Genomic DNA, 54,753 nt, shown 5'->3' with positions numbered 1-54,753 from the left:
CTCGCCTTCAAGGCGGTGTTGGGGCCGAGCCCCGATCGTTATGCGGCGCTTGCCTATTTTCAAAACCACGAAGCTGCATTTGCCGCTGCGGCAATCTTCAAGATCAAACGCTCGAACCTGCCCGCCGGCCGCAGCCTGCATTTGAACAGCCGCGATATTCGCCGCGCGATTGCCGGCGAGGGACCGGAGTTTGCGGCGCGTGTGTGCCGGGTGCTTGATCGAGAATAGCGCAGGATGATTTGCGAGAGACATCTTCTTCTCGACCGTCATGCCGGACTTGATCCGGCATCCAGCCGACGCGCGTCTGCGCGGCGGGAGAAGTCTTTTCAGCCCAAGGACTTGGGCTGGTTGGATACCGGCTCAGGGCCGGTATGACGGAGGGAGGGCGGAACAACGCTCCGCGCCTCACCCATGCTCCGCCGCAAAAACCTGAAGCTCCGCCTCGGCTTCCGGACCAAAGAGTCTGAGGCTTTTCAGAATTTCCACGGCGAAACTCACCGGTGCGCTGCCGGGTGCCGTGATGATGCCGCCGTCACTGACCGCTTTCGGCTGATCGCGATACAGCGCTTCACCACGATACGTCGGATAGGCCTTGTGCGATGCCAGCGCATTGCCGGTATGGGCGACATCATCAAGAACGCCCGTGCCGCCGAGCGCACTTGCCGCCGCGCAGATGCCGGCGACCAGCCGGTGCCTGTCGCGAAACCGGTATACCAGCCCGCCAAGATCGGCAGCCGTGCCCTTTTCCCAGCTGAGACCGCCGGGGATGACGAGCGCATCGATGTCAACGGGGTCGAGCGCATCATAGGATGTATCCGGCGTTACCTTCAGCCCGCCCATGGACGTTACCGGCCGGCCATCGGGCGTGGCATAAACGATCTCGACGCCGAGATAGCTGCGCGCCGCCGCCGCAAGCAGCGCCGGCTCCCAGTCCGCAAAATCCTCAGCCAATGCAATGGCGATCCGTGTCATGGCCGTCTCCGTGGGTCAATCAGGCGATGGACTGCATGTAGCGCATGCCGGTGACCGGACGCGGCGCGAAATCCATGTTTTCGTAGAAACGATGTGCCGCTACATTGCCTGTTGTGGCGCTGACGGAAAGATAGTCGCAGCCGAGCCGCTTGGCGATATCCCGCGCGCGGGAAACCAGATGCTGGCCGGTGCCATGGCCGCGATGGCCATCACGGACGAAGAGGTGATGCAGCTCCAGCCCGCGCCGGCCTTCTTGCGCCCGGTAGAGCGGCAGAAGCAGGGCGTAACCGATCAGCGCGCCATCGGCTTCGGCCACGAGGCCATGTACCCACGGCAGCGGGCCGAACATGTCGCGTTCCAGTTTCGCCGGCGTGATCGCCGCCGCATCGCCGTGGTAGGAGGCAAGCAGCGTGATCATCTCGTTGAGCTCGGGCAGATCGGTCTTGCGCGCACCGCGAATGATGACGACGGGCGGTCTTTCCAGTGTCAGGGAGCTATCTTCGGTCATTTCTCGGTCCTTTGGTCTTATCTGTGCCGTCAGGACGCTTGAAAAACAACAAAGCCGCCTGACGGCGGCTTGTTGACAATATGATCTGTCGAGCCGCCCTTAAAGGAAGGCCCAAAAATACGAGCAGGAGATGGGTGCGCGTTCGTTGATCATGAGACATCAAATGCGCCCGAATCCGTAAACTGTCAAGCCCGGTTTTTCACTCAGTGCTCGCCCTCGCACATGTCGTGGTTGGACAGCGCCCGGATGACGTAGCAATCCTCGATCGAATGGCCGTGGCAATGGGAGACGATGCGTTCCAGTTCGTGTTCCAGCTTCTTCAGGCTGGCGATCTTCTCGCGCACATCGGCAAGATGTTCGGCGGCGATGCGATCCGCGCCGTCGCAGGGCATCTGCCGGTGCTGGCTGAGCGCGATGAGTTCTCGAATAGCATCGATGTTGAGGCCGAGATCGCGCGCGTGGCGGATGAAGGTCAACCTCTCGAGGTCGGATTTCTCGTAGCGGCGCTGGTTGCCCTCCGACCGATCCGCCTCGCGGATGAGGCCCATCTGCTCGTAATAGCGGATCGTCGGAACCTTGACGCCGGTACGTTTCGACAATTCACCGATGGACAGCATGATCTTCTCCAAATCTCCAGTCTCTAGAGATATGGCTTTTCCGCCGCCGGTTCAATGGCCTCAAGCGGCTCCTTCGACGCCGAGAGCATGGGCGAGCGCCTTCAGGATCTGCGATTCGAGGCTTGCCATATCCGGCTGGGCGGAAGCGGTCACATCAGCATTGGCGCCAGTTGCGGCGGCAGCGCCGCTGTCCATGTTCCAGAGAGCGGCAGCGAGGCTCGCTGAGGCGCCGGCCAGCGGAGCGACAGCGGTGGCGACATTGCCTGCCACCGAAATGGCGCGATGGGCCGCCCGCGTCAGCTCCTGCAAAGCCTCGGTGGTGGACTGGCTCTCCCGGTTGTGCGCAGGCGCGATGCCGCGGACGGGGGAGGCGAAATTGATGCTGCTGGTTGCTGCGATAGTCGTCATGACTGTGAGTCCCCTAGTTCTGATGGGGCATTTTTAAGCGTCGAAACATTCGCGAAGATTGCGTCCTGCGCGTCTTGTGCAAAAAATGATGCCAATATACTATACCCCCCTATAGTATATGAGGTCACCATGTCCCATACCATCCGCAACAAGGACAAGCTGCTTGCCCGCATCCGCCGCCTGAAGGGGCAGATGGAAGCGGTGGAGCGTGCGCTTGATGACGCCAAGCCCTGTGGCGAGGTGCTGCAATTGCTCGCTTCGGTGCGCGGCGCTCTCTCCGGTCTGACAGGGGAGGTGATGCAGGAGCACCTGCATGAGCATGTGGTGCATGCCGAGACCGAAGACGAACGGGCGCGGGCGGCAGAAGAGCTGGCCCAGGTGCTGAAGACCTACATCCGGTAAATCGGCCGACAGCAGATCGAACCGAACATTTAATCGACATCATAGATCCGGGAAAAAGCGACATGACGACGACGACATCCGAACACCGTGCGGCAACTGGCCACGACCATGTCTTCCTCGGCCAGAACCACGAGCGCAATGAAAAGCGCGTGTGGATGGTCATCGCGCTCACTACCGCGATGATGGTAGCCGAAATCGTCGCCGGCCACTGGTACGGTTCCATGGCGCTGACGGCCGATGGCTGGCACATGTCGACCCATGCCGGCGCGATGCTGATTTCGGCGCTCGCTTATCTTTATGCCCGGCGCGAAGCGCGTAACCCGCGCTTCACCTTCGGCACCGGCAAGTTCGGCGATCTCGCCGGCTTTGCCAGCGCCATCGTACTGGCGGTCGTGGCGTTGCTGATTGCGGTGGAGAGCGGGATGCGCCTCGTCAATCCGATCGAGATCGATTTCAACCAGGCCATTCTCGTCGCCGCCATCGGCCTTGCCGTCAATCTTTTGAGCGCCGTGCTTTTGAAGGATGATCACCACCACGATCATGGCCATGGTCACGGCCATTCACACGGCTCGCATGCCCATCACGGGCACGGCAGCCACGCCCATCACGATCACGGTTCCCATGCCGGTTCCCATGCCGGCCACGGCGCAAAGGGCGGTCGGGACAACAATCTGCGCGCCGCCTATCTGCATGTGCTGGCGGACGCGCTGACCTCGGTCCTCGCCATCGTCGCGCTGCTTCTTGGCAAGTGGAACGGCTGGTCGTTCCTTGATCCTTTGATGGGTATCGTTGGCGGCCTGGTGATTGCCCGCTGGTCCTGGGGCCTGATCCGCTCGACGGCGACGACGCTGCTCGACGCGCTGCCGGATGCCGAGGATCTGCCGCAGGAAATCCGTGAAACTGTGGAAACGGAAGAAGATCGCATTACGGACCTGCATGTCTGGCAGGTGGGGCCGGGACATCACGCCGCTATCGTGGCGATCCATTCGCAGGCGCCGAAAGCACCGGCGTTTTATAAGCAGAAACTTGCCGCCATACATGAACTGTCGCATGTGACGGTGGAAGTGAGCCCGGCAAGGGCCTGATCAGACTCGCTTATTCGGTATATTCCGAGTAAGCGCTACGCACCCATTCGACCTGCGCTTTCGCCTTGTCTTCGGGAGAAGCGGTGGCCGTTTCCTGGAGGGCGGGCGCATTGCCGCTGCCGACCGCCCAGAGCACATTGGCCAGCGACTGCGAGAGAATGGTGCTGGAAACCGTAGGGTTGCCAGGACTGCGATTTACGGCCTGCTCCTCCGGCGCATTCTGCGCGCCGCCGGCTTTTTCGATGTCACGAATGCGACCTTTGTAGTTGTATCCGCCAATACTGCTTTCGATCTGCATGTCAGTGATTCCGCGTTCAAAAGTTAACGAATAGTTAACGGCGCGGACTTGCGTGAGCCTTGCGTCTGCTGCGCTGCAGCGACAGGGAAGGGTTGACAGGCGGCGAAGTGGCGCTTCGTTTTTGCCTAATGAAGACGGGCAAGGAAGAGGTTGCCAGCTTTGTCCCTCGCGGCATTGCAGCCCGGTTTAAATTTCTGGCGCCATAAACACCTCGCTCCCGTCATTCCGGCCTTGAACCGGAATCCAGCCGGCGCGCCCCTGCGCGGCAAGAGAGTCCTTTCAGTTCAAGGACTTGGCCTGGCTGGATAACGGCTCAAGGCCGGTATGACGGAAAGAGGAAATCTCGCGGACGCGCCAATCCGTCTGGTGTCGGATTATGCCGTTTCCTTCTCCATCGGCACAACCGTTTCCTGGAGCTTCTCCGGTTCCTCCGCCGCTTCCGCCTTCACCTCCACCTCCTGCGGCGCCGGCGTCACCATCGCAGCCACCAGCGTGTCGAGCCCGATGCTGCCGACCGGTTTGCCGTCCTCGTCCACCACATGAGCCTGCGTCTCGTTGGCTTCAGAGAGATCGCGGGCGATGGTTTCGAGCGTCGCGGTCTCGGGAACCGGCATGCCCTCTGGCTTGCTCTCCAGCGGCTCCATGACCGTGTTTGCCTGCAGCACGCGGCCGCGATTGACGTCGCGCACGAAGTCGGTGACGTAACCATCGGCCGGTGAAAGGATGATGCTCTGGCCGTCGCCCTGCTGCACCACTTCGCCGTCTTTCAGGATGGCAATGTGGTCGCCGAGCCTGAGGGCCTCATCCAGATCATGGGTGATGAACACGACGGTCTTCTTCAACTCCTGTTGCAGATCGAGCAGCATCGTCTGCATATCCACGCGGATCAGCGGGTCGAGAGCCGAATAGGCCTCGTCCATCAGCAGAATATCGGCGTCATTGGCCAGCGCCCGCGCAAGGCCCACACGCTGCTGCATGCCGCCGGAAAGCTGGTTCGGATAATAGTCCTCGTAACCGGCAAGGCCGACACGCTCCAGCCAGTAGCGGCCTTTTTCCTCGCTCTTGCTGCGCGGCACGCCCTGGATATCGAGGCCGTAGACGCTGTTTTCGAGCACGGTGCGATGTGGCAGAAGGCCGAATTTCTGGAACACCATAGCCGTCTTGTGGCGGCGGAATTGCCTGAGCGCCGAAGCACTCATGCCGCAAATGTCCTCGCCGTCATAGAGAACCTCGCCGGCTGTCGGGTCGATCAGCCGGTTGATGTGGCGGATCAGCGTCGATTTGCCGGAGCCTGACAGCCCCATGACGACGGTGATCTTGCCGCCCGGCATGGTGATGTTGATGTTGTTGAGGCCAAGCACGTGATTGTGCCTGTCGTTCAGCTCCACCTTGTCCATGCCTTTACGCACCGCTTCGAGATATTTCTCGGGATGCTTGCCGAAGATCTTGTAAAGATTCCTGATTTCGATGCTTTTAGCCATGGGAGACCTCGCGGTATTTCTGCAGGCGCTTGCCGAAAGCCTGGCTCGCCCGGTCGAACATGATGGCGATGGCGACCAGAGCGAAACCGTTCAGGAAGCCCACCGTGAAGAACTGGTTGTTGATGGCCTGCAGCACATTCTTGCCGAGACCGCCGACGCCGACCATGGAGGCGACGACGACCATGGCGAGCGCCATCATGATGGTCTGGTTGATGCCGGTCATGATGGTCGGCAGTGCCAGCGGCAGCTGTACGTTGAACAGCTTCTGACCGTTGGAGGAGCCGAAGGCGTCTGCCGCCTCAAGCACTTCGCGATCAACGAGGCGGATGCCGAGGCTGGTGAGGCGGATGACCGGCGGAATGGCATAGATCACCACTGCGATCAGGCCCGGAACCTTGCCGATGCCGAAAATCACCACCACGGGGATGAGATAAACGAAGCTGGGCAGGGTCTGCATCACGTCGAGCACGGGATTGATGAGACGTTGCAGGCGTTCCGAACGACCCATCAGGATGCCGAGCGGCAGGCCGATGACGATGGCGATCAGGGTGGCGATGGCCACGATGGAGAGCGTCGTCATGGCATCGCGCCAGAGGCCGACGGCGCCGATCATCAGCAGGGAAAGGGCGGTTCCGGCCGTGATCTTGAAGCTGCGCCCGGCCAGATGCACGATGGCGAGAATGACCAGCATGGTGATGATCCACGGGGTCTGGATGAACAGCCGCTCCGAGGAATTGAGGAAGAGCTGCAGCGGATGCACGACGACATCGATCGCATCGCCGTAATTGCGCACGATATCGCGAAAGCCGTCATCGATGGTCTTGCGCGCCACGCGCATGGTGGTGTTGTCGATCGCCGGGAACTTGCAGAGCAGGTCCGGCAGGTAGGTGCAGAGGGCCATTATTGTTGTTTTCCCTTTGGGTTTTGGGGGAGGTGCCGTGGGCGACGGAGGCTTGGCATGCGCCCTCTGTCCTGCCGGACATCTCCCCCACAAGGGGGAGATCGACCAGCGGTGAGAGATACGCCCATCACGCACGTCGCGGATTTGTGAGGAGGGTGCGCCCAGCCGATCTCCCTCTTTGTGGGGGAGATGCCCGGCAGGGCAGAGGGGGGGTAAGCGGCTTGCGCCGACTCCCCCATCAATCCATCACATCGAAGCCTTGATCTTCTCCGCTACCTCGGGCGAAACCCACTTCGTCCAGATGTCCTCGTTGTTCTCGAGGAAATACTCGGCCCCATCTTCGTTGGTGCCCTGGTTCTCATCCATCCACGCCAGAACCTTGGCGACGGTGTCGTTGTCCCACTGCCGCTTGCGGATGTAGTCGATGGAAGGGCCCGCCTTTTCGGCGAAGTCCTTGGTCACGACGGTGAAGACCTCCGCCACCGGATAGGCATTCGGCTTCGGGTCAGCGCAATCGGGCTTGGCGATGCAGTTGTCGTAGGCCTCGCGGTCCAGCGCCACGCCGTCGTCCAGCTTCACCATATCGTATTTGCCGAGAATGGCCGTTGGAGCCCAATAATAGCCGAGCCAACCCTGCTTCTTTTCATAGGCATTGGAAATCGAGCCATCCAGACCGGCTGCGGAACCGGTATCAACAAGCGCAAAGCCCTTTTCATCGGCCTTGCGGGCCTTGAACAGGTTGGCGGTTGTCGGCTGGCAGCCCCAGCCCGGCGGGCAGCCGAACACGGCGCCCTTGCTGGCGTCTTCAGGGGCAGGGAACAGATCGGGATGCTTCAGCGCGTCTTCCACCGTCTTGATGTCAGGATGGTCGTCGGCGAGATATTTCGGGATCCACCAGCCTTCAACGCCGCCATCGCTCAGGATTTTGACTTCCTGAATGAGGTTGCCGCTTTTCACCGCTTCCTCATAGGGAGCGCCCAGCGTGTTTACCCACATTTCGGGCGCCATGTCCGGCTGGCCCTTTTCGTTCATGGAGGTGAAAGTGGGGGTGGTGTCGCCGCTGACGACGTTGACCGTGCAGTCATAGCCGTTTTCCATGATGAACTTGTCGACGTAAGCCGCGACACCGGCGGATGCCCAGTTCATTTCGGCGATGGAGATGTTGCCACAGGTCTCTGCGGCGTTGGCGGAAGATGCTGCACCGGCAGCGATGGTAAAGCCCGTTACGAGAATGGTCGAGGCCAGGAGTTTCTTCATGAGGAGACCTCCAAGTCTGATGCAGTGTTTTCAATTGGCAAAGCGGGAGCACTGCAAAGCCCGGATTGCCAAGGGCGAACTGACATGGCGCGTGGAAATGCCGAAAAATCCGGCGAGAGACTATCCGCAGAACAAGCCGCGAACTTGCCGCAGAAACAGCGGCGGGAAGGCGCATGAATATGTCAACGGCGTGCATAATACGGCGAAAAAGTGATATTGCAACGCGATATGACGCAAGGCAGCCATGCAGGTAATTTACGGAACGATTTTCCGGATTCAATAATACATGCGGTATATTTTATTATTCAACAAAAAATCGCAATTTTTCATCGAAACACAATAAAAATTCATCCGATAGGTGGGTTTTATTTAAATAAGAAATTGTTGGGTAATTTTGTGGAAAAAATAATCTGAAATCGTTTTTCGGAGGGTATTTTTGTGCCAAACGAGGCGGGCGGCAACGCGTGCCGCCCGGAGTGGAGGTCACACGGCGTCCTTGCCGGCCACCTTCAGCGCGAAGGCGTATTCGAAGGCTATTTCCTCCAGGCGCTGGAAACGCCCCGACTTGCCGCCATGGCCCGCTGCCATGTTGGTTTTCAGCAGGATCGGCGCTTCACCCGTCGTTTTTTCGCGCAGCTTCGCCACCCATTTCGTTGGTTCCCAATAGGTCACGCGCGGATCGGTGAGGCCGGAAAGCGCCAGAATCGGAGGGTAAGGCTTGGCGGCGACATTGTCATAGGGGCTGTAGGCGGCGATCCAGCCATATTCTTCCGCCGATTCCAGCGGATTGCCCCATTCCGGCCATTCCGGCGGCGTCAGCGGCAGCGTGTCGTCCAGCATGGTCGTCAGCACGTCCACGAAGGGAACGGCGGCGATAATGCCGGCGAATTTCTCCGGCGCCATATTGGCGACAGCGCCCATCAGCATGCCGCCGGCAGAACCACCCTCGGCGATGATGCGCTCGTAAGACGTGAAGCCTTCCTGAACGAGATGATCGGCAGCAGCAATGAAGTCTTTGAAGGTGTTCTGCTTATGCTCCATCTTGCCAGTTTCATACCATTCGAAACCCTTGTCCTTGCCGCCGCGAATATGGGCGATGGCATAGATGAAACCGCGGTCCGCCAGAGACAGCGTCGTGGTGGAGAAGGACGCGGGAATGGTGATGCCGTAAGCGCCATAGCCATAGAGCAGGCAGGGAGCGGACCCATCGAGCGGCACGTCCTTGCGGTAAAGCAGGGAGACCGGCACCAGCTCGCCGTCATGGGCAGGGGCCATGATGCGGCGGGTGATATAATCGTCGGGGTTGTGGCCGGAGGGCACTTCCTGCGTCTTCAGAAGCGTGCGCTCGCGCGTCACCATGTCGTAATCGAACAGCTGGCTTGGCGTCGTCATCGAGGAATAGGAGAAACGGATGACGTCAGTGTCATATTCCGCCGCGCCATGCAGGCCGAGCGAATAGGCCTCCTCGGCAAAGGCGATGGAATGTTCCTCGCCCGTGCGGCGGTCACGGATGACGATGCGCGGCAGGCCGTCACGGCGCTCCAGCCAGATCAGATGGCGGGCATAGGCATCGACGGAGAGGATCAGCCGGCCCGGCTCATGCGGCACGACCTCTTTCCAGTTTTCCTTGCCCGGCGCGGTGACCGGGGCTTCCACAATGCGGAAATCCTTGGCATCGCCGTCATTGGTGAGGATGAAAAAGACGTCGCCGCCTTCGCACATCGAATATTCGATGCCTTCCTCACGCTCCGCTACGACAGCCGGTTCGGCGGTCAGGTCTTTCGTGGAGAGAATGCGATATTCGCTGGTCTCGTGGTCGTGAATGTCGATGAAGATGAAGTCGTCGAGAACGGACGCACCGACGCCCATGAAGAAACCGGGATCCTTTTCCTCATAGACCAGCCGGTCGGCCGATTGCGGCTCACCGATAATATGGTGGAAGACCTTGGAAGGCCGGTGGTTCTCGTCCTGCAGCGTATAGAAGAAGCTCTTGCCATCGGGCGCCCACGCGCCGCCGCCGCCGGTGTTTTCGACGATATCGGCAAGGTCCTCGCCGCTTTCGAGGTTGCGGATGCGCAGGGTGAAATATTCGGAGCCCTTGTCGTCGTAACCCCAGATGCCATGACTGTGATCGGAAGACTGGTCGAGACCGGACAGACGGAAATAATCCTTGCCCTCGGCCTCCTTGTCGCCATTCAGCAGTACATGTTTTTCGCCGCCGCCGCGCGGGGTGCGGAAATAATGCGGCTGTTCGCCGCCGGTCACGAAAAGCGTGCCATAGGCATAGGGTCCGTCATTGACGGGCACGGAGGAATCATCCTGCTTGATGCGGCCCTTCATCTCCTCGAACAGCTTTTCCTGAAGTGCCTTGGTGTCGCCCATCGCCGCTTCCATATAGGCGTTTTCCGCCTCCAGATGGGCGCGGATGGCGGGGTCGAGAATGGAGGTGTCCTTGAACATGGCCTGCCAGTTATCGGCCCGGAACCAGGCGTAATCGTCGGCGCGGGTGATGCCGTGATGCGTATCCTGAACCGGCCGTTTTTCGGCGGTCGGGGCGGCGGGCAGGTTCTTGAAAATCGGCAAGGGAAACTCGCTTTCCTGTAAATTTCTTGAGCGGTACCAAGATGTAGAGTGCGGTGTGCGGCCGATCAAGTTTCAAAATCTCCACAGGGGAAATGAGGCGTTGGCACAATTTCGTCGGCTTTCGATCACATTTTGGCAATATCCCGCAAATCAGCGATGATGGATACAGGCCAGCCAGCCTGCCGCCCACCACAAGAACAAACGAAAAAACTGACAGGACCCCATGCGAAAGCTTCTTCCCGCTGCCCTTTCTGCCTTTTTCCTTGGCTTGCACGCCTTCAACCCCGCTTTTGCGATCGATGCCAGCGTCATGCGCCAGCTGAATGCGCTGGCCCCCGAAGAGCGTCTGGAACAGCGCTGTGATATCGAGGCGATGGAGCGTATCGCGACGGAGCAGAAGGGCATGAAACCCGACAAGGTCATCGCCTACACCTATGGCGATCCCGAAGTCGGCAAGAACTCCATCAAGGCACCGGGCGCGGCCTTCAGAAGTGCCGGGGAATGGTACAGGTTGAAATACAAGTGCCAGCTGAAAAGCGACAGCCTCTCCATTCAGTCCTTTGATTACCGTGTGGGCGACAAGATCCCCGAAGAACAGTGGAAGAAGTTGTATCTTTATGACTGATCGCGGAATTTTTCGATTTCAGGTCAGCCTTTAACCGGCGCTTCGGTTGCCGCCGCGCGGCCGCCTCTGTAACCCTGACTTCTGATCGAGGTGAGGGACGTAAACATGGTGACGCGATTTAAGGGATTGTCGGCTTTTCCGATCACGCCGGCTGACGAGGCCGGGCGGGTCGATGTCGAGGCCTTTTCTGCCCTGATCGAGCGGCTGGATGGGGCAGCGGTCGATTCCGTCGGCATTCTCGGCAGCACCGGCATCTATATGTATCTCACGCGTGAGGAGAGGCGCCGTGCCATCGAAGCGGCCGCCGCCATCCTCAAGGGCAGGCGCACACTGGTGGCCGGCGTTGGGGCGTTGCGCACTGATGAAGCCGTAGCGCTGGCAAAGGATGCGCAGGCCGCCGGCGCGGATGCGCTCTTGCTTGCGCCAGTCTCCTACACGCCGCTGACGCAGGAAGAGGCCTATCACCATTTCGCCGCTGTGGCCGGCGCGACGGCCCTGCCGCTTGTCATCTACAACAACCCGACGACCACCCGCTTCACCTTCAGCGACGAACTTCTGGTGCGGCTCGCCTATATCCCCAATATCCGCGCCATCAAGATGCCGCTGCCCGCCGATTCCGATTATGCTGGCGAGCTTGCGCGGCTGAGGCCGAAGCTGTCAGAGGATTTCGCCATCGGTTACAGCGGCGATTGGGGCTGCGCCGAGGCGACCCTCGCCGGCGGTGACGCCTGGTACAGTGTCATTGCCGGCCTGCTGCCGGTTGCGGCGCTGCAATTGATGCGGGCGGCGCAGGCTGGCGATACGGAAGAGGTCAAACGGATCGATGCGGCCTTCCAGCCGCTCTGGGGGCTGTTCAGGGAATTCGGCAGCATCCGCGTGGTCTATGCAGCCGCCAATATCCTGTCGCTGACGGTGAGCGAACCGCCCCGGCCGATCCTGCCGCTCACGAGCGCGGAGCGGCAGCGGGTGGAAGAGGCGCTGGAAGCCCTGTCGGTGCTCAAAACCGCGCCATAATTCGGGCGCTTTGCGGGCGGATTGCCACGGGAATACACTCTGCCACATTGCGGAAGATGAAAATGCTGCGTCGTCTCATTATTGCTGCCCTGTTCGCCTCTGCCGCCACGACCGCCTTTGCGGCAAACGGCCTTGTCGAGCCATCGCTGAAAATGTCGCCGCAGCATGATGGCAAGGTGCGGGTGGCGATGACGCTCGATGCCTGCATGGGCAAGACCGATCATCGCATTCTCGATACGCTGGTGCGCGAGCGCATTCCCGCGACGATCTTCGTGACCGCCCGCTGGCTGAAACACAACAGCGAGGCACTCGCGGTGCTGATGGCAAATCCCGACCTGTTCGAGATCGAAAACCACGGCGAAAACCATGTGCCGGCGGTGGATAAACCCGTGTCCATCTATGGCATCGCCGCCGCCGGCTCTGAGGCTGCGGTGGTGCAGGAAGTGGAAGGCGGCCGTCAGGCGATCGTCGCCGCCACCGGCATCCAGCCGCAATGGTTCCGGGGCGCGACGGCGAAATATACGGCGTCCTCCATGACAACCATCAACAGGCTTGGCATTCGGGTGGCGGGTTACTCCGTCAATGGCGACGGCGGCTCGCTGCTCGGTGCCGCTGCGACGGCCAAACATATCGCTGCGGCGAAGAATGGCGATGTCATCATCTCCCACATCAACCAGCCCACCCACGAGGCGGGCGAGGGCGTGGTGAAGGGCCTGTTGGCGCTCAAGGCACGCGGCGTGGTTTTCACGCGGCTGGACGACCCGTCCTTCGCGCCGCCGGGAAACTAGGGCGGGGCGTCGCGTCCGTATTGTCATCGAACGTGGCGGATGAGCCTATGCAAGCTCCATCAAAGCCCGTGCTGCGGCTTCATCCGTAATCAGCGTATTGCATCCGATGCGCTTGATCGTGGCGCGGATGGCGATGGCACGATGTGCGCCTCCGGAGGCGAGCACAATGTGTTTGGCCTTGCGCAATGTGTCGAGGTCGATCGCCATGGCGTGCTGATTGATCGGGTGATCGACCGAGCGCCCTTCGGCATCGATGAAGTTGAACATGGTGTCACAGACGCAGCCGGCCTCGACAAGCTCACGCAGTGTCTCCTTCGAAATGAAGCCTTCCGACAGGGAGGTGGAGTGCGGGCCGATATCGCCGCAGGAGACGATGGCGAGATCGAGCGTTTCGGCAAGGTTGTAAAGCGTGGCAAGCCCGCATTTTTCGATCAGCGCCCGTTTTGTCTCGACCGAGTCCACCAGCAGCGGTGCAAGGAACATGTAACATTCCGCGCCGAGGGCGCTCGCCAGCCGCCAGGTATAATCGAGCGGGTTGGTCTGGTGCACGGCGACGATGCCGCCCAGTAGCGAGACGACCTTGCAGTTCTCCCGGCGCGGCGGCCGAAAACTGGAGAGCGAAGCTGTCATGGTGCGGCCCCAGCCGACACCGATGGTGGCGTCGTTCGGCACTGTCTCGGACAGGAACTGACCGAGCGCGAGGCCAACCGCTTTCGCGGTGCCCTCGGCGGTCGTTCTGTCAGCGGACGGAGAGGGGATGATGACAGCTTCGTCCAGCCCGTAGGCCGCCTCGAGCTGACCGGCCAGCGACACGAAATCCTCGATCCCTTCGTTGATCCAGATCTGCACTTCCGAGCGCTTCATGGCCTCGTCCAGAAGCCGGATCACGGTGGAGCGGCTGATGCCGAGCTTTTCGGCGACATCCTTCTGCGTCATGCCCTGATTGTAATAAAGCCACGCCGCCCGCAGCCTCAGCGAAGCCGCTTCGGAATAGGTCGTATGGGTGTCTCTTCTCAGTTTCGCCACGGTTTCCGCCAATTTTTACAGGACCTCGAGTATCGCAGGCGTGAAACTTATGTCAATTGCGATGCGCAAATGTCTTGACTTTCGCGCCTGCGGCTTGCGATAGTTGGAGCCGACGAAACCGCGATTTCGGCCTTGGGCGCACCTTCCGGTGCGGGAACGAAATGACGGCTGAGCAAGTTTTCAAGAGATCATGAAGGATCATCAGATATGACATCCAAACTCGAACAACTTCGCGCCATCACCACAGTCGTTGCCGACACCGGCGATATCGAGGCGGTTGCGCGCCTGAAGCCGGTGGATTGCACCACCAACCCGACAATCGTTCTGAAGGCACTCGGCACGCCGGCGTTCGCCGACGCTGTGAAGGAAGCCGTCGCCTGGGGCAAGAAGCAGGGCGGCCAGTCCGACGCCGTTGTTGCCGCCGTGGCAGACCGTCTCGCCATTTCGGTCGGCGCTGCGCTGGCCGGCCTCGTTCCCGGCCGCGTCTCGACGGAAGTGGATGCGGACCTTTCTTTCGATACCAAAGCCTCCATCGCCAAGGCGCACCAGATCATCGCCTCCTACAAGGAGCGCGGTATCGAGCGCGAACGCATCCTCATCAAGCTTGCCTCCACCTGGGAAGGCATCAAGGCCGCTGAGGTTCTGCAGTCTGAAGGCATCGACTGCAACTTGACGCTCCTTTTCTCGCAGGCCCAGGCAATTGCCTGCGCTGAAGCCAAGGTCTTCCTCATTTCGCCCTTCGTCGGCCGTATCCTTGACTGGTACAAGAAATCGACCGGTGAGAACTACACCGCCGAGACCGATCCGGGCGTTGTTTCCGTGCGCAGCATCTACAATTATTACAAGGCGAACGGCATCAGCACCGTCGTCATGGGCGCGTCCTTCCGCAATGTCGGCGAGATCGAAGCCCTTGCCGGCTGCGACCGCCTGACGATCAGCCCGGCGCTGCTGGAAGAACTGGACAAGGACACCGGCAAGCTGGAGCGCAAGCTTTCGGCTGACAACGTCAAGGCCGAGCCACTGCAGTCCCTGGACGAAAAGGCATTCCGCTGGGCGCTGAACGAAGACGCGATGGCTACGGAGAAGCTTTCGGAAGGCATCCGCCTGTTTGCCAAGGACCTGGTAACGCTGCGCGAAATGGTCCGCAAGGAACTGACGGCCGCCGCGGCTTAAGGGGTGGAGCTAAGGCTTCCGGTGGCCCTGCCACACACGTAACGTCATCCTCGGGCTTGTCCCGAGGGTCAATCCATGCTGCGTGAAATCAATCGGTTGCAGATCCTCGGGACAGGCCCGAGGATGACGAAAACGGGAGATCGCCTCCTCGTCTTTGACCTCGGCGGAACATTTTAAGCTCCCACCGCGTTTACGAAGCATAAATCTCCAGTCAATTGAAACGCGATCGGATCCCTGCCGGTCGCGTTTTTTTGGGCTCAGGCGCCGCCCGTGACGATTTCCGAAATGCGCGTCGCTGCCTCCCGGATCAGCCCCTCGCAGGCTTCGCGTGTCGGTGCCTTGCCGCCGAGCGGGGTGATGTAAGGGCAGGTGATGACGGCAAGGGCGGTACCGTCGAGCGTCAGCACCGGCGCGGAAATGTTGCGCACGCCGGCAGTCTGAAGGCTGTCCATGGATTCTATGCCGTTTCTGCGCACGGTCGCCAGGCGCTCGGCGAGGCCGGCAGGAACGGTGTCGCCGCTGCCGCGCACCTGCTCGGCGATCATGATCTCGCGCTGTGCGTCCGTCTGGAAGGCCAGAAGCACATGGCCGGAGCCGGTGTGGAACAGGCTCATCTGCGCGCCGACGCGCATGGACATGGCCCAATAGGTCGCCGATTCCTGCTGTGCAATGACGACAACACTGCCCCGGTCGTAAACGGCGAGATGACACGCCTGCTCGGCGCTGGCGGAGAAATCGCGCATGACGGGCGCGGCAAATGAAACCAGCCGCCGGATCGGCGCATGGAAATGCGCCAGTCCGAACATTTTGAGCGTCAGCGAAAACCGGTCGCCTTCCAGCCGGTGGACATAGCCCCGGCGCACCAGCCGATCCAGCATGCGATATAGCTCGTTCGGACTCTTGCCGATCGATTTGGCGATTTCGATCTGCGTCAGCCCACCATCGGTGCGGGCCAGAAGTTCGAGAATGTCCAACCCCTTGTCGAGGGCTGGGGCGCGATATCGGTCGCTGTCGTCTTCAGTCATCTGACCTCGGTGGTGTTTCGCTGCGCGGCATGAGCACAAATTGGGTTGCCCTGCCGCCATACGCGCAAGTTTGCTTGACGCCATATGAATACCGCGTTTACATATGAATTGTCGATCCATATTTGAGATCAATCAAATTCAGCGGTCCATCGTGAAAGGTGGGCGCGCCTTAGCGGGAGGCTATTCATGGTGCAGGATTTTAACGGCCGGACAGTGGTGATCACCGCCGCCGGTCAGGGTATCGGGCGGGCAACGGCGGAGCGCTTCATCTCGCTGGGTGCGCGCGTCATCGCTACCGATATCAATGAACAGGCGCTTTCGACCCTGGAAGGTGCGGAAACCCGGGTTCTGAACGTGCTTGACGGCGACGGCGTCAAGGATTTCGCGGCCGATATCGGCCATGCGGATGTGCTGTTCAACTGCGCCGGCTTCGTTCATGCCGGCACTATCCTTGACTGCGAGGAGAAGGACTGGGATTTCTCCTTCGACCTGAATGCCAAGGCCATGTACCGAACCTGCCGCGCTTTCCTGCCAGGCATGCTGGAAAAGGGCAAGGGCGCGATCGTCAACATGTCCTCGGTCGCTTCAAGCGTGAAGGGCGTGCCGAACCGTTTCGCCTATACCGCTTCCAAGGCTGCCGTCGTGGGCCTCACCAAGGCGATTGCGGCCGATTTCGTCACCAAGGGCATCCGTTGCAACGCGATCTGCCCCGGCACTGTCGATAGCCCTTCGCTGCACGACCGTCTGCGCGCCACCGGCAATTACGAACAGGCGCTGGCCGACTTCATCGCGCGCCAGCCGATGGGCCGCATTGCAACGCCAGAAGAAATCGCAGCGCTCGTCACCTACCTTGCGTCCGACGAGGCAGGTTTCACCACCGGCCAGATCCACGTGATCGATGGCGGCTGGACGGGCTGATAAAGTTATATGGAAGAAAAGCGAGGCGACCGGCGTGAAAACCGGTCGCCTTTTTTATTCACACGACGGCGCTGCCGGCCATCAGTGCAAGCACGAGGAAGACCAGGAAGATCACCACGGCGATGAAGAACAGGATACGGGCAACGCCCGCCGCCGCGGCGGAAATGCCGGTGAAGCCGAACACGCCTGCGATCAAAGAAATGACGAAGAAAATAAGAGCCCATTTCAACATGGCGCTTCCCCTTTTGCAGAATTTTCCCGAGCCAGCCGCCCCGCGACAGGCTCGGTAAAATGACGCGCAAAAGGGGAAAATGTTCCACACGCCCGCAAAAATCGTTCCTTTAGAAGCCCGCCTCGCTGGCCGCGGATGTGCGGCGCGCTTTCAAGGTGGTGCGGATGAAGGTCGCGACGAAGGTGATGCTCATGAAGAGCACGATTGTCGGGGCAGGGGCGCTGTCGATCAGGAAACTCAGCCAGATGCCTGCAAGCGACGAGGCGGCCGCAACCGTAATGGCCACCAGCAGCATGGCGGAAAAACGTCGGGTCAGCAGGAAGGCGATGGCGCCCGGCGCAACGAGCATCGCCACCGATAGAATGATGCCCACCGCCTTCAGCGCGCCGACCACGGTGAGCGACAGAACCATCAGGAGGCCGTAATGGAGCAGGCGCACCGGCAGACCGATGGCTCTGGCATGCTGCGCATCGAAAGCGTTGACCAGCAGATCCTTGCGCAGCACGCCGAGGAACAGCGTGGCGAACAGCGCAATCAGCCCGGTCTCCACCATGTCCAAGGGCGCAATGCCCAGCATGTCGCCGAAGAGGATGTGGTCGAGATGCACATCGCTCTGCACCTTCACGTAAAGCACAAGCCCCAACCCGAACATGCCGGAAAAGACGATGCCAAGCACCGTGTCTTCCTTGATGCGGCTGTTTTCCTTGATGAAACCGGTTCCAAGCGCGCAGATCATGCCGGCAATGAAAGCGCCGATGGAAAGCGGTAGGCCAACGATATAGGCCACCACCACGCCGGGCAGCACGGCGTGGGAAACCGCATCCCCCATCAACGACCAGCCCTTCAGCACCAGAAAGCAGGAAAGCATTGCCATCGGCACCGCGATCATCAGCGTGATGGCGAAGGCATATTGCATGAAGGGCAGCTGGAACGGCAGAATGGCCAGTTCGAGATATTCACTCATGGCGCGTCCTCCAGCTCCTTGCGGGCCTTGGCTTTGGAGGCAAGCAGGCCGTGTTTCGGCGCGAAGATGAAGGCGGCGAGGAAGATCGCCGTCTGCAGCACGACAATGACGCCCCCCGTCGCGCCATCGAGGAAATAGCTGAGATAAGCGCCGACAAAGCTGGTGGCCGCGCCGATGATGAGGCTCATCAGGATCAGCCGCTCGAAACGGTCGGTCAGGAGATAGGCGGTCGCGCCCGGCGTCACCACCATGGCGACGACGAGGAAGGCCCCGACGGTCTGCAATGCGGCGACCGTGGACGCGGCAAGCAAGGTGAAGAAGATCACCTTCAGCACATCGGGTTTCAGGCCCACGGTGCGGGCATGGTTCTCATCGAAGAAGACCACCATGAAGTCGCGCCATTTCAACGAGAGGACGAGGAGGCTGATGCCGCCGATCAACGCCAGCTGGATGGTGTCTTCGGTGGTGATTGCGAGAATGTTGCCGAGCACGATCGTCTGGATATTCACCGAGGTGGGAGACAGCGACACCATGAAGAGGCCAAGTCCGAAGAAGGAGGTGAAGATCAGCCCGATGATTGCGTCTTCCTTCAGCCGCGTTTTCTGGTTCAGAAACAGCATCGACCCGGCCGCAAGCCCACCGGAGAGAAAAGCGCCGAGCGAAAAGGGCAGGCCCAGCATATAGGCGCCCGCGACGCCGGGAACGATGGCGTGGGACAGCGCATCGCCGATCAGCGACCAGCCCTTCAGCATCAGATAGGCGGAGAGAAAACCGCAGACGCCGCCCACCAGCGCGCTGACCCAGATGGCGTTCAGCATGTATCCATAGGTGAAGGGCTCAAGAAGACTGTTTATCATCAGCCTTGTCCTTCGATGCGCGTCGGAATGTGTCCTTCTGGCCGTTCCGGCCATAGATCACGAAGGGCCGCTCGTCATCGGTGATGACTTTGAGACGGCGCGGATCGGCATCGTCATGCAGCTCCGCGCCGCCGAGAATGAAATGTCGCAGGCTGCCGCCGAAGGCATTTTGCAGGTTTTCTTCGGTAAACGTATCCTCCGTCGGTCCGGAAGCAAGGACCGTCCCCTTGACGAAGACGGCGCGGTCGCAGAATTCAGGCACGCTGCCGAGATTATGGGTGGAGACCAGCATGACGCGGCCTTCGTCGCGCAGTGCCTTCAAAAGGGCAACGATCTGCTCTTCCGTCGTCACGTCGACACCGGTGAAGGGCTCATCCAGAAGGATGACCTGGCCTTCCTGCGCCAGCGCGCGGGCGAGAAACACCCGCTTCTTCTGGCCGCCGGAGAGTTCTCCGATCTGTCGTTTTCGATAATCGAGCATGTTGACGCGTTTTAGCGCGTCCTCGACCATCCGGTGGTCGCGTTTCGAGGGGATGCGGAGGAAATTCATGTGGCCGTAACGGCCCATCATCACCACATCCTCGACCAGCACCGGAAAGCTCCAGTCCACCTCTTCCGCCTGCGGCACGTAGGCGACAAGGTTCTTCTTCAGCGCCTCCTTCACCGGCAGGTCGAAAATGGAAACGGATCCGGCCGCCAACGGCACGAAACCCATGATCGCCTTGAAAATCGTGGACTTGCCGGCGCCATTGACGCCGACAAGTGCAGTGATGGTTCCGCGGGGGATGGAGAAACTGGCGTTGCGCAACGCGGTGTGGCCGTTGCGATAGGTGACTGTCGCATTTTGAACCGTCAGGCCGCCGCCTGTTTTCTTACTGCTCATTCTCATGAAGACAGGCCTTTGGCGATGGTTTCGCCCGTCACGCGCAGCAGGTCGAGATAGGTCGGCACCGGACCATCGGCCTCGCTCAGCGAGTCGACATAGAGGATGCCGCCATAGGCCGCGCCGGTCTCCTTGGCCACCTGCTGGGCGGGATCGGGCGACACCGTGCTCTCGCTGAATATGACCCTGATATTGTGCGCACGCATGGCGTCGATCACGCCGCGCACCTGTTGTGGTGTGCCCTGACTGTCGGCATTGACCGGCCAGAGGAAGAGTTCCTTCAGACCAAAATCCCGGGCGAGATAGGAGAATGCCCCCTCGCTTGTGACCAACCAGCGCTTGTCTTCAGGCAGGGACGACAGCGCATCGCGGATTGGCTGCACGGTCGCCTTGATCTTGTCCGAATAGGCCTTGGCATTGGCGGCGTAGATATCGGCATGGGCAGGGTCGACTTGTGCAAGACCCTTGCGGATATTCTCTACGTAGATCAGGGCGTTATCGGGCGACATCCAGGCATGGGGATTGGGTTTTCCCTGGTAGGCCCCGCCGCTGATCGCCATCGGTTCCACGCCCTCGCTCACCGTCACATCGGGAACGCCGGAGAGGTTGGCCAGAAACTTCTCAAACCACAATTCCAGATTGAGCCCATTGCGCAGGACCAGGTTCGCCTTGCGGGCCTTGAGAATATCGCGCGGCGTGGGTTGGTAGTTGTGAATTTCGGCGCCCGGCTTGGTGATGCTCTCCACGTCCGCCGCCCCGCCCGCCACATTGCGCGCCATATCGGCGATGATGGTGAAGGTCGTCACGACCACGGGTTTTTCTTCGGCAAGCGCCACGCCCGGGATGAAAAGAGAAAGCGCGAAAACGGCATGCCGGATTTTATGGAGGTTCACGGAGCTCACCAGATTTTGTTGCAACTAATTCGCAATACCATCGGCCATAAAGTCATCCTTGTCAACGCTATTGCAAATCATTCGCAATTCAGGAGATTTTGGGCGTGTCCGAAAATGACGCGTTTTTGCGCGGGTTTGGCCTCGGGGATTAAACTTTTTTCAATGAGAAAGCGGCACTATCGCAAGGCTCGGACAGCGTGGTCCGAAGCTTGTCCTGCGTGTGTTCCTCATCCATCGAGCCACGTTGTGGGGCGAGGGCGCAAAACGGGGTACTTGATGTCAGGATGTTGCGGGTGAAAGCTGTATTCGGACGAATGCGGTTTTCGCGCAAGCTCGTTATGATCGGAGGCGGGATCCTGCTTTTGGCAGGTGCGACCGGGTCTGCTGCCGTTTTCATCGGCAGCGAGCGGCTGCTCGGCCCATCCTATGCCGCCACCAACGGGCTTTCCTGCGACGCAGTCCAGACGGTCAACATCCGCAAGAACGGCGCCCTGTGGGTTCGCAAATTCGTCCGCACCAGCGGTGGAGACGGCAAGGAGCGGTTGAAGACCGCCTTGCGCGTCGCAAAAGCCGTCTATGACAAGCAGAAACCCGATCTCGTTCAGGTATCCGTCCTAGACGCCAACGGGCCGCAATTACGGTCAGAAATGCGCGGCCGGGCGATTGCCGCCCAGGTGGTTTTCATTCCCGATCTGGCGAAAATTCCGGAAGGCGCAGATGCACACCGCTATTCTGCCTATTATTACGATGGTGCGGCCAATGCCAGCGGGCAGTTCTACGGATTGCGCATCGATCTTCCGCTCGAAGACACCGAAGCCATGGCGGCGGGCCTCAGCGATTTCACCGACTGTGCATCGCCCGTCACCGACACTGAAGGCGGCGGTCACGACGGCAAGTCCACCAAGGGCCACGGTGAAGGCACGGGCCACGGTGAAGGCAAGGGCGAGGCGGCTGCCGAACATGGCGCGACCCCAGCCGAAACCGGCCACGGAGAAGCAAGCCCCGAAACCCATGGCGACACGCCATCTCCCGAAGCGCACGGCGAAACCGGCACCGACGAACTCCTGACCTCGACGCCAGAAGCCGATGGCGGCAGCATCTTCAGCCTGAGTTACCTCAAGTCCCTGATCTTCGGCAAAGGCTCGACCACCGCACAGGCGGCGGAAGAGAAGCAGGCGGGCGAGGCGGCGGTGGCAGAAGAGCCTGGTGTCGGAAAGTCGGGGCATTAGTTTCCCGTTCACCGCCGCGTATAGTGTCACTAGCGGTGGTCAAACATCATGGATGCAATCGAGCAAAACCTTATTAACTGGAAAGCATCGCTCTCCTCAAATATTCCCGTAGGTGGACTGCTTTCTCGCAACTCAATCGTCTACAAGTGGAAAGCCGCTTTCCGTGTATGGATGCTCAGAGAAGCGGTGTTCTGGCGGTTTACCGACCTAATGACACAGTCATACGAATTGCACAGGAACGGAAATGGCCTCGGCGCGCGCATCTTGTTGCGGAGTGGGTTTGAGACCCTCGCCACCTTAATTTACCTAAACCAGCTCATGCAGGATGTCCTCGAACAGAAGTTAAACTTTCACACGTTCGCAGAGAAAACCGCCGTCTTGTTATTGGGATCCCGTAATAACGGTGATTTGCCATATTCGCTTAACATCGTCACAGTCTTGGATAAGTGTGATAAGCGTTATCCTGGAATAATGTCGCAGTATGCTGACCTTTCTGAGAGCTCTCACCCGAGCTATCAGGGACTCTGTATGGGATACTCGAAGATTGACCATGATGAGTTCGAAATACACTTCTCCAATCGGTGGATAGAGATATTCGGGAACCGGCATCTGGGATCGATGGAACTGTGTATGGAGACGTTCCACCATGAGTATGACCACGTATGGCCAGATCTTGTCGAAAAGCTTGAGCGATGGATCGAGGCGAACGACAAAGAACTTGAGGCGACGAAAGACTCTGAACACACTTCCTAGGGGCGGTCAACAAACCGCCCCGGTCATTCCGGATAAGTTCAATCCGCCTTGTTGCGGCGGGCCGGGAAGAGGATGACGTCGCGGATCGACGGGGCGTTGGTGAGCAGCATGATCAGGCGGTCGACGCCGATGCCGAGGCCGCCGGCGGGCGGCATGCCCTGGTCGATGGCGTCGAGGAACTCGTCGTCCAGCTGCTTGTCCTTTTCGCCGCGGGCGTGGGCCTGTTCCAGCTGCTCCACCATGCGGCGGCGCTGTTCTTCCGGATCGTTGAGTTCAGAGAAGGCGTTGCCCACTTCCCAGGCGTTGCAATAGCTTTCGAAACGCTCGACGAGGCGCGGTTCGCCCGGCACTTCCTTGGCAAACGGCGAGATGTCCTTCGGGAAATGCGTGACGTGGCTTGGCTGGATCAGCGTGCCTTCCACCTTCTCTTCGAAGATGAAGGCAAGGCATTCGCCCCAGGTCCAGTCCTTCTCGACGGCAAAACCGGCGGCCTTGGCGGCAGCGCGGGCTTCTTCGTCGGTCTTGATGGCGAGGAAGTCGATACCGGTTGCTTCCTTCACCGCATCGGGCATTGGCACGCGCTTGAACGGACCCTTGAACGAGATCGTCTGGCCCTGGAATTCCACCTCGGTGGTGCCATGCAGCGAGATCGCCAGCGTCTCGAACAGCCGCTCCACGAGACCCATGATGTCCTCGTAATCGGCATAGGCCCAGTAGCATTCCATCATGGTGAATTCAGGATTGTGCCGTGTGGAAACGCCTTCGTTGCGGAAGTTGCGGTTGATTTCGAAGACCTTGTCGGAAAGGCCTGATACCAGCGTGCGCTTCAGGAACAGTTCCGGCGCGATGCGCAGATACATGTCCATCTTCAGCGTGTTGTGGAAGGTCTTGAACGGATCGGCCGTCGCGCCGCCATAGACGGTCTGCAGCATCGGCGTTTCGACTTCGAGGAAACCTTCGGCCTCCATGAAGCGGCGGATGCCGGAGAGAATCTTGGAGCGCTGCAGGAAGCGCAGCTTGGACTCCTCGTTGGAGAGAATGTCGAGGTGGCGCTTGCGGTAACGCAGCTCGATGTCGGAGACGCCGTGCCACTTTTCGGGCATTGGCAGCAGCGACTTCGTCAGCATGGTGATTTCTTCGGCATTGATCGTCAACTCGCCGCGCTTGGTGCGGCGCACCTTGCCGGTCACACCGATGATGTCGCCGATATCGATCATCGGCAGCAGGTTGCGCGCCGCTTCCGGCGTCGTATCCTTGTGCGAGAAAATCTGCACCTTGCCCGAGGCGTCATGGATGTCCATGAACATGCCGGAATTGCGCGAGGAATAAACGCGGCCCGCCACGGTCACCGTATCGCCGGTTTCGACGTCGGCTTCGATGTCGGCGTATTTTTCCGCGAGTTCCGCATTGCTCATCGTGCGGTGGAAATGCGCCGGGTAAACGTCGCCGATCTGCTCGCGCAGCAGCGCAAGTTTCTGGCGGCGCACTTCTGTCGCGTCGGAGGAAAGGGCGGTGGTTTCGGTCTTGGTGTCGGTCATCGTGTTTGCCTTTAGCGGGCTTGTTCGTTGCGGTTACCCGTGGCGCTCTGGATCACCCCCCTCTGTCCTGCCGGACATCTCCCCCACAAGGGGGGAGATCGACAAGCGGCTGGCACCTTGCCCATGGAGCGAGCGGGTCCAGCATCCGATCTCCCCCCTTGTGGGGGAGATGCCCGGCAGGGCAGAGGGGGGTACCCCAAGCATAGGGGTATATTTCAGTGTGCTGCCGTCACCGCCAGCACGTCATCATCAGCTTCCGCTGCCAACCATCGTGGCCACAACGGTAATCGCAGCCTTCAGGCGCTGGCGCACGACGGAGCGGCCAAGCAGCGCCATCGAGTCAAACAGCGGCAGCGAGCGCGACGACCCGGACATGGCGACAAAAAGCGGCGGCGTGACGACGCGCAGCTTCTTGCCGGTGCGTTCCGCCACATCGCGCAGCTCGGCCTCGATGGCTTCCACGTTCCAGTCAGGCATCTTTTCGAGGTCTGCTGCAACGGTGGTGAGGATCTCGTGGATTTCTTCCGGCTTGCTCTTCAGCCCGGCAAAGGAAGCGGGCGTGAGGCCAGCATCGCTTGCGAGCAGGAAGCCGGCAAGGTTCGGCAGCTCACCGAGCTTGGAGACGCGGCTCTGCGCAAGCTTCAGGCCCTCGGTCAGGCGGGAATTTTCCATCGCCCATTCCAGTGTACGGGCAATGAACTCTTCCGGCGAAAGCTTTTCGCGCAGCCAGCGGCCGTTCAGCCAATCCAGCTTCTGGATATCGAAGATGGCGCCGGCCTTGGAGAGCGCTTCCGGGTCGAACTTCGCGGCGAGCTCGTCCATGGTCAGAAGCTCTTCGCCTTCGGCGATCTGGATGAAGAACAGGCCGAGGAAGTTCATCAGCGCTTCCGGCAGGTAGCCGAGCGCGGAGTAATAAGAGATCGAGGTCGGGTTCTTCCGCTTGGAAAGCTTGGACTTGTCGGCGTTGCGCATCAGCGAAAGATGCATGAACACCGGCTCCTGCCAGCCGAAATAACGGTAAAGCAGGATGTGCTTGGGCACGGACGCCAGCCATTCTTCGCCGCGCGCCACATGGGTGATCTTCATCAGATGGTCGTCGATGACGTTGGCCATGTGATAGGTCGGCATGCCGTCGGCCTTGATCAGCACCTGCATGTCGACGGAATCCCACGGGATCGACACATCGCCATAAACACCGTCATGGAAATCGCACGAGCCTTCGGTCGGGATTTTCATGCGCACGACGTTGGCTTCACCGGCGGCAACGCGGGCGGTCACTTCTTCGGCCTTCAGGTTGAGGCAGTGGCCGTCATATTTCGGCGGCTTGCCGGCGGCGCGCTGGGCTTCACGCATCTGCTCCAGCCGCTCGGGCGTGCAGAAACAGCGGAAGGCATGGCCTTTTTCGAGCAGCTCTTCGGCATAGGGCCAGTACATGGCTTTGCGTTCGGACTGGCGATACGGGCCGTAAGGGCCGCCAACATCAGGGCCTTCCGACCAGGTAAGGCCGGTCCAGCGCAGGGCTTCCAGCACCTTCTGCTCATATTCGAGGGTCGAGCGGGTGGCGTCGGTATCCTCGATGCGCAGGATGAACTCGCCGCCGTGTTTCTTGGCGAAGAGATAGTTGAACAGCGCGATATAGGCGGTGCCGACATGCGGCTCGCCGGTGGGGGAAGGTGCAATGCGGACGCGAACGCCGGAAGTGGTCATGAAATTCACTCGTCGTGGACGTGGCAGTGACATCGGAGCGTTTTACCCAGATATCACGGAGTTTTCGTTTGGATGCGGCAGGACATCATGTCGAAAGGCGAAAAGAAAGCGCCTTTTTCATATTCCCGTTCGGCTTCGGCTTAGGCCATATTCTGCCGCAGGCGTCAAGGAAATATGGAATCTGAGGCGCTGCCGGGCACTAGCGTCCGGCCTTAATTGACCGGCCAGACATAGAGCAGCATCGGGATGCTGACGATGACGATCATGATCGACAATGGCAGGCCAAGCCGCGGATAGTCGCTGAAACGATATCCGCCCGGGCCCATGACCAGCGTATTGCACTGGTGGCCGATGGGGGTGAGGAAATCGCAGCCAGCGCCAATCGCCACCGCCATCAGAAAGGCCTCCGGCCGGAAGCCGAGGGTGGTGGCAAAACCTGCGGCGATGGGGGCCATGACCAGAACCGTGGCGGCATTGTTGAGGAAGGGCGTTACCGCCATGGCGGTGAGCAGGATCATGCCGAGCGCCGCGAAAGGCGGCAGACCCTGCGCCGCATGCCCGAGCCAGCCTGCGATCAACTCGCTGGCGCCGCTGGTGCGTAGACTGTCGCTGACGGGAATGAGGGCGGCGAGCATCACAAGGATCGGCCCATCGACGGATTTATAGACCTCGGTCAGCGGAATGGCGCCGACCACGATCATCAGGAAAGCGGCCGCGAAAAAGGCGACCGAGACCGGGACCAGCCCGCTGCCGGCGGCCAACATGGCGGCGGCAAGCACGATGACCGGCAGAAATGCGCGGCGCTGAACGCCAAGCAGGATTTCCCGCTGCGCCAGCGGCAGCAGCGAAAATTCCTGCAAAACCTGAGGCAGGTTCTTGCGGCCGCCCTGTAGAAGGATGACATCACCGGCCTGCAATGTCAGTTCCGACAGCCGCTGGCTGACGCGCTGGCCGCGCCGGCTGACCGCGATGAGATTGACGCCGCGGGTATAGGAGAGTGCGAGTTCGCGCGCCGAAATGCCGTTCAGAACCGATTCATTGCTGATGACGGCTTCCATCGAAATGAGGTCAGGCGCTTTCTGGCCGTTCTCCATCAGCGGCTTGCCCGAGAGAAGTAGCTTTGCCTGCGATACGATGCGATCGAGGCCCTCCGGGCTGCCTTCGAGCATGACGGTATCGCCCGCCTTCAGCTTCACGTCGGGGAAGGGCGAGATGCGCCTCGGTCCGCGCAGGATGGTGCTGGCAATGACATCGCCATCCGCCTGCTTGAGGAGCTCGCGCAGCGGCCTTTCCGAAAAGGTGCTGTCTGCGGGCAGCGTCGCTTCGGCTGTATAGGCGGATTGGTCGAGAATATCCTCCACCGAGGCCTTTTCCCGGTTGCGCACCGGCAGCAACCGGTAACCGAAGGTCAGGAAGATGATGCCGATGACGGTGAGGCCGGCCCCGACAGGCGTGAAGTCGAACATGGAGAAGCTTTGCCCCGTCATCTCCTCTCGCAGGCGGGAGACGACGATGTTTGGCGAGGTGCCGATCTGCGTCATCAGGCCGCCGAGAAGCGCGGCAAATGCCATGGGCATCAGATAATAGGAAACGGGGCTGCCGGACTTGCGGGCGAACTGAAAGGCAACCGGCATCATGATGGCGAGGGCGCCGATATTCTTGATGAAGGCCGACATGACGGCAACGACGATCATCAGAAAGGCAAGCTGCAGGCCTTTGGAGTGCATTTCGGGGAAATATTTTTTGATCGTCATGTCGACGATGCCTGAACGCGCCACCGCCGAACTGACCACCAGCGCGCTGCCGACGATGATGACGATATCATCGGAAAAACCCGAAAACGCCTTGTCGAAAGGCACGACGCCGAGTGCAATCGCCACCAGCAGCGCACTGCACGCGACGACGTCGTAACGGAACCTGTCCCAGATGAACGCGACCATCATGCCGGCGATGACGGTAAAGGCGAGAATCTGGTCTGTCGTCATGTTGGCTCATGCTTTCGAAGGTGAGGCACCGATAGAGGGCTCTATCGGTGATGACTTCGAAGAACGCAAGGTGGGGTGAGGCGGTTCCTTGGCTGGACCTGAAGGTTCATGCATTCTTCGTCATACCGGCCCTGAGCCGGCATCCAGCCGTCGCGCGTCTGCGCGGCGAGAGGAGTTTTTTCAGCCCAAGGACTTGGGCTGGTTGGATGCCGGATCAATTTCGGCATGACGGAGGAGAGTGCGATCAATGCACCGTTTTCGTCCCTGCCTTCTTGCGGCTTCTTGCATTGCGGGCCAGCATATTGAGCAGTTCCACCAACGCCGAAAACGCCATGGCAGCATAGACGTAGCCCTTGGGAACATGGAAGCCCATGCCTTCGGCGATCAGCGTCGTGCCGATCATCATCAGGAAGGCGAGCGCCAGCATGACGATGGTGGGATTGCGCTCGATGAAGTTGGCAAGCGGGGTTGCGGCCAGCAGCATCACTGTCACGGCGACGATGACGGCGACGATCATGATCGGCAGATGCGGTGTCATGCCAACGGCGGTGATGATGCTGTCGACAGAGAAAACGAGGTCGAGCAGCAGAATCTGGCCGATGGCGGCGCCGAAATTCATCGCGGCCGGACCACCCACCATGTCTTCCTTGTGATCTTCCGGGTCGACGTTGTGGTGAATTTCCTTGGTCGCCTTCCATACCAGGAACAGGCCACCGGCGATCAGGATCATGTCCTTCCAGGAGAAGGGATGGCCAAAGGCTTCGAAGACCGGTGTTGTGAGCTGCACGATCCATGCGACGGTGCCGAGCAGGCCAAGGCGCATGATGAGCGCGAGACCGATGCCGATCTTGCGAGCTTTCTCGCGTTGTTCGGGCGGCAGCTTGTTGGTGAGGATGGAGATGAAGATCAGGTTGTCGATGCCAAGCACGACCTCCATGACGATCAGCGTGACGAGCGCCACCCAGGCGGCGGGGTCGGACAGGAGAGGGAGAACGGACTCCATCAGGGAAATTTTCCTTTCAGCAACAAGGCTAGCCGAATATTCGGTGGGTGGAATTTATAGCGCAATACGCGAGAAACAAGGAGATCGCGTCTCCGATGCGCATAATTTCATCGAAATTTCGCGCAGTCCGCGTATCGGCGCTTGCGCCGTTGCTGAATGATCTCAGGCCTTGTCGGTTCCGTAGGCGGCCATGAATACCCTGATGGCGCTGGCGATCACCCGGTCCAGCTCCTCTTCCGGAACCGGGCCGTCGATTTCGCCGAAGAGCCGCAGCTTGAAAAACGTGCCGGTGGAAAGCTCGATATATTGCCGCGCAGCCAGCTCCACATCATCCACTTTCAGGTGGCCAAGCGCGATGTGGTGCTCGATGAAATCCTGAAGCACGGTACGGACATTGTTGGGCGCGGCGATGAAAAAACGCTGCGCGAGCTTGGGCATGCGGTCGATGACGCCGATAACCGAGCGCATGGCCGGGACCATATCGGAACAGATCATCTTGTTCGCGAAGGCCTTGCCGAACTGTTTAAGGCCTTCGCGCACCTCCTCGGTGCCAGCCAGGATGTTGCGCATGGACGTTGCGAATTCCTGGCGATGCTGGTCGACGAGGGCCGCGAACAAATCCTCCTTGTTGGAGAAATAGACATAGATCGTGCCCTTGGAAACGCCGGCTTCCCGCGTGATGTCGTTCATGCTCGCCGCATCGAAGCCCTTGAGCTTGAACACGCGCCACGCGCCCGCCAGAATCTGGTCGCGTTTGGCCGGGTCTTCGCCTGCCGCAAAACGCCCGGCGGTGTTGCCCGGACAGACCGTTTCCGTTTCCGTGTCCATATCCCTGTCTTCGCCTGCCATCCCTGCCGCCTCATAGCACCACAACGGCGTAAAAAAAATTAACCGAACGTCGAACCAATCGGTTCGATAACACTTGATATGTGTCAGGAAAGAGATTAAGTCAATCGAACCGAACGGTTCAGTTCGAAAAACTTTCTTCAATCTATCACGGTACATTCTCATGTCGGCCCAGAAGAATAGCGCGGTTCGCGCCGTCAACGATGCGGAAGAGGCGGATATCTCCGCCAAGACCGAGACCTCTCCCGCAAAGCCGGCTGAGGCACCGGCTGCGCCGCCTGCTCAGACGACGGCTGCGCCGAAGCAGAAGAAGCGCTCGAAGCTTCTTCCCGTCATTGCGATCGCCTTGCTGGCTGGCGCCGGCTGGTACGGTTACAACTGGTGGGTCGATGGCCGCTTTCTGGTCTCGACGGATGATGCCTATATCGAAGGCGATATCGCCGTCATCGCGCCGAAGGTTTCGGGCTACGTCGCCAAGGTGAACGTCATCGAAAACCAGGAAGTCAAGGCGGGTGATCCGCTGGTGACGCTCGATGATGGCGACTATCGCATTGCTCTTGAGCAGGCCGAAGCGCAGATCCGCACCGAGGAACTGTCGCTGAAGCGTATCGACGCCCAGATCATTGGCGGCGAAGCGGCGCTCGAGCAGGCCGTGGCCCAAAAGGGCGCACTGGATGCCGCACTGCGTGGTGCGGAAATCACCCAGAAGCGCGCGAGCGAGCTGCAGGCGAAAGATGTCGGCACGGTCGCCGCGTCCGACAATGCGCAGGTCGCGCTCGATCAGGCAAAGGCGAATGTCGTCGCCGGCGATGCCGCCATCTCCTCCGCCAAGGCCAATGTCGAACTATTGCGCGCCCAGCGTGAGGAAGCCGAGAGCACGATCCGTTCGCTGCAGCTTTCCCGTGACAAGGCCGCCCGTGACCTGTCCTTTACGGTTCTGAAGGCGCCCTATGACGGCGTCATCGGCAATCTGGCGGTGCAGAACGGCGATCTCGTTTCTGTCGGCAAGCGCCTGGCTTCGCTGGTGCCGATGAACGAGCTTTATATCGACGCCAATTTCAAGGAAACGCAGCTTGCCCGCGTCGTACCCGGTTCGAAGGTGCGCGTGCATGTCGATGCCTTTGACGATGCGACGATTGAAGGCACGGTGCAGTCGATCTCGCCCGGTTCGGGCTCGGTCTTCTCCATGCTGCCGCCGGAAAATGCGACAGGCAACTTCACCAAGGTCATCCAGCGCGTGCCGGTTCGTATCGTCTTCTCCAAGGAAGACCTCGCAAAGCACAATCTGCGCGCCGGCCTCAGCGTCGTTGTCGATGTCGATACCCGTACGGCGCCGGAAGGCACCAGAACGGCGCAAGTTAACCCGGAAGCCAAGTAAGGCGCATCGCTGATGCGCCGTTGAGGTCAAGATCATGGCGGCTACGGTTGTCGGTACGGGCGGGGCGTCCATCCCCGCCGATCCCCCGATGGACAGGCGCAGGCTCATCGCGTTCTTCGCGATGGTCTTCGGCATGTTCATGTCCATTCTCGACATTCAGATCGTCTCCGCCTCGCTTGCGGAAATCCAGGCTGGCCTCGGCGCCGGCTCGGATGAGATCGCCTGGGTGCAGACCTCCTATCTGATCGCCGAAGTGATCATGATCCCGCTGTCGGGCACGCTGGCGCGCATCCTGTCCACGCGCGTGCTGTTCGCCACCTGTGCGGCTGGCTTCACCATATCGAGCGCGCTCTGCGCCACCGCCACCAATATCGATCAGATGATCGTGTATCGTGCGATCCAGGGCTTTATCGGCGGCGGCATGATCCCGTCGGTCTTTGCGGCTGCCTTCACCATCTTCCCGCCATCGAAGCGTTCGGTCGTCTCACCGATCATCGGCCTGGTCGCCACGCTTGCACCCACCATCGGCCCGACGGTCGGCGGTTATCTTTCCAATGCCTTTTCCTGGCACTGGCTGTTCCTCGTCAACATCATTCCCGGCATCATCGTCACCATCCTGACTTGGAGCCTGATCGATTTCGACAAGCCGGAAAAGTCGCTCTGGAAGAAGTTCGACTGGTGGGGGCTGATCTCCATGGCGGTCTTCCTCGGCTCGCTGGAATATGTGCTGGAAGAGGGTAACAACAAGGACTGGTTCAACGACGAACACATCGTGCTGGGCTCGGTGGCCATGGCCATCGGTGCTGTCGTGTTTTTCTGGCGCGCCTTCAAGGTGGAATTCCCCGTGGTTGACATCCGCGCCTTTGCGGACCGCAACTTCTCGATCGGCTCGCTCTTCTCCTTCGTCATGGGCATAGGCCTTTATGGCCTGACCTATCTCTACCCGCTCTATCTCGGCCGGGTGAGGGGATATGATGCGCTGATGATCGGCGAGACCATGTTCGTGTCCGGTCTTGCCATGTTCTTCACCGCGCCGATTGCCGGCAAGGTTTCCACAAAGCTCGATCCCCGCGTCATGATGGCCATCGGCTTCATCAGCTTCGGTTGCGGCACCTGGATCATGACGCATGTGACGACGGACTGGGATTTCTACGAGCTGCTGATCCCGCAGATCCTGCGCGGTTTCGGGCTGATGATGTGCATGGTGCCGATCAACAACATCGCGCTCGGCACGCTGCCGCCCGCGCGTATCCGCAATGCGTCCGGCCTGTTCAACCTTACCCGTAACCTCGGCGGCGCCGTCGGCCTTGCCGTCATCAACACCATGCTGTCGCAGCGCACGGATGACCATTATGTGCGGCTGGCCGAACATATCAGCTATTCCAACCCGAAGGCGCTGGAATGGCTGAACAGTGTCGGCGCCAACTATGATTCCTATGGGCTGGATGGTGCCTCCGTCGCGGTCAAGAAAATGGTCGGCATGGTCTCGCAGCAGGCCTGGATATTGGCCTTCGCCGATGTTTTCTTCGCGCTGACGATTTTGTTCGGCAGCCTGATCTTCATGACGATCCTGATCCAGAAACCCAAGGCAGCGCCGCCACCAGACGCGGCGCACTGATAAAATCCCCTCCCATCCACCGCAGAGCTGGGGCCGTTGGAAACAACGGCCCCTTTTTTCTGCCTGTTGGCTCAATGGGGCGAGCGGTTGCCGCGTGTTTCTTCTCCCCCTCGGGGAGAAGAAACACGCGGCAACGCGGGCGAGAGAACACCGACGGATCGCCGTCTTGCATCGAAATATGAGGTACGTACATCATTTTTCGATTTACGACGGCGGCAAAGCTGGATATGCAAGGTGAGGGAGGAGCCATGAAGCCGACAGTTCACGATATCGCCGAACGGGCGGGCGTCAGCCTTGCCACGATTGATCGGGTGCTGAACATGCGCCCAGGCGTGCATGCGGCCACCCGGGCACGGGTGGAAGCGGCCATTGCCGAACTGGGTTACGTGCGCGATATCGCGGCCGCCAACCTGGCAAAGAGCCGTAATTATTCGATGGTCTTCATCCTGCCCGGCAATGATAACTCCTTCATGGCGACGCTGCGCGCCGAGGTGCGGGCCGCCGCGAGCCGTTCGCATCTGGAGCGCACGGCAATACGCGTCATAGAGGTCCCGCCCTTCAATGCATCGGCGCTGACGGAGGCGCTTGAGGTGGCCCGGCGGGAGAAGCCGTCGGGTGTGGCTTTCGTCGCCACCGATTCTGAAGATGTGGCCGAGGCTGCGGACCGGCTCGCCGATGATGGCATTGCCACGGTGACGCTGGTGTCGGACCTGTCGGGGTCGCGCCGCGACCATTATGCCGGTGTCGATAACGTCGCGGCCGGGCGCACGGCGGCAAGCCTGATGGGGCGTTTCCTTTCAGGGCGCGTCGGCGATGTCGCCGTTGTTGCGGGCTCCATGCTGGTGCGTGACCACCGCGAGCGTCTGGAAGGGTTTCGCACCGTCATCGAAAACGAATTTCCGCAGGTGCGGCTGCTGCCGGTTCTTGAGGGCAGGGATGATCCGCTCACCGTTGAGACGCTGGTGCGCGAGGCGCTTGGCAATCCGAACCTCTGCGGCATTTACAGCCTCGGTGCCGGTAATCGAGGCCTCATTAAGGCGCTTGGCGCCGCCGATGGTGAAAGACCACTTTCCGTCATCGCCCATGAACTCACGGAAAACACTGCCAGTGCGCTGCGGCAGGGGCTGCTCGATGCCGTGCTCAACCAGGATGCCGGCCACGAGGTGCGTAGCGCCATCCGCGTGTTGAAGGCGCGCGCTGATGGCCTGCCCGTCATCGCTGCGCAGGAACGTATCCGTATCGACATCTTCCTCAGGGACAATCTTCCCTGAATAAAACTGCTGAAAGTGGCGCATGGCGCGCCGGAATGGAGAAATACATGTATCTCGGTCTCGATCTTGGCACCTCAGGCGTCAAAGCCCTGCTGATGGACGGCGATCAGAAAATCATCGGCTCGGCCAACGGCTCGCTGGATGTTTCGCGCCCGCATCACGGCTGGTCGGAACAGGACCCCGCCGACTGGATTGCCGCGACAAAAACGGCCGTTGCCGGCCTGAAGCAGAAGTTTCCAAAAGAGCTTGCCGCGGTGAAGGGCATCGGCCTTTCCGGCCAGATGCACGGCGCGACACTTGTCGATGCCGATGGCAAGGTGCTGCGCCCCTGCATCCTGTGGAACGACACGCGTTCCCACGCTGAAGCTGCCGCACTCGACGCCGATCCGCGTTTCCGAAAGATAACCGGCAATATCGTCTTCCCCGGCTTTACCGCGCCGAAGCTTGCCTGGGTGGCGAAGAACGAACCCGAGATCTTCGCGAAAGTGGCCAAGGTACTGCTGCCGAAGGATTATCTGCGTCTCTGGCTGACCGGCGAATATATCTCGGAAATGTCCGACTCCGCCGGCACCTCATGGCTCGACACCGGTGCACGCAAATGGTCTTCCGAGCTGCTTGCCGCGACGGGACTCGATGAAAAGCATATGCCGTCTCTGGTGGAAGGCACGGATGAGGCGGGCGTTCTGCGCGCCGAACTCGCGTCCGAATGGGGCATTACCGGCCGCGCCGTGGTTGCCGGTGGGGCGGGCGACAATGCGGCCTCCGCCTGCGGCATGGGCACGGTGAAGGAAGGCCACGCCTTCGTCTCGCTCGGCACATCCGGCGTGCTTTTCGCCGCCAATGCCTCCTATCTGCCGAAGCCGGAAAGCGCCGTGCATGCTTTCTGCCACGCGCTGCCTAACACCTGGCACCAGATGGGCGTCATTCTCTCCGCCACGGATGCGCTGAATTGGTATTCGCGCCTGACAGGCCAATCCGCCGCCGATCTGACCGGCGAACTGGGCGAAACGCTGCTTGCCCCGACCGGCGTCACCTTCGCGCCCTATCTTTCCGGCGAGCGCACACCTCACAACGACGCCGCCATCCGCGGATCCTTCATCGGCCTATCGCATGAAAGCGACCGCAAGGCGCTGACGCAGGCCGTGCTTGAGGGTGTGACCTTCGCGATCAGGGACAATCTCGAAGCACTGAAATCCGCCGGCACCTCAATTTCCCGCGTCACCGCCATCGGCGGTGGCTCGCGTTCGGCCTATTGGCTGGCCTCGATCGCCACGTCGCTTGGTGTGCCCGTCGATATTCCGGCGGAAGGCGATTTCGGTGCGGCCTTCGGTGCTGCCCGCCTTGGCCTGATTGCCGCAACCGGGGCTGATCCGGTGGCGGTGTGCTCGCAGCCGGAAACGGCGCGGACGATTGAGCCTGTGGCTGATCTGGCCGGTGCCTATGAGGAGGCTTATCGGAGGTACCATGCGCTTTATCCGGCTATCCGGGCGCTTTCGCAGTGAGGTGTCGAGGGTGCGGTTTTCCCCCCTCTGTCCTGCCGGACAGAGGGGGGTAAGCGGCAAACGCTGACCTTAATTTTTAAACATCATCCAAACCCACCCCAAGAGGAGGAACCACCCAATGAGCACAGGCTTCTTCGGCGATATCGCCAAGATCAAATATGAAGGCCCCGATAGCACCAATCCGCTGGCCTTCCGCCATTACAACCCTGACGAAATCGTCGCCGGCAAGCGCATGGAAGATCACTTGCGTTTTGCGGTTGCCTATTGGCACACCTTCACCTGGCCGGGTGGTGACCCCTTCGGTGGCCAGACTTTCGAGCGCCCGTGGTTCGAAGACAGCATGCAGGCCGCGAAACTGAAAGCGGACGTGGCCTTCGAATTTTTCTCGCTGCTCGGTTCGCCGTTCTATTGCTTCCATGATGCCGACGTACGGCCGGAAGGCAAAAACTTCGCCGAAAACACCAGGAACCTCAACGAGATCGTTGATTATTTCGCGCAGAAGCAGGCCGATACCGGCGTGAAGCTGCTGTGGGGCACGGCCAACCTCTTCTCTAACCGCCGCTTCATGTCGGGTGCTGCAACCAATCCGGACCCGGATGTTTTCGCTTTCTCCGCCGCAACGGTGAAGACCTGCATGGACGCCACCAAGAAGCTTGGCGGCGCGAACTACGTTCTGTGGGGCGGCCGCGAAGGTTACGAGACCCTGCTCAACACCGATCTTTCCCGCGAGCTCGACCAGCTTGGCCGCTTCCTCAATCTGGTGGTGGAATATAAATACAAGATCGGTTTCGAAGGTACGATCCTGATCGAGCCGAAGCCGCAGGAGCCGACCAAGCACCAGTACGACTATGACGTCGCCACCGTTTATGCCTTCCTGCAGAAGAACGGTCTCGACAAGGAAGTGAAGGTCAATATCGAGCAGGGCCACGCCATCCTCGCCGGCCATTCCTTTGAGCATGAGCTCGCCATGGCCAACGCCTTCGGCATTTTCGGCTCCATCGACATGAACCGCAACGATTACCAGTCCGGTTGGGATACCGACCAGTTCCCCAACAACGTGCCGGAAATGGCGCTCGCCTATTATCATGTTCTCGCCGGTGGCGGCTTCAAGAATGGCGGCACCAACTTCGATTCCAAGCTGCGCCGCCAGTCGCTCGATCCGCAGGACCTGCTGATCGGCCATATCGGCGGCATGGATTGCTGCGCTCGTGGCCTGAAGGCAGCGGCGAAGATGATCGAGGACGGCGCATTGTCGAAGCCGCTCAAGGAGCGCTACGCCAAGTGGGATTCGCCGGAAGCCCAGAAGATGCTGCGCGGCGAGCTGAAGCTCGACGAGATCGCGGCACTGGTCGAGCGCGAGGATATCAATCCCGAGCCGAAATCGGGTCGTCAGGAATATCTCGAAAACGTCGTCAACCGTTACGTTTAAGCATAACGTTCCAAGCTAGTGTGGGGCGGCGGATCTGGCCGCCGCTCCCGTTTTTTCCGTCGCGAAATGTTTCTACCATTTGCAGGTTTTGAGCTTGATCGCGAAGTCCTTTACTTCCTGTACGAAATCTCCTCCGCCTGAGACAATCTCCAGTTCGAAATCGGCGAGTTCTTCTCCGGCGGTTGCCTGTTTCACCACAGCACCCAGATCCGCGAGACCGGCTTTGATCTGATCCGGCGTCAGCGAAAAACCACGCGCGGCCGCATCGGCCCCGATCGCCTCGGCAAGTTCGGCCTCGTTGGTGATATTGGCGAAGCGGGCAAGTGTTGCCGTATCTTTGCGGATCTGTGCGTAATAGGCGGCGGCCTGTGTGGTCGTCATGTCTCTGCTCCCGTTGCGATAGAGCGTTTGCGGTGAAGGAAGGTTCAGCGGAAACGCTCTCATTCCATGTTTTCATGAATGCCAGGCGCAAGAGCGTGATGCGCTCCTGCGCCTGGGTTCAGGCAATCTGCGGCACTGGAGGTTCCGCTGGCCAACTCCATATTCGGCGACAAAAACACTTTGTGACAGGCTGATGAGCTATGCTGGAGCCTCCAGGCGCTATGCATTCAAAGTCATCGTCGTCGGCACCGATGCGGTGGAGACCGTGCCGCCAGTTTTTCGATCCGCAGGACCTGCCGATCGGCATATCGGCGGCATGGATTGTGCGCGCGCTCTCAAGGCAGCGGCGAAGATGATCGAGGACGGCGCATTGTCGAAGCCGCTCAAGGAGCGCTCCGCCAAGTGGGATTTGCCGGAAGCCCGGAAGATGCTGCGCGGCGAGCTGAAGCTCGATGAGATCGCGGCACGGGTCGAGCGCGAGGATATCAATCCCGAGCCGAAATACGGTCGTCAGGAATATCTCGAAAACGTCGTCAACCGTTACGTTTGACATCGACGAGAGGGCAGCGTCAGCGCTGCCCTCTTAGGCATCGGCGAAGGGTTCCCTGCAGGCGGGCCCTTTACCGGCGGAATGGTTCGACATGTCCACATCCGCGCCCGTTTTTCGGCGGCATGGCGCCGGGATTTGCGCTAGCATTCTTCCATGATGCTGTTCAAACGCCCCAACACCGAAACGCTTTACGCTGCCCTCGTGGCCAAGGACCCCGCCTATGAAGGCGTGGCTTATGTCTGCGTGACGTCCACCAAAATCTTCTGCCGCTTCACCTGCACGGCGCGCAAACCGAAAATCGAGAATTGCCGCTTTCGGGAAACCATCGCCGAATGCCTTGAAGCGGGTTTCCGGCCCTGCAAGCGTTGCAAGCCGATGTTGTCCTACGGCGCGGCCGACGAGACGGTCGCCTCGCTGCTGGCGGCGCTTGAGGAAGACCCGGCGCGGCGCTGGAGAGAGGATGATATCGTGGCGCTCGGCCATGATCCATCGACGGTCCGGCGCGCCTTCAAGCGCCGTTTCGGCATGAGCTTTCTGGAAATCGCCCGCTTGAGGCGGCTTGGCGATGCCGCTGAGAGCATTGCCTCCGGCGAAGCGGTGATTGGTGCGCAGATCGATGCCGGATACGAATCCGGCAGCGGTTTTCGCGCGGCCATCAACCAGTTCTTCGGGACCTCGCCAGCTGCCATGAAAGGTAAGGGCTTCCTTAAGGGCGCCTGGATCGACACGCCTGTTGGCCCGATGCTTGCCGTTGCCGACGATCACGCCCTGCATCTGCTTGAATTTGCCGACCGGCCGGCACTGCCCGCCGAACTGAAACGGCTGAAGACGCGCACCGGCGCGGACATGGTGCTTGGCCGCACGGCCGTGACCGAAACGATCGAAGCAGAACTTGAGGCATATTTCGCGGGCCGCTCTGCGAATTTCGAAACCCGGCTCGCCGGCCACGGCACGGCTTTCGAGCGCGATGTCTGGCGGAACCTGCGGGCCATTCCAGTGGGCAGGATCGTCAGCTACTCCTCGCTCGCAACATCCATGGAAAAGCCGTCGGCCGTGCGTGCCGTCGCCCGCGCCAACGGCGCAAACCAGATCGCCATCGTCATTCCCTGCCACCGTGTGATCGGCGCCGATGGCAGCCTGACCGGCTATGGCGGCGGGCTGTGGCGCAAGAGGTGGCTGATCGAGCATGAGCGACGCATGGCCGAGCGGCTGGCGCGGGAAATGCCGCTTGCTTCGTGAGCGGGCTGGGTGTTGGCCAAGGGCCGCCCTTTGATACCCGGCGAGGGGGTAAACCACTCGCCAACGCCGGTAATTGAAAACCAGCATTCAATCCGGCAGGTTCGGCACCACCTTGCGCGACGGGAACAGCTCGCGCGTCACCGTCATGGCAATGAGCGATAGCGGCAGGGCAAGCATTGCGCCGGCTGCGCCCCACATCCACGTCCAGAAGATGATCATGACGAAAACGAGGAAGGGATTGATCTCCATGTTGCGGCCAACGACCGCCGGGAAGGCAAGATTTTCCATCAACAGGTGAATGGTGAAAAACACGCCCGCCGGCAGCAGTGCAAGGATCATGTTGTCATGGGTGATGATGCCCGCGACGGTGAGCGATATGGTCATCAATGTAATGCCGAGAAAAGGGATAAAGCTCGAAAGAAAGGCAAACAGCCCCCAGAGAAGCGGCATGGCGAGACCGCCGAAATAGGCGATGACGATCATTGTGACGCCCAGTGCGGCGTAGATGAGGCTAGCCGTCGCGAAATAGGTGCCCAGCACCTTTTCCACCGAGCCGATGATGCGAATCGTTCTCAGCCTTTGATGGCGTGCCGGAAACGCCATGATGAGAGCCTTGCGCAGGCGCAGGCGGCTGTAGAGAAACATCAGCAGCGCCGCAAGGAAGATGAGGCCCTGAACAATCGCAGGTGTCACGTTTGCGCCAAGCAGGGAGATGATTTCACCGCTCCGCGACAGCAGAGATTCCATCGACATCGAGCCCATGCTGAAGGTGGCGGCGGATATATTCAGCCAACGAAAATTTTCGACGTAGGGCAGGAAGCGATCGATGCTGCGCTCGATCAGGGCGGGGCCCTCCGTTGCCAGTTGCGAGACCGGATCGATCAGCGAATTCACCACGAAGAAGATGACGGCGGCAACTAGGCTCGACAGGATGATGGCGACGCCTGCGCCGGGAATGCCGTAGGAGGCCAGTTTTTCGGCCGAGATGCCGAGGATCATGCCAACGACAACAGCCATGACGACGGGCATGAGGATCATCGACAATTCATGGATGACCGCCATGGACATGATCAGGAAAATGCCGATGACCGACCAGGCAACAAAAACGTCGAGCGCCTCGCGGCCCAGCGGCTGCTGGCTGCGCGCATCGTCCCGTTGCGACACCGATGCCGGTGTCGCGAGAGGATCAGCGTGGTCTGCGATCAAGGTCGCAGGGCCGGCGTGATCCGGTTTGGCATTCTCATTCATCGGACTATCCCCCAATAAGGCGATTAACGTCCGAGAAATCCGGCGGTTCCGGGGCTGCGCAAATTTCGGCGGCCCCGCTGTCTAGCCTTGTGCAGATAGCTTCAGGCCGATGCCCCAGGGGTCTTTCACGACGATCCCGTCACTTTGCCTTTCCGTGGCAATTTCAAGTCGGTCGAGCGCGGAAATTGCCTTTTCGAGCGCGGCCGGTTCGTTGAATTTCAGCGAGTAGCCGAAAAGGCCGGTCATGTTGTCCTTGCGGGCCACGGCACCGCGGCTGTTCCAGATATTGGCGGCAACGTGGTGGTGGTAGGCGCCCGACCCGAAGAAACTCGCGCCCGGATAACGCGCCATGATCTTCAGCCCCAGCACATCCTGATAAAATTCATCCGCCTGCGGAATATTACCGACCTGCAGATGGATGTGGCCGATGGCGGTTCCATCCGCAGCACCCGTGAAGGCCGTCTTCGGCGCGCTGTCGTAAAGCGCCTGAAGGTTGAGGCCGAGTGTCGCCATCTCCACGGTGCCGTCGGGCTGGTAGGTCCATTCGTCAGGGGAACGATCGCGATAGACCTCGATGCCGTTGCCTTCGGGGTCGGCGAGATAGATCGCCTCGCTGACCAGATGATCGGAGGCGCCCTGGAGCTGGATATTGTTATGGGCGGCATGCGCCAGCCAGTGGGCGAGATCGTTCCGGCTCGGCATCAGGAAGGCGGTGTGGAACAGCCCGGCAGCGTTGCGCGGCGCGCGTTCCGCCGAGGTAGAGGTGGAGAGGGTCAGCAGCGGCTGGCCGCCGACACCAAGCACTTCGCCGCTCGCATTCTTTTCCAGGACCGAGAGTCCGATGATCTTCTGGTAGAAGTCCGAAACACGCCGCAGATCGTGAACGACGAGGTGCGCCTGACCGACATAAGCTGGCCGCGTCAGGGCGAATTGTTTGATTTCACTCATCTTGATCTCCATATTGAATCCGACGCTCCGTCGGGGCGGATCGGTGGCCGAAGGATCGGCCGACGCCGCTTTGCGGCGTTTGTCGAAGGTGAATATGGGCTGCTCTCGTCGTTCAGAAAAGATCGCCTGCAGACGATTGACTGTCCACTATTTGTTGACAATGAAACTCTTCGGCCTCTTGCGGCTTTGACTTCGATCAAGGCAAAGGCCGCGCTGGCGGGGAATGATGAGCGAGACGGAAATAACGGATCAAGCCACAGGAGACAGCCATGTACAAGAAGATCATCGTACCGGTAGACCTCAGCGCCACCGACAAGGGAGAAAAAATCCTCGAAAAGGCCAAGGCGTTGCTGGACCCGGACGGCGAGATCGTTCTCATCAATGTTGTCGAGGAGCTGCCGGGTTACATGGCAATCGATCTGCCTGTGGACCTCATCGAAAATGCCATCAAGGACGCCAAGGCGAAACTCGCCGACCTCAAGGCTAGAAGCGGTTTCAGGGGTAGCCATGAAATCAGAAGCGGTGCGCCCGCGCGGGAAATCATCGCCGCTGCCGAGGAGCACAAGGCTGACCTGATCATCATCGCCTCGCACACGCCTGACTTTACCAACTACTTCATCGGTGCAACGGCCGACCGCGTGGTGCGTCACGCCAAATGCTCGGTGCTGGTGGATCGATAGGCCTGACGTTTCAGAGGGGGCGGGCAGGGTTACAGCCCCCAGGCATTCCCAGGAAAAGTAAAATCCGGTTTTCCGTCCGGAAATGCGACAAACGAGAAGATGGGCTGGAGGAAAGATCATGAATGTCGACAGTTACGAGAAAATCCTGCGGGATCGTCAGCGCGAGCTTTACCGCCGCCTGCATAAGATCGAGGCCGACTTCGAAGAGCCGCGCAATCCCGACGATGACGATCGCGCAACCGAACGCAGCAATGACGAGGTGCTGGACGAGATGGGACAAGCGGGTCAGGACGAGCTGCGCGCGATCGACGCTGCCCTAGACCGCATCGCGAACGGCACCTTCGGCATCTGTGTCAAATGCGGCAAGCGGATTTCGGAGGATCGGCTAAAGGCGGTGCCCTATACGCCGTTTTGCCAGGAATGCGCTGCGGCGCTGTGAGGGGTGAACGACCTTTCCTCCGTCATGCCGGACCTGATCCGGCATCCAGCCGAGGCGCGTCTGCGCGGCGAGAAGTTCTTTCAGCCCAAGGACTTGGGCTGGCTGGATACCGGCTCAGGGCCAGTATGACGGTGTGTAGGTACGACAACCTGAAAAACTCATCCTTATCGCCAGGGAACGTCGCCTGCCTCCAACCTCTCCTTTCGCAACAGCCTCGAACGCAATTTGATCGGCGTTAACCGCCCGCTGTCTTGTTCCTGTCTAATATTGCCGTCATGCTTCCCTCAAAGCACGCGGACAGGAATGAGAAATGAGCGAGATGTGGCGGTTTGGGCGCCAGTATGATTTTCACGAGATTGTCGCCGATGGCATCGTCCATGGGGTCGGCATCGTCTTTGCGCTGATCGGCGCGACCGCGCTGATCTTCTATGCGATGACATGGGGCAGCATCAGTGCGATTGCCGCCGCGTGGATCTATGGTCTCGGTCTCGTTGCCTGCCTCTCCGTGTCCTTCACCTACAATATCTGGCCTCACTCCAACGTAAAATGGTTCCTGCGCCGCCTCGACCATTCGGCCATCTTCATCCTCATCGCGGCAACCTATACGCCGTTCTTGATGCGCGGCATCCACGATCCCCTGATTGCCGTCATGCTGGGGCTGATCTGGCTTGCCGCCATCTGCGGCATCCTGCTCAAATGCCTGTTTCCCGGCCGATATGACCGTGTCGCGATTGGCCTTTATCTCGCCATGGGCTGGAGCGGCGTCATGGTTGTCGGCCCTCTGTCGTCGCATCTCGCCCCGCTCACGCTGTGGCTGATCGTCGCCGGCGGCGTTATCTATTCGCTCGGTGTCATCTTCCATGTGTGGGAGAAGCTGCGTTTCCAGAATGCCATCTGGCACGCCTTCGTGGTCGCGGCCGCTGCGGTTCATTATGTTGCTGTCGTCACCGCCTTCAGCCTCGTTCCGCTCGCATCCTGACGCGGCGCACTGGACATCGCTCCGTTTCATCGCTTAAGGCTCGTCGCAGGAGCTGCCGCCTTTCCGCGTCCGCTCGTTCAGAACGATGAGGCAAAGCACTATGACCGTGGAACTGCGCGATGCGACCGTTGATGACCTCTGCGGGATCATGGAGATTTACAACGACGCCGTGGTGAATACGACGGCGATCTGGAACGAGGTCGTGGTCGATCTGGACAACCGCAAGGAATGGTTTTCCGCCCGCAAATCACGCGGATTTCCCGTCATCGTCGCCATTCTCGAGGGCAAGGTTGCCGGCTATGCTTCCTATGGCGACTGGCGCGCCTTTGACGGTTATCGCCACACCCGCGAAAATTCGGTCTATGTGCATAAGGACGCGCGTGGCCATGGCATTGGCAAGCGGCTGATGCGGGCGTTGATCGATCATGCCGCCGGTAACGACGTGCATGTCCTGATCGCCGCCATCGAATCGGAAAACACCGCCTCGATCCGCCTGCATGAAAGTCTGGGCTTCACCGTTGCGGGCCGGTTTTCAGAGGTGGGCACCAAGTTTGGCCGCTGGCTGGATCTGACGTGCATGGAACTGAAGCTGGGGTGAACGCCATCTGTGGAACGGGCGATGGCCGCTTGTTTCTGCTCCCCACCGGGGAGAAGAAACTCGCGGCACGGTCTTGCCACTCAAACCGGCTCGAACACCATCGAATGGCCGTTGATGCAGTAGCGAAGACCTGTGGGCGGCGGGCCGTCGGGGAAGACGTGGCCGAGGTGGCCGCCGCAATTGGCGCAGCGGATTTCCGTGCGCACCATGCCATGGCTCGCATCGCGATGTTCGGTCACGGCACCCGGCTTCACCGGCTCGAAATAGCTCGGCCAGCCGCAACCGGCGTCGAATTTTGTATCGGAGAGGAAAAGCGGCTCGTCGCATGCGGCGCAGCGATAGAGGCCCTTCTGGAATGTATCCCAATAGGGACCGGTGAAGGCGCGCTCCGTGCCGTGTTCGCGCAGGATGCGATATTGTTCCGGCGTCAGCTGCTCACGCCATTCGGCATCGGTCTTGTTCACTTTGGGGGATGTCAGATCGCTCATGGAATGATCCTTTCTGTTCCCGCCTCAAATAATCATCGCTGAGGCGAATTGAAAGGGGAGGCGGGTCATAACGCTTTCGTTATGAAGCGGACGGACCGATTTCGGTTGAGATGCCCGTATCTATGCCTTAACTGAAAAACGAATTTAAGAAGACTGCCGCTTGAGTGGCGCGGGGATGGGGGACATCCCGGGAGATGTGAATGACACCAGATGTCACGCCGCTGACATTCCTGTCGCTGTTTTTGCCGTTCCTGGCAGCGCTTGCCGCGCCTGCACTGGTGAAACGGTTCGGTCATAACGCGGCCTGGATCATCGCCATCGCGCCGGCTTTGGCGTTCCTCCATTTTGCGCGGATGCTGCCGGAGGTCGCAGCTGGTGGCGTGGTGACGGGCGGTTACGCCTGGGTGCCGAGTTTCAATCTCAGCTTCTCCTGGTTCATCGACGGCCTGTCGCTCACCTTTGCGTTGCTGATCACGGGCATCGGCATGCTGGTCGTCCTTTATGCGGGCGGCTACATGAAAGGCCACCCGCAGCAGGGCCGTTTCCTGTCCTTCCTGCTGCTCTTCATGGGGGCAATGCTCGGCGTCGTCGTCTCAGACAGCCTGCTGATGCTCTTCGTTTTCTGGGAGCTCACCTCCATCACATCCTTCCTGCTGATCGGGTTCGATCATGAGCGGGCCGCCTCGCGCCGCGCCGCGCTACAGGCGCTGGTGGTGACCGGCGGCGGTGGTCTGCTGCTGCTTGCCGGGCTGATCTTCATCTGGGACATCAGCGGTATCACGCAATTGTCGATGCTGGTACGCGGCGGCGATGTGCTGCGCGACAGCCCGTTTTATCTGGCGGCTCTGCTTCTGGTTCTCGGCGGCGCCTTTACCAAATCCGCGCAGTTTCCCTTCCATTTCTGGCTGCCCAACGCCATGGAAGCGCCAACGCCTGTCTCGGCCTATCTGCATTCGGCGACCATGGTGAAGGCCGGCGTTTATCTGCTGATGCGCCTCAACCCGGTTCTCGGCGATACCGCCGCCTGGCAGATCCTGCTGCCGTTTTTCGGCGGGCTGACGATGCTCACAGGCGCGCTGCTCGCCGTGCGCCAGACAGACCTGAAGCTGATGCTTGCCTATACCACGGTGTCGTCGCTCGGCCTCCTGGTCATGCTCACGGGCTTCGGGTCTGCTCACGCCATAGAGGCGGCGGTGCTTTATCTTGTCGCGCATTCCCTGTTCAAGGGCGCGCTGTTCATGGTCGCCGGCATTATCGATCACGAGACCGGCACGCGTGACGTGACGAAGCTCGGTGGCCTGCGAAAAGCCATGCCGATCACCTTTGCAGCAGCGCTGGCGGCGGCGATTTCCATGGCTGGCCTGCCCCCTTTCTTCGGCTTCCTCGCCAAGGAGGAGATTTATTATGCGCTGGCGCATGCCAATCCGCGCGCCGTGCTGTTTACCGGGATTGCTCTCATCGGCAACGCGCTGATGTTCGCCGTCGCCTTTGCCGTCGCGCTGAAACCCTTCCTTGGCAAGCCGGTCAAAACCCCGAAACACGCCCATGAAGGCCCGGTTCTGCTGTGGCTCGGCCCGGCGCTCCTGGCGCTGAAGGGGCTGACGATCGCGCTGTTTTCCGCCGTTGCGCATTTTTACATCTCCACCCCCATGGCAAGCGCCATTGCGGGCGAGGCGCGGCCGGTGGAAATCTCGCTGATCCCGCATATCGGCGTGCCGCTTGGCCTGTCGCTGCTGACCATCGCGCTCGGCATCGTCTTTTATAACAAGCTTTCCACCCTGCGCAGCCTGATGGACCGCAGCTTCAAGGCATTGGGGGCGGGGCCGGACAGAGGCTTTGACGTCTTCATCGAAATGCTGGTGCGGATGTCGTTCCACATCACGCGGCTCATCCAGCCGGGCAGGCTAGAATTTTACGTCACCGCCACCTTCGCCGTTATCGCTGCCGTGCTGCTGGTGCCGCTGTTCCTTTATGACGAACTACCGTCCATGCCAGGGTGGCCGGGTGATATGCAAGTTTATGAGCTGACATTCATCGTCATTGCGGTGGCCGGTCTCGTTGCGGTGCTGACGGCGTCGAGCCGGCTCACGGCCATCATCGCGCTCGGCATCCAGGGCTTTGCGGTCGCCGTCATCTTCCTGCTGTTCGGCGCGCCTGATCTGTCATTCACGCAGTTCATGGTCGAGACGTTGTCGGTGGTCATCCTCACGCTGGTGATGACGCGGCTTCGCCTGTCACCGTCAGATCACCGCGGCCTTGGCCAGAAGCTGCTCGATAGCACCATCGCCATTGCCTGCGGAATAGGCTTTGCCCTGTTCCTGATGCGGGCGACGCAGGCGAGCTTCGACAACCGCCTGACCGAGTTCTACAACACCTATTCCAAGGTCATTGCCCATGGCGCCAATGTGGTCAACGTCATCATAGTCGACTTCCGCGGCACGGATACGCTCGGTGAAATCGCGGTCGTGATGATAACCGGCCTCGCCATCCTTGCGCTCATCCGCATTCGGCCGACCGCCGCCGTCAAAGGTCCGGCGAAATCCGCGAAGAAAAAGGGAGCACGCGCATGAATACGCTTATCCTGCGCACCATTGCCCCCGTTGTTACCAGTCTGATGGTGCTTTTTTCCATCTTTGTGCTGCTGCGCGGCCACAACGAGCCCGGTGGCGGCTTTATCGGCGGTTTGATCGCTGTGTCGGCACTGGCGATTTATGGCATCGCTTACGGCGTTTCGGCGGTTCGCCGGGCGATTGTGTTTCATCCGCTGGCCATTGCCGGGGCAGGGCTGCTGGCTTCGATGCTTTCGGGTTTGGTGTCGATGGCGGCTAGCGTGCCCTTCATGACAGGGCTCTGGATCTATCCGAACCTGTTGGGTGTGGAGATTCCCCTCTCCACCGTCATGTCCTTCGATATTGGCGTCTATCTTGTCGTGGTCGGCGCCATCACATCCATTGCACTTGCGCTGGAAGAAAGGGATAGCGACTGATGGAAGCGGTCTTCTCGATTCTCGTCGGCATCTTCTTTTCGGTGGCGATCTATCTGATGCTGTCGCGTCACAGCATCCGTGTGCTGCTCGGCATCGCCATTCTCGGCAATGCGGTGAACCTGCTGCTGTTCACCGCAGGCCGGTTGACGCGCGAGGTGCCGCCGATCATTCCACCGGGCCTGGACACGCTGCCCGCAGGTGCGGCCAATCCGCTGCCGCAGGCGCTTATCCTCACGGCCATCGTGATTTCCTTTTCCTTCTTCTGTTTTCTCCTGGTGCTGACCTGGCGTGCGTTTCAGGAACTGCAGACCGACGACACGGACGAAATGCGCACCGCAGAACCGGCAGGCGAGCCCTTGCCGCCGCTCGGTTATTGAGCTGCGAGGCTGAGACACCATGGCATCCTCCACCACATCGGCAGTTACCGATCTCTCCGCAGCGCTCGTCACGGCACCCGTGCCGCTCGCAGACTGGCTGATCATCCTTCCCATCGCGCTTTGCATCGGTGCGGGCGCGGTGTTGATGATGATGCGCCACGCGATCCGCCATCACGCCACGGTTGCCATCGCGGCGCTCGTCCTGCTGGTCGTGCTCGATGCCGCACTCTTGTGGAAGGTCGCGACTGGAGGCCCCTTCACCATGGTCATGGGTCGGTGGCTGCCACCCTTCGGCATTGCCTTTACCGCTGATCTCACGGGCGCACTTTTGTCGCTTGCCGCCGCCATCGTGGCGCTGGCAGGGGCGATCCATGCCGGTGCGGATATCGACGCCAGCGGCCGGCGCTATGGTTTTTATCCCTTCCTGATGCTGTTGATGGCCGGCGTGACAGGCGCTTTCCTGACCGGCGACATCTTCAACCTCTATGTCTGGTTCGAGGTGCTGCTGATCTCGTCCTTCGGCCTCATCGTGCTCGGTTCGACCCGCGAGCAGATCGACGGCGCGCTGAAATACGCCATTCTGAACCTTATTGGCACCACCTTGTTCCTGATCACGGTCGGTTATCTCTATGCCATCTTCGGCACGCTCAACATGGCCGATATCGCCCAGAAAGCGACACAGCTGCGTGGCGCCGCGCCGCTGATGACGCTTGCGAGCCTCTTCGCGCTCGCCTTTGCCATGAAAGCGGCCGCCTTCCCGGTGAATTTCTGGTTGCCGGCGTCTTACCACACGCCGCGGATTGTCGTTTCCGCGCTTTTCGGCGGCCTTCTCACCAAGGTCGGTATCTATGCCCTGCTGCGGGTCATGGTCATGCTGTTTCCGGTCGAGCGGGAAGAACTCAGCATCGTCATCGCCATCTCCGCCGCACTTACCATGGTGCTCGGCGCGATGGGCGCGCTTGCCCAGAACGATATCCGCCGCATGCTCGGCTATATCGTCATCTCGGGCATCGGCTACATGATGGCCGGCATTGCTATCGGCACGCCATCAGGCGTGTCAGGCGCGATCTTCTACGCGCTGCATTCCATGGTGCTGATGACGGCGCTTTATCTTGCCGCAGGCCACGCCGCCCGGCTTGGCGGCAGCTTTACCCTGACCAATCTCGGCGGCCTCTACCGGCAAGCCCCCTGGTTTTCGGCCTTGGTGCTGGCCCTGTTCTTTGCCGGCTCCGGCCTGCCGCCCTTTACCGGCTTCTGGCCGAAGGCCATCCTGGTCAAGTCCGCCATCGACATCGGCGCTTGGTGGCTCGCCGCCGCCATCCTTGTCTCCGGCTTCATCGCGACAATCGCTTTCGGGCGGGTCTTCCTTCTGTGTTTCTGGCGTCCGGCTCCGGCCATTGCCGGCAAGACCTCCGGCCAGCCGCCGGCAGCATCGTCACCGGCCCCTTCTGTCGCGCCGCTGGTGGGGCTAACGCTGCTTGTCGTCATCTTCGGGCTGTTCCCGGAAAGCCTGCTGAATCTCAGCCAGCAGGCGGCCGCAGGCCTCGGTAACCCACAGGCCTATATCCAGTCGGTCTTTTCAGAAGGAGGCAGACCATGAGCCTCTATGTCTCGCTGATGGTGATGTTTGTCGGCGTATGGCTTGCGGTCACCGGCAGCTTCACGCTCGCAAACGCCGCCTTTGCCGTCATCGTGTCGGCCCTGGCGCTTGGCCTCATCCGGCACCAGCTCCCGACGGGGCGTCGCCGGCCGCCGAGGGTGTGGCGGATCTTGTCGCTGACGCTGCTATTCTTCAAGGAACTGGCGCTTTCGGCCTGGAAGGTCGCGGTGCTCGTCACCCGTCAGAAACTTGACGTGCAGCCCGGAATCTTCGCCTATCCGCTGACGGTGCAGACGGATTTCGAAATCACGCTGCTGGCCAACCTTATCACGCTCACGCCAGGCACGCTCTCCGTCGACGTTTCGCCGGACAGAAAGACGCTTTACGTGCACGCGATCGACTGCAGCGATATCGAAGCGACGAGAAAAGATATTCGCGACGGTTTTGAAAGAAAGATCATGGAGGCGTTCCAGTCATGACGCCGGAACAGCTGGTTTCATTTTCAACTATACTCGCATCGATTGTTCTCTCGGTCGCCTTTTTGCTGACGGTCTACCGTGTCGTCGTCGGCCCGACCTTGCCGGATCGCATCGTTGCGCTCGACATGCTGGTGGGTATCGCCATCGGGTTCATCGCCGTTATCGCCATCCGGACCGGTTTTAACCTCTACGTGGATATTGCCATTGCGCTTGGGCTGGTCGGATTTCTGGCAACGGTCGCCTTTGCCCGCTTCGTGCTGTCACGCGGGCCGGACGGGCCGCGGCGGCCGAAGGCGGTTCTTGACGGTGAGAGGGCATCCGAAGCTCTTGAGAAGACGATGGAATCAGGTTCCGGCGCAAAAAAAGGAAAGGGCAGACGATGATGGCTTGGATCGTGGCTGGGCTCGTTGTGGCGCTGACGATTACGGGCGCCATCTTCTCGCTGATTGCGGCCATCGGGCTCAATCGTCTGCCGGATGTCTATACGCGCATGCATGCGGCCTCCAAGGCGGGAACGGTCGGATCGGGCCTGCTGCTTCTGGCCGTCGGCATCCATTCCATGGAAATAGCGACATTGGCGCGGGCGCTCGCGGGCTTCTTTTTCTTCATTCTGACGGCCCCGGTTTCGGCCCACCTTCTCGCAATGGCTGCTCACAAGGCAGGTTATCCGCTCGCAGTAAAATCTGTAGTTGATGACCTCAAGCAGATTTGAAGTTGAAATCCCCCTAAATAAATGGGGGTGCGGATTTTGGATTAATACTTGTGATAGTATTTTATAACCCGTGATTTTTTGTATTGAGATTAGACTGTTTTGAACTGAAAAATTCATAATAGGAATTTGACTTTTGCTGTTTTGCTGGTATCCAAATTAAGTGTAAAGTTGCTTATCGCGATTTGCATTTTGCCTCGTCATGAACGGCATAGGTATTTTATTAATGCCTAATCTATGGATATCAGGTCCATTGCTGCCCATGTCGCGGGCCATAAGTTGAATCTCGGTTCAATTCGTTTCCGGTTTCGCTCGAAATCTAGGGGTAGGTTTCATGTTGGTATCAACAGGGCGAGGGTGGGGCGCCGGGTAACTTCACATCGCTCGATGCAGCGCTTGCGCGCTTCAGGGGATATATAAACAGGAGATACTTAAATGACGGAAACTGCATACGGTAACGCCCAGGATCTGCTGGTCGAACTGACGGCGGATATTGTGGCTGCCTATGTTAGCAACCACGTCGTTCCGGTAACTGAGCTTCCCGGCCTTATTTCGGATGTTCACACGGCACTCAGCGGAACATCGGCACCGGCATCGGTGGCGGTCAATGTCGAAAAGCAGAAGCCAGCCGTCTCTGTTCGCAAGTCGGTTCAGGACGATCACATCGTCTGTCTGGAATGCGGCGGCTCGTTCAAGTCACTCAAGCGCCATCTGACGACGCATCACAGCATGACGCCGGAAGAATATCGCGAAAAATGGGATCTGGCGACCGACTATCCGATGGTTGCGCCCGCTTACGCGGAAGCCCGCTCGCGGCTCGCCAAGGAAATGGGTCTCGGCCAGCGCCGCAAGGCCAGCCGTTGATTTTACTTCGGGGTCGGCGAAGCTGGTTTTATCTTCGCCGCGGAGTTGGTGGGTAGAAGGCTACCCCCAGCCCGCTGTCGCCACCTTCTCCCCGCGGGGAGAGGGCGGCAAGGCGGATTTGCCCGCTCCAGATGTTTCGTTTGGAAACGTCTTTCCATCCCATGGATAGTCAGCCGGTCGTCAGACCGGCTTTTTTGTTGGCGCGCACGAATTTTTAGAGGAAAAAAATCCTCATTTTCTGGCATCAATCTTTCGAAAATTCAGGCGTTTCAACGGCATAACCCGTCGATTAAAATTTGCACTTCCCCGTACTTGGTCGCAGGTGTATGAAATAATTCCTATTCGTAGAGGAGTTGCATATGCCGTCGGATTCTCACGTTCTGTCTGCCGCCGCGCGGCCTTGCCGGCGGCTTGGTCACCCGCCTTTCCATCCCCGGCCACCGGCGGTCGGCAGGGAGGAGGTTACCCGTCTTTGCCGTCTGGTGCGGCAACTCACCGTCGAGATGGTGCAACTGACGGGCGACCGGACCCTGCCGCGCCGTGACATGAGACGCATGGATTGTCACATCCGCCAGATCGCCATGTATGTCTGCCATGTGCAGCTCGGCATCGCCATGTCCGATATTGGGGGCTGCTTCGGCCGGGACCGGACGACGGTCGGTCATGCCTGCCAGGTGGTCGAGGACCGCCGTGACGAGCCGGCATTCGATGCCTTCGTCGCTACGCTAGAGCGGCTTGCCGCCGGCATTCTCAATGTGTTGAGGGGTGTGCGGGATGAGTGAGCAAAAGCGCATTCACGCGTCGTCTCCCAATCCCCAGGTGCTGCGACTGCTGCGTTCAATCGCGGCCGGGCCGGCCGAGCTCCTGGAAGAGGGCGGCGAGATCATCCTGCACCCGGCGCGGGGAGGGCAGGTCAGGGTGCGGTTTGCAGCGGAGGTGGTCCGGCTTGCGGTGTCTTCCGGGCTGGTCGAGCAGCGCGGGAGCACGCTCTACGCGGCGCCGCCGCTGACCTCTTATCTGAAGCGGGCGATTGCGAAAGACCGAGACGAGATATTCCAGGAACAGCATCGGGACATGCAGACCGTTGTCGTGGAGGTTGACGATGCGAGACAGCGCGCGCGCCGCAATCTCAACAGCTCGCCGCTCAGCAGTCTTGCCAGGCTGAAAGAGCGGTGCGGCGGCGTCTTTTTCCCGGCTGAGGCGCTGGAGGCCGGCGAGCGACTTGCCGGCGATTTCCACCGGGGGCACCTGAACCCGAAGGTGACGGCGACGTGGGAGCCGAGGATTGCGAGCCGCACGAAAGGTGAGGCGGGAGGCATCCTCGATATTACCGAGGCGGCGATGGCGGCCAGGGATCGCTTTTCCCGCGCGGCGGATGCGATGGGACCGGAACTGGCGGGCGTCGCCATCGATGTCTGCTGTTTCGAAAAGGGCCTCGAGACGGTGGAACGGGAGCGGCAGTGGCCGGCCCGCTCGGCAAAACTGCTGTTGCGGGCAGCGCTTCTGGCGCTTGCCCGCCACTACGCGCCACCCGAGCGTAAAACACGCAGCGGGAGCCACCATTGGGGCGACACGGATTATCGCCCGTCGATAACGCGATGAAGCTCAGGCGGCAAGCAGGCGAGCTTCCTCGCGAATACGCTTGATCATGGAGCGAAGGCCATTGGCGCGCTGCGCGGAGAGATGCTCCACAAGTCCGATCTTGTCGAAGACCTCAATGGCATCGAGATTGACGATCTCGGAGGCTTTTTTGCCGGAATAGACGGCGAGCACGATGGCGACGAGCCCGCGCACGATATGTGCATCCGAATCGCCCTCGAAGGTCAGAAGAGGATCCTCCGCGCCGTCACTGTGGCTGACGAGCCAGACCTGGCTTGCACAGCCCTGCACCTTGTTTTCAGCGGTGCGCTTGTCCTCGGGCAGATCGGGGAGCGCTTTTCCGAGTTCGATGACATAACGATAGCGGTCCTCCCAGTCATCGAGGAAAGCGAAGTCGTCGAGGATCGTTTCAAGAGAGGCCATGGGCACGCCGTATCATCCGTTTTTCAATGTCTTGCCCAGCATATAGGCGAAGTGTCCGCGGTTTTGAACCATGAGCGAAAAAAAGCCCACGGAAAACAGGTTTCCGTGGGCAAGTCAGGCAGGCAGTGGGTGGACGGATATCTCCGTCTGCCAAAAGGGAGCGACAGAAGGGTTCAGGGCCGCAATATCAGGGAGCAGGGCGCTTCTGCGGCAGGGGAATGACGGTGCCGGTCTTCAGCGGATCGGGCTTGCCGGGAAATTCGACACTGACGACGGGTGCTGCTGCCAGCGTCTCGGCTTCCGCAGCAACGTCAGCGACGTCAGCAGGTTTGTCACCGGAGGCGAGCTGCTTGTCCAGCAGCTCATAGGCAACCTTGGCGCCTTCCTTTGCGCGCTCGCCGAGCGCGTGGAAGGTTTCGGCGCCCTTGACGCAGACGTCGGGCTTTTCAATGCAGATGGCGCTGACATAACGATAGGCTTCACCGGCGGCCGACACGGCGCTGGGAAGATCAAATGCCGAAGGTTCCTTGGTTGGGTCGTTGTAGCTGCCGAAATAGGACAGCGCCACCAGCACCAGCGAAAACCAGAATGTTCCTTTGATCAGAAACCACATTGTCAGACACCCTGCCAGATGATCTTTGTTTTCTAAAGCCCCGCCCGGTTCCGGGTCATTGGCCTTTGTCCCGTTTGTCGGGCTTGTGAAGACGCTACAGCCGACCGGCGAACAGCCGATTGCAAAAAGCGGCGCAATTTAATTCAAATTGTATCTATTCTCCGCACCCCGGGACACCTGCAACGAATTCATTCGCATTTTAACGGTCCATGTTAAGCATAATTGCGACAGAGGCCGGGCGTTCCCGGGCAAAGCTGGCGCCTGCCCTGCCACAAAAGTTAACATGATGGCAAAAATGAAGCGAAATCCGTCGCTTACCCGTCATTAACCATGATTGGCAAAGCCTCGAATAAATGCTCCGTATTGGGACTGCGGCGCCTTTGA

57 protein-coding genes and 1 pseudogene (1 of these 58 running past the window's edge) are annotated in these 54,753 nt (G+C 60.1%); 31 read left to right on the top strand and 27 right to left on the bottom strand.

Features of this window, described 5'->3' with window-relative positions; all coding sequences use genetic code 11:
- Positions 1–228, top strand: partial view of a hypothetical protein gene (locus AT6N2_RS06185; protein ID WP_209089306.1) — the 3' portion only. It extends 87 nt beyond the left edge of the window; 228 of the gene's 315 nt are visible here — the last part of the coding sequence; its start codon lies beyond the left edge, outside the window; its stop codon occupies positions 226–228.
- A gap of 177 nt (positions 229–405) precedes the next feature.
- On the opposite strand, the gene AT6N2_RS06180 is transcribed toward AT6N2_RS06185, so the two are convergent.
- The 4 genes from AT6N2_RS06180 to AT6N2_RS06165 form a co-directional block, all read right to left on the bottom strand.
- Positions 406–972 carry a type 1 glutamine amidotransferase family protein gene (locus AT6N2_RS06180; protein ID WP_209089303.1) on the bottom strand — a complete coding sequence of 189 codons (567 nt, stop codon included), beginning with the start codon at positions 970–972 and terminating at the stop codon, positions 406–408.
- 19 nt (positions 973–991) lie between these two features.
- Positions 992–1,480, bottom strand: a complete 489-nt coding sequence (locus tag AT6N2_RS06175) for a GNAT family N-acetyltransferase (protein WP_209089300.1) — start codon at positions 1,478–1,480, stop codon at positions 992–994.
- Between the two features lie 203 nt (positions 1,481–1,683).
- Positions 1,684–2,097, bottom strand: a complete 414-nt coding sequence (locus tag AT6N2_RS06170; protein ID WP_063950881.1) for a MerR family transcriptional regulator — start codon at positions 2,095–2,097, stop codon at positions 1,684–1,686.
- Positions 2,098–2,157: 60 nt separating this feature from the next.
- Positions 2,158–2,505, bottom strand: coding sequence for a hypothetical protein (locus AT6N2_RS06165; protein WP_186376661.1), 348 nt, complete (start codon positions 2,503–2,505; stop codon positions 2,158–2,160).
- Positions 2,506–2,634: 129 nt separating this feature from the next.
- On the opposite strand from AT6N2_RS06165, the gene dmeR reads away from it, so the two are divergent.
- Positions 2,635–2,907 carry a Ni(II)/Co(II)-sensing transcriptional repressor DmeR gene (gene dmeR / locus AT6N2_RS06160; protein ID WP_063950883.1) on the top strand — a complete coding sequence of 91 codons (273 nt, stop codon included), beginning with the start codon at positions 2,635–2,637 and terminating at the stop codon, positions 2,905–2,907.
- Positions 2,908–2,969: 62 nt separating this feature from the next.
- On the top strand, positions 2,970–3,992 hold the full coding sequence (gene dmeF, locus AT6N2_RS06155; protein WP_209089298.1) for a CDF family Co(II)/Ni(II) efflux transporter DmeF: 1,023 nt from the start codon (positions 2,970–2,972) through the stop codon (positions 3,990–3,992).
- Positions 3,993–4,002: 10 nt separating this feature from the next.
- Here the strand turns inward: dmeF and AT6N2_RS06150 are convergent, their stop codons facing one another.
- The 5 genes from AT6N2_RS06150 to AT6N2_RS06130 form a co-directional block, all read right to left on the bottom strand.
- On the bottom strand, positions 4,003–4,290 hold the full coding sequence (locus AT6N2_RS06150) for a hypothetical protein (protein WP_209089296.1): 288 nt from the start codon (positions 4,288–4,290) through the stop codon (positions 4,003–4,005).
- 374 nt (positions 4,291–4,664) lie between these two features.
- Positions 4,665–5,771, bottom strand: a complete 1,107-nt coding sequence (locus AT6N2_RS06145) for a quaternary amine ABC transporter ATP-binding protein (protein WP_209089294.1) — start codon at positions 5,769–5,771, stop codon at positions 4,665–4,667.
- Positions 5,764–6,672, bottom strand: coding sequence for an ABC transporter permease (locus AT6N2_RS06140; protein WP_209089292.1), 909 nt, complete (start codon positions 6,670–6,672; stop codon positions 5,764–5,766). The genes AT6N2_RS06145 and AT6N2_RS06140 overlap by 8 nt, the downstream gene beginning before the upstream one ends.
- A gap of 246 nt (positions 6,673–6,918) precedes the next feature.
- Positions 6,919–7,929 carry an ABC transporter substrate-binding protein gene (locus AT6N2_RS06135; protein WP_063950888.1) on the bottom strand — a complete coding sequence of 337 codons (1,011 nt, stop codon included), beginning with the start codon at positions 7,927–7,929 and terminating at the stop codon, positions 6,919–6,921.
- A gap of 483 nt (positions 7,930–8,412) precedes the next feature.
- Positions 8,413–10,512, bottom strand: coding sequence for a S9 family peptidase (locus AT6N2_RS06130; protein WP_209089290.1), 2,100 nt, complete (start codon positions 10,510–10,512; stop codon positions 8,413–8,415).
- Positions 10,513–10,735: 223 nt separating this feature from the next.
- Here AT6N2_RS06130 and AT6N2_RS06125 point away from each other — a divergent pair, with 223 nt between their 5' ends.
- The 3 genes from AT6N2_RS06125 to AT6N2_RS06115 all read left to right on the top strand — a co-directional run bounded on the left by AT6N2_RS06125 (position 10,736) and on the right by AT6N2_RS06115 (position 12,939).
- Positions 10,736–11,137: a DUF930 domain-containing protein gene (locus AT6N2_RS06125; protein WP_063950891.1), complete on the top strand. Its 402-nt coding sequence runs from the start codon at positions 10,736–10,738 to the stop codon at positions 11,135–11,137.
- 105 nt (positions 11,138–11,242) lie between these two features.
- On the top strand, positions 11,243–12,151 hold the full coding sequence (locus tag AT6N2_RS06120) for a dihydrodipicolinate synthase family protein (RefSeq protein ID WP_209089288.1): 909 nt from the start codon (positions 11,243–11,245) through the stop codon (positions 12,149–12,151).
- A gap of 62 nt (positions 12,152–12,213) precedes the next feature.
- Positions 12,214–12,939 carry a polysaccharide deacetylase family protein gene (locus AT6N2_RS06115; RefSeq protein WP_209089286.1) on the top strand — a complete coding sequence of 242 codons (726 nt, stop codon included), beginning with the start codon at positions 12,214–12,216 and terminating at the stop codon, positions 12,937–12,939.
- Between the two features lie 45 nt (positions 12,940–12,984).
- On the opposite strand, the gene AT6N2_RS06110 is transcribed toward AT6N2_RS06115, so the two are convergent.
- The gene (locus AT6N2_RS06110) at positions 12,985–13,965 is read right to left on the bottom strand and encodes a sugar-binding transcriptional regulator (RefSeq protein WP_063951100.1); all 981 of its coding nucleotides are present in this window, start codon (positions 13,963–13,965) and stop codon (positions 12,985–12,987) included.
- 207 nt (positions 13,966–14,172) lie between these two features.
- Between AT6N2_RS06110 and tal the strand changes: the two genes are divergently transcribed.
- Entirely contained in the window at positions 14,173–15,138 is a 966-nt protein-coding gene (tal, locus tag AT6N2_RS06105) for a transaldolase (protein WP_144575346.1), read from the top strand.
- 257 nt (positions 15,139–15,395) lie between these two features.
- On the opposite strand, the gene AT6N2_RS06100 is transcribed toward tal, so the two are convergent.
- A complete protein-coding gene (locus tag AT6N2_RS06100) occupies positions 15,396–16,163 on the bottom strand; it encodes an IclR family transcriptional regulator (protein ID WP_209089283.1) in 768 nt (255 codons plus the stop codon).
- Between the two features lie 186 nt (positions 16,164–16,349).
- Between AT6N2_RS06100 and AT6N2_RS06095 the strand changes: the two genes are divergently transcribed.
- The gene (locus AT6N2_RS06095; protein ID WP_209089280.1) at positions 16,350–17,081 is read left to right on the top strand and encodes an SDR family oxidoreductase; all 732 of its coding nucleotides are present in this window, start codon (positions 16,350–16,352) and stop codon (positions 17,079–17,081) included.
- Between the two features lie 58 nt (positions 17,082–17,139).
- On the opposite strand, the gene AT6N2_RS06090 is transcribed toward AT6N2_RS06095, so the two are convergent.
- The 5 genes from AT6N2_RS06090 to AT6N2_RS06070 form a co-directional block, all read right to left on the bottom strand.
- On the bottom strand, positions 17,140–17,313 hold the full coding sequence (locus AT6N2_RS06090; RefSeq protein ID WP_003499086.1) for a DUF1328 domain-containing protein: 174 nt from the start codon (positions 17,311–17,313) through the stop codon (positions 17,140–17,142).
- 109 nt (positions 17,314–17,422) lie between these two features.
- Positions 17,423–18,277, bottom strand: coding sequence for a metal ABC transporter permease (locus tag AT6N2_RS06085; protein ID WP_209089278.1), 855 nt, complete (start codon positions 18,275–18,277; stop codon positions 17,423–17,425).
- Positions 18,274–19,134 carry a metal ABC transporter permease gene (locus AT6N2_RS06080; RefSeq protein ID WP_209089275.1) on the bottom strand — a complete coding sequence of 287 codons (861 nt, stop codon included), beginning with the start codon at positions 19,132–19,134 and terminating at the stop codon, positions 18,274–18,276. Before AT6N2_RS06080 ends, AT6N2_RS06085 begins: the two co-directional genes overlap by 4 nt.
- Positions 19,115–20,023, bottom strand: a complete 909-nt coding sequence (locus AT6N2_RS06075) for a manganese/iron ABC transporter ATP-binding protein (protein WP_063950899.1) — start codon at positions 20,021–20,023, stop codon at positions 19,115–19,117. The genes AT6N2_RS06080 and AT6N2_RS06075 overlap by 20 nt, the downstream gene beginning before the upstream one ends.
- The gene (locus AT6N2_RS06070; RefSeq protein WP_209089272.1) at positions 20,020–20,910 is read right to left on the bottom strand and encodes a metal ABC transporter substrate-binding protein; all 891 of its coding nucleotides are present in this window, start codon (positions 20,908–20,910) and stop codon (positions 20,020–20,022) included. The genes AT6N2_RS06075 and AT6N2_RS06070 overlap by 4 nt, the downstream gene beginning before the upstream one ends.
- 284 nt (positions 20,911–21,194) lie before the next feature.
- Between AT6N2_RS06070 and AT6N2_RS06065 the strand changes: the two genes are divergently transcribed.
- Together AT6N2_RS06065 and AT6N2_RS06060 are read left to right on the top strand one after the other, a co-directional pair.
- Positions 21,195–22,139 carry a hypothetical protein gene (locus AT6N2_RS06065; protein WP_233282483.1) on the top strand — a complete coding sequence of 315 codons (945 nt, stop codon included), beginning with the start codon at positions 21,195–21,197 and terminating at the stop codon, positions 22,137–22,139.
- A 48-nt stretch (positions 22,140–22,187) separates the two neighbouring features.
- A complete protein-coding gene (locus AT6N2_RS06060; protein ID WP_209089269.1) occupies positions 22,188–22,892 on the top strand; it encodes a hypothetical protein in 705 nt (234 codons plus the stop codon).
- Positions 22,893–22,930: 38 nt separating this feature from the next.
- Here AT6N2_RS06060 and lysS read toward each other — a convergent pair whose 3' ends face one another.
- The 5 genes from lysS to AT6N2_RS06035 form a co-directional block, all read right to left on the bottom strand.
- A complete protein-coding gene (gene lysS, locus AT6N2_RS06055) occupies positions 22,931–24,430 on the bottom strand; it encodes a lysine--tRNA ligase (RefSeq protein ID WP_004445220.1) in 1,500 nt (499 codons plus the stop codon).
- A 249-nt stretch (positions 24,431–24,679) separates the two neighbouring features.
- Complete coding sequence (gltX, locus tag AT6N2_RS06050; RefSeq protein WP_209089266.1) at positions 24,680–26,137, bottom strand: glutamate--tRNA ligase; 1,458 nt, start codon at positions 26,135–26,137, stop codon at positions 24,680–24,682.
- Between the two features lie 212 nt (positions 26,138–26,349).
- Positions 26,350–28,122, bottom strand: a complete 1,773-nt coding sequence (locus AT6N2_RS06045; protein WP_063950904.1) for an SLC13 family permease — start codon at positions 28,120–28,122, stop codon at positions 26,350–26,352.
- 244 nt (positions 28,123–28,366) lie between these two features.
- Positions 28,367–29,125: a TerC family protein gene (locus tag AT6N2_RS06040; protein ID WP_063950905.1), complete on the bottom strand. Its 759-nt coding sequence runs from the start codon at positions 29,123–29,125 to the stop codon at positions 28,367–28,369.
- 162 nt (positions 29,126–29,287) lie between these two features.
- Positions 29,288–29,974, bottom strand: a complete 687-nt coding sequence (locus tag AT6N2_RS06035; protein ID WP_063950906.1) for a TetR/AcrR family transcriptional regulator — start codon at positions 29,972–29,974, stop codon at positions 29,288–29,290.
- 160 nt (positions 29,975–30,134) lie between these two features.
- On the opposite strand from AT6N2_RS06035, the gene AT6N2_RS06030 reads away from it, so the two are divergent.
- The 5 genes from AT6N2_RS06030 (at position 30,135) to xylA (ending at position 37,169) form a co-directional block, all read left to right on the top strand.
- Positions 30,135–31,349 (top strand): HlyD family secretion protein, encoded by a 1,215-nt coding sequence (locus AT6N2_RS06030; RefSeq protein ID WP_063950907.1) that lies wholly within the window; start codon positions 30,135–30,137, stop codon positions 31,347–31,349.
- A gap of 34 nt (positions 31,350–31,383) precedes the next feature.
- Positions 31,384–32,967, top strand: a complete 1,584-nt coding sequence (locus tag AT6N2_RS06025; RefSeq protein ID WP_144575315.1) for a DHA2 family efflux MFS transporter permease subunit — start codon at positions 31,384–31,386, stop codon at positions 32,965–32,967.
- Positions 32,968–33,215: 248 nt separating this feature from the next.
- A complete protein-coding gene (locus AT6N2_RS06020; RefSeq protein WP_209089263.1) occupies positions 33,216–34,238 on the top strand; it encodes a LacI family DNA-binding transcriptional regulator in 1,023 nt (340 codons plus the stop codon).
- 47 nt (positions 34,239–34,285) lie between these two features.
- Positions 34,286–35,740: a xylulokinase gene (gene xylB, locus AT6N2_RS06015; RefSeq protein ID WP_209089261.1), complete on the top strand. Its 1,455-nt coding sequence runs from the start codon at positions 34,286–34,288 to the stop codon at positions 35,738–35,740.
- 118 nt (positions 35,741–35,858) lie between these two features.
- Complete coding sequence (gene xylA / locus AT6N2_RS06010; RefSeq protein WP_063950911.1) at positions 35,859–37,169, top strand: xylose isomerase; 1,311 nt, start codon at positions 35,859–35,861, stop codon at positions 37,167–37,169.
- Between the two features lie 72 nt (positions 37,170–37,241).
- On the opposite strand, the gene AT6N2_RS06005 is transcribed toward xylA, so the two are convergent.
- On the bottom strand, positions 37,242–37,550 hold the full coding sequence (locus AT6N2_RS06005; RefSeq protein ID WP_144575309.1) for a hypothetical protein: 309 nt from the start codon (positions 37,548–37,550) through the stop codon (positions 37,242–37,244).
- 269 nt (positions 37,551–37,819) lie between these two features.
- Here AT6N2_RS06005 and AT6N2_RS06000 point away from each other — a divergent pair.
- Both AT6N2_RS06000 and AT6N2_RS05995 read left to right on the top strand, forming a co-directional pair.
- Positions 37,820–38,100, top strand: a pseudogene (locus tag AT6N2_RS06000) (xylose isomerase); the annotation flags it as partial.
- Positions 38,101–38,253: 153 nt separating this feature from the next.
- Positions 38,254–39,339, top strand: coding sequence for a bifunctional transcriptional activator/DNA repair enzyme AdaA (locus tag AT6N2_RS05995; protein ID WP_209089259.1), 1,086 nt, complete (start codon positions 38,254–38,256; stop codon positions 39,337–39,339).
- Positions 39,340–39,426: 87 nt separating this feature from the next.
- On the opposite strand, the gene AT6N2_RS05990 is transcribed toward AT6N2_RS05995, so the two are convergent.
- Entirely contained in the window at positions 39,427–40,587 is a 1,161-nt protein-coding gene (locus AT6N2_RS05990; RefSeq protein ID WP_063950915.1) for an AI-2E family transporter, read from the bottom strand.
- An 81-nt stretch (positions 40,588–40,668) separates the two neighbouring features.
- Entirely contained in the window at positions 40,669–41,535 is an 867-nt protein-coding gene (locus AT6N2_RS05985; protein ID WP_209089257.1) for a VOC family protein, read from the bottom strand.
- Between the two features lie 269 nt (positions 41,536–41,804).
- Between AT6N2_RS05985 and AT6N2_RS05980 the strand changes: the two genes are divergently transcribed.
- The 4 genes from AT6N2_RS05980 to AT6N2_RS05965 all read left to right on the top strand — a co-directional run bounded on the left by AT6N2_RS05980 (position 41,805) and on the right by AT6N2_RS05965 (position 44,231).
- Positions 41,805–42,215 carry a universal stress protein gene (locus tag AT6N2_RS05980; protein ID WP_063950916.1) on the top strand — a complete coding sequence of 137 codons (411 nt, stop codon included), beginning with the start codon at positions 41,805–41,807 and terminating at the stop codon, positions 42,213–42,215.
- Between the two features lie 118 nt (positions 42,216–42,333).
- Positions 42,334–42,654, top strand: coding sequence for a TraR/DksA family transcriptional regulator (locus AT6N2_RS05975; RefSeq protein ID WP_063950917.1), 321 nt, complete (start codon positions 42,334–42,336; stop codon positions 42,652–42,654).
- A gap of 310 nt (positions 42,655–42,964) precedes the next feature.
- Entirely contained in the window at positions 42,965–43,633 is a 669-nt protein-coding gene (gene trhA, locus AT6N2_RS05970) for a PAQR family membrane homeostasis protein TrhA (protein WP_209089255.1), read from the top strand.
- 100 nt (positions 43,634–43,733) lie between these two features.
- Entirely contained in the window at positions 43,734–44,231 is a 498-nt protein-coding gene (locus AT6N2_RS05965) for a GNAT family N-acetyltransferase (RefSeq protein ID WP_209089253.1), read from the top strand.
- Between the two features lie 80 nt (positions 44,232–44,311).
- Here AT6N2_RS05965 and msrB read toward each other — a convergent pair whose 3' ends face one another.
- Complete coding sequence (msrB, locus tag AT6N2_RS05960; RefSeq protein ID WP_063950920.1) at positions 44,312–44,719, bottom strand: peptide-methionine (R)-S-oxide reductase MsrB; 408 nt, start codon at positions 44,717–44,719, stop codon at positions 44,312–44,314.
- Between the two features lie 200 nt (positions 44,720–44,919).
- On the opposite strand from msrB, the gene AT6N2_RS05955 reads away from it, so the two are divergent.
- From AT6N2_RS05955 to AT6N2_RS05910, 10 genes are all read left to right on the top strand, one after another.
- On the top strand, positions 44,920–47,289 hold the full coding sequence (locus AT6N2_RS05955; protein ID WP_209089251.1) for a putative monovalent cation/H+ antiporter subunit A: 2,370 nt from the start codon (positions 44,920–44,922) through the stop codon (positions 47,287–47,289).
- Positions 47,286–47,705 carry a Na(+)/H(+) antiporter subunit B gene (locus AT6N2_RS05950; RefSeq protein WP_209089249.1) on the top strand — a complete coding sequence of 140 codons (420 nt, stop codon included), beginning with the start codon at positions 47,286–47,288 and terminating at the stop codon, positions 47,703–47,705. The genes AT6N2_RS05955 and AT6N2_RS05950 overlap by 4 nt, the downstream gene beginning before the upstream one ends.
- On the top strand, positions 47,705–48,082 hold the full coding sequence (locus AT6N2_RS05945; protein ID WP_063950923.1) for a Na+/H+ antiporter subunit C: 378 nt from the start codon (positions 47,705–47,707) through the stop codon (positions 48,080–48,082). Before AT6N2_RS05950 ends, AT6N2_RS05945 begins: the two co-directional genes overlap by 1 nt.
- A gap of 19 nt (positions 48,083–48,101) precedes the next feature.
- Positions 48,102–49,682, top strand: a complete 1,581-nt coding sequence (locus AT6N2_RS05940; protein WP_144575284.1) for a Na+/H+ antiporter subunit D — start codon at positions 48,102–48,104, stop codon at positions 49,680–49,682.
- Positions 49,679–50,161 (top strand): Na+/H+ antiporter subunit E, encoded by a 483-nt coding sequence (locus AT6N2_RS05935; protein WP_209089246.1) that lies wholly within the window; start codon positions 49,679–49,681, stop codon positions 50,159–50,161. Before AT6N2_RS05940 ends, AT6N2_RS05935 begins: the two co-directional genes overlap by 4 nt.
- Positions 50,158–50,544, top strand: a complete 387-nt coding sequence (locus AT6N2_RS05930) for a cation:proton antiporter (RefSeq protein WP_209089243.1) — start codon at positions 50,158–50,160, stop codon at positions 50,542–50,544. Before AT6N2_RS05935 ends, AT6N2_RS05930 begins: the two co-directional genes overlap by 4 nt.
- Positions 50,541–50,873 carry a monovalent cation/H(+) antiporter subunit G gene (gene mnhG, locus AT6N2_RS05925; RefSeq protein WP_063950927.1) on the top strand — a complete coding sequence of 111 codons (333 nt, stop codon included), beginning with the start codon at positions 50,541–50,543 and terminating at the stop codon, positions 50,871–50,873. The genes AT6N2_RS05930 and mnhG overlap by 4 nt, the downstream gene beginning before the upstream one ends.
- A gap of 432 nt (positions 50,874–51,305) precedes the next feature.
- Entirely contained in the window at positions 51,306–51,734 is a 429-nt protein-coding gene (gene ros / locus AT6N2_RS05920) for a MucR family transcriptional regulator Ros (RefSeq protein ID WP_063950928.1), read from the top strand.
- 359 nt (positions 51,735–52,093) lie between these two features.
- A complete protein-coding gene (locus AT6N2_RS05915; RefSeq protein WP_209089240.1) occupies positions 52,094–52,516 on the top strand; it encodes a helix-turn-helix domain-containing protein in 423 nt (140 codons plus the stop codon).
- Positions 52,509–53,336 (top strand): DUF6456 domain-containing protein, encoded by an 828-nt coding sequence (locus AT6N2_RS05910; RefSeq protein WP_209089237.1) that lies wholly within the window; start codon positions 52,509–52,511, stop codon positions 53,334–53,336. The genes AT6N2_RS05915 and AT6N2_RS05910 overlap by 8 nt, the downstream gene beginning before the upstream one ends.
- A gap of 3 nt (positions 53,337–53,339) precedes the next feature.
- Here the strand turns inward: AT6N2_RS05910 and AT6N2_RS05905 are convergent, their stop codons facing one another.
- Both AT6N2_RS05905 and AT6N2_RS05900 read right to left on the bottom strand, forming a co-directional pair.
- Positions 53,340–53,756: a SufE family protein gene (locus tag AT6N2_RS05905; RefSeq protein WP_209089234.1), complete on the bottom strand. Its 417-nt coding sequence runs from the start codon at positions 53,754–53,756 to the stop codon at positions 53,340–53,342.
- A gap of 187 nt (positions 53,757–53,943) precedes the next feature.
- Positions 53,944–54,369: a DUF5330 domain-containing protein gene (locus AT6N2_RS05900; protein ID WP_209089231.1), complete on the bottom strand. Its 426-nt coding sequence runs from the start codon at positions 54,367–54,369 to the stop codon at positions 53,944–53,946.
- Positions 54,370–54,753: the final 384 nt, after the last annotated feature.

The sequence above is a fragment of the Agrobacterium tumefaciens genome (assembly GCF_017726655.1).
GTDB classification, from domain to species: Bacteria; Pseudomonadota; Alphaproteobacteria; order Rhizobiales; family Rhizobiaceae; genus Agrobacterium; species Agrobacterium tumefaciens_B.
The sequence above is the reverse complement of the archived record's forward strand: the minus strand, read 5'-3'. Positions and strand labels throughout refer to the sequence as shown.

Excerpts from the sequence above, each read along its gene's own strand:
- AT6N2_RS05980 (WP_063950916.1), top strand. The coding sequence starts at position 41,805 with ATGTACAAGAAGATCATCGTACCGGTAGACCTCAGCGCCACCGACAAG.
- AT6N2_RS06040 (WP_063950905.1), bottom strand. The coding sequence starts at position 29,125 with ATGGAGTCCGTTCTCCCTCTCCTGTCCGACCCCGCCGCCTGGGTGGCG.
- AT6N2_RS05915 (WP_209089240.1), top strand. The coding sequence starts at position 52,094 with ATGCCGTCGGATTCTCACGTTCTGTCTGCCGCCGCGCGGCCTTGCCGG.
- AT6N2_RS05910 (WP_209089237.1), top strand. The coding sequence starts at position 52,509 with ATGAGTGAGCAAAAGCGCATTCACGCGTCGTCTCCCAATCCCCAGGTG.
- AT6N2_RS05945 (WP_063950923.1), top strand. The coding sequence starts at position 47,705 with ATGGAAGCGGTCTTCTCGATTCTCGTCGGCATCTTCTTTTCGGTGGCG.
- AT6N2_RS06100 (WP_209089283.1), bottom strand. The coding sequence starts at position 16,163 with ATGACTGAAGACGACAGCGACCGATATCGCGCCCCAGCCCTCGACAAG.
- AT6N2_RS06020 (WP_209089263.1), top strand. The coding sequence starts at position 33,216 with ATGAAGCCGACAGTTCACGATATCGCCGAACGGGCGGGCGTCAGCCTT.
- mnhG (WP_063950927.1), top strand. The coding sequence starts at position 50,541 with ATGATGGCTTGGATCGTGGCTGGGCTCGTTGTGGCGCTGACGATTACG.
- AT6N2_RS06060 (WP_209089269.1), top strand. The coding sequence starts at position 22,188 with ATGGATGCAATCGAGCAAAACCTTATTAACTGGAAAGCATCGCTCTCC.
- AT6N2_RS05940 (WP_144575284.1), top strand. The coding sequence starts at position 48,102 with ATGGCATCCTCCACCACATCGGCAGTTACCGATCTCTCCGCAGCGCTC.
- lysS (WP_004445220.1), bottom strand. The coding sequence starts at position 24,430 with ATGACCGACACCAAGACCGAAACCACCGCCCTTTCCTCCGACGCGACA.
- AT6N2_RS05950 (WP_209089249.1), top strand. The coding sequence starts at position 47,286 with ATGAATACGCTTATCCTGCGCACCATTGCCCCCGTTGTTACCAGTCTG.
- tal (WP_144575346.1), top strand. The coding sequence starts at position 14,173 with ATGACATCCAAACTCGAACAACTTCGCGCCATCACCACAGTCGTTGCC.
- AT6N2_RS05990 (WP_063950915.1), bottom strand. The coding sequence starts at position 40,587 with ATGAATGAGAATGCCAAACCGGATCACGCCGGCCCTGCGACCTTGATC.
- AT6N2_RS06045 (WP_063950904.1), bottom strand. The coding sequence starts at position 28,122 with ATGACGACAGACCAGATTCTCGCCTTTACCGTCATCGCCGGCATGATG.
- AT6N2_RS05965 (WP_209089253.1), top strand. The coding sequence starts at position 43,734 with ATGACCGTGGAACTGCGCGATGCGACCGTTGATGACCTCTGCGGGATC.
- AT6N2_RS06125 (WP_063950891.1), top strand. The coding sequence starts at position 10,736 with ATGCGAAAGCTTCTTCCCGCTGCCCTTTCTGCCTTTTTCCTTGGCTTG.
- AT6N2_RS06180 (WP_209089303.1), bottom strand. The coding sequence starts at position 972 with ATGACACGGATCGCCATTGCATTGGCTGAGGATTTTGCGGACTGGGAG.
- AT6N2_RS06145 (WP_209089294.1), bottom strand. The coding sequence starts at position 5,771 with ATGGCTAAAAGCATCGAAATCAGGAATCTTTACAAGATCTTCGGCAAG.
- AT6N2_RS06065 (WP_233282483.1), top strand. The coding sequence starts at position 21,195 with ATGTTGCGGGTGAAAGCTGTATTCGGACGAATGCGGTTTTCGCGCAAG.
- AT6N2_RS06075 (WP_063950899.1), bottom strand. The coding sequence starts at position 20,023 with ATGAGAATGAGCAGTAAGAAAACAGGCGGCGGCCTGACGGTTCAAAAT.
- AT6N2_RS05905 (WP_209089234.1), bottom strand. The coding sequence starts at position 53,756 with ATGGCCTCTCTTGAAACGATCCTCGACGACTTCGCTTTCCTCGATGAC.
- AT6N2_RS06165 (WP_186376661.1), bottom strand. The coding sequence starts at position 2,505 with ATGACGACTATCGCAGCAACCAGCAGCATCAATTTCGCCTCCCCCGTC.
- AT6N2_RS06135 (WP_063950888.1), bottom strand. The coding sequence starts at position 7,929 with ATGAAGAAACTCCTGGCCTCGACCATTCTCGTAACGGGCTTTACCATC.
- AT6N2_RS06025 (WP_144575315.1), top strand. The coding sequence starts at position 31,384 with ATGGCGGCTACGGTTGTCGGTACGGGCGGGGCGTCCATCCCCGCCGAT.
- AT6N2_RS05930 (WP_209089243.1), top strand. The coding sequence starts at position 50,158 with ATGACGCCGGAACAGCTGGTTTCATTTTCAACTATACTCGCATCGATT.
- AT6N2_RS06090 (WP_003499086.1), bottom strand. The coding sequence starts at position 17,313 with ATGTTGAAATGGGCTCTTATTTTCTTCGTCATTTCTTTGATCGCAGGC.
- xylA (WP_063950911.1), top strand. The coding sequence starts at position 35,859 with ATGAGCACAGGCTTCTTCGGCGATATCGCCAAGATCAAATATGAAGGC.
- AT6N2_RS06150 (WP_209089296.1), bottom strand. The coding sequence starts at position 4,290 with ATGCAGATCGAAAGCAGTATTGGCGGATACAACTACAAAGGTCGCATT.
- msrB (WP_063950920.1), bottom strand. The coding sequence starts at position 44,719 with ATGAGCGATCTGACATCCCCCAAAGTGAACAAGACCGATGCCGAATGG.
- AT6N2_RS05995 (WP_209089259.1), top strand. The coding sequence starts at position 38,254 with ATGATGCTGTTCAAACGCCCCAACACCGAAACGCTTTACGCTGCCCTC.
- AT6N2_RS06080 (WP_209089275.1), bottom strand. The coding sequence starts at position 19,134 with ATGATAAACAGTCTTCTTGAGCCCTTCACCTATGGATACATGCTGAAC.
- AT6N2_RS06115 (WP_209089286.1), top strand. The coding sequence starts at position 12,214 with ATGCTGCGTCGTCTCATTATTGCTGCCCTGTTCGCCTCTGCCGCCACG.
- AT6N2_RS06005 (WP_144575309.1), bottom strand. The coding sequence starts at position 37,550 with ATGACGACCACACAGGCCGCCGCCTATTACGCACAGATCCGCAAAGAT.
- AT6N2_RS05935 (WP_209089246.1), top strand. The coding sequence starts at position 49,679 with ATGAGCCTCTATGTCTCGCTGATGGTGATGTTTGTCGGCGTATGGCTT.
- dmeR (WP_063950883.1), top strand. The coding sequence starts at position 2,635 with ATGTCCCATACCATCCGCAACAAGGACAAGCTGCTTGCCCGCATCCGC.
- AT6N2_RS06175 (WP_209089300.1), bottom strand. The coding sequence starts at position 1,480 with ATGACCGAAGATAGCTCCCTGACACTGGAAAGACCGCCCGTCGTCATC.
- AT6N2_RS05975 (WP_063950917.1), top strand. The coding sequence starts at position 42,334 with ATGAATGTCGACAGTTACGAGAAAATCCTGCGGGATCGTCAGCGCGAG.
- AT6N2_RS06085 (WP_209089278.1), bottom strand. The coding sequence starts at position 18,277 with ATGAGTGAATATCTCGAACTGGCCATTCTGCCGTTCCAGCTGCCCTTC.
- trhA (WP_209089255.1), top strand. The coding sequence starts at position 42,965 with ATGAGCGAGATGTGGCGGTTTGGGCGCCAGTATGATTTTCACGAGATT.
- AT6N2_RS06030 (WP_063950907.1), top strand. The coding sequence starts at position 30,135 with ATGTCGGCCCAGAAGAATAGCGCGGTTCGCGCCGTCAACGATGCGGAA.
- AT6N2_RS05955 (WP_209089251.1), top strand. The coding sequence starts at position 44,920 with ATGACACCAGATGTCACGCCGCTGACATTCCTGTCGCTGTTTTTGCCG.
- AT6N2_RS05985 (WP_209089257.1), bottom strand. The coding sequence starts at position 41,535 with ATGAGTGAAATCAAACAATTCGCCCTGACGCGGCCAGCTTATGTCGGT.
- AT6N2_RS06035 (WP_063950906.1), bottom strand. The coding sequence starts at position 29,974 with ATGGCAGGCGAAGACAGGGATATGGACACGGAAACGGAAACGGTCTGT.
- AT6N2_RS06170 (WP_063950881.1), bottom strand. The coding sequence starts at position 2,097 with ATGCTGTCCATCGGTGAATTGTCGAAACGTACCGGCGTCAAGGTTCCG.
- AT6N2_RS06140 (WP_209089292.1), bottom strand. The coding sequence starts at position 6,672 with ATGGCCCTCTGCACCTACCTGCCGGACCTGCTCTGCAAGTTCCCGGCG.
- gltX (WP_209089266.1), bottom strand. The coding sequence starts at position 26,137 with ATGACCACTTCCGGCGTTCGCGTCCGCATTGCACCTTCCCCCACCGGC.
- AT6N2_RS06120 (WP_209089288.1), top strand. The coding sequence starts at position 11,243 with ATGGTGACGCGATTTAAGGGATTGTCGGCTTTTCCGATCACGCCGGCT.
- xylB (WP_209089261.1), top strand. The coding sequence starts at position 34,286 with ATGTATCTCGGTCTCGATCTTGGCACCTCAGGCGTCAAAGCCCTGCTG.
- ros (WP_063950928.1), top strand. The coding sequence starts at position 51,306 with ATGACGGAAACTGCATACGGTAACGCCCAGGATCTGCTGGTCGAACTG.
- dmeF (WP_209089298.1), top strand. The coding sequence starts at position 2,970 with ATGACGACGACGACATCCGAACACCGTGCGGCAACTGGCCACGACCAT.
- AT6N2_RS05900 (WP_209089231.1), bottom strand. The coding sequence starts at position 54,369 with ATGTGGTTTCTGATCAAAGGAACATTCTGGTTTTCGCTGGTGCTGGTG.
- AT6N2_RS06095 (WP_209089280.1), top strand. The coding sequence starts at position 16,350 with ATGGTGCAGGATTTTAACGGCCGGACAGTGGTGATCACCGCCGCCGGT.